General features: G+C 35.7%; 60 protein-coding genes and 2 tRNA genes (1 of these 62 running past the window's edge). 50 read left to right on the top strand and 12 right to left on the bottom strand.

Annotation, left to right across the window (positions count from 1 at the left end; genetic code table 11):
* The 3 genes from BAZ10_RS04235 to BAZ10_RS04225 all read left to right on the top strand — a co-directional run.
* Positions 1 to 2,051: the 3' portion of an alpha-N-acetylglucosaminidase gene (locus tag BAZ10_RS04235; protein ID WP_078770999.1), read on the top strand. Its footprint begins 88 nt before the window's first position; 2,051 of the gene's 2,139 nt are visible here — the last part of the coding sequence; its start codon lies off the left edge, out of view; the stop codon is at positions 2,049 to 2,051.
* Between the two features lie 89 nt (positions 2,052 to 2,140).
* Positions 2,141 to 4,078, top strand: a complete 1,938-nt coding sequence (locus BAZ10_RS04230; protein ID WP_078770998.1) for a M1 family metallopeptidase — start codon at positions 2,141 to 2,143, stop codon at positions 4,076 to 4,078.
* Positions 4,079 to 4,124: 46 nt separating this feature from the next.
* Positions 4,125 to 4,958: an endonuclease/exonuclease/phosphatase family protein gene (locus tag BAZ10_RS04225; protein ID WP_078770997.1), complete on the top strand. Its 834-nt coding sequence runs from the start codon at positions 4,125 to 4,127 to the stop codon at positions 4,956 to 4,958.
* A gap of 49 nt (positions 4,959 to 5,007) precedes the next feature.
* Here the strand turns inward: BAZ10_RS04225 and BAZ10_RS19205 are convergent, their stop codons facing one another.
* From BAZ10_RS19205 to clpB, 5 genes are all read right to left on the bottom strand, one after another.
* Positions 5,008 to 5,211 (bottom strand): hypothetical protein, encoded by a 204-nt coding sequence (locus BAZ10_RS19205; protein WP_245803742.1) that lies wholly within the window; start codon positions 5,209 to 5,211, stop codon positions 5,008 to 5,010.
* 10 nt (positions 5,212 to 5,221) lie between these two features.
* Positions 5,222 to 5,368: a hypothetical protein gene (locus BAZ10_RS19200; RefSeq protein ID WP_223200215.1), complete on the bottom strand. Its 147-nt coding sequence runs from the start codon at positions 5,366 to 5,368 to the stop codon at positions 5,222 to 5,224.
* A 17-nt stretch (positions 5,369 to 5,385) separates the two neighbouring features.
* The gene (locus BAZ10_RS18985) at positions 5,386 to 5,562 is read right to left on the bottom strand and encodes a hypothetical protein (RefSeq protein WP_165690089.1); all 177 of its coding nucleotides are present in this window, start codon (positions 5,560 to 5,562) and stop codon (positions 5,386 to 5,388) included.
* 17 nt (positions 5,563 to 5,579) lie between these two features.
* Positions 5,580 to 5,756 carry a hypothetical protein gene (locus BAZ10_RS18980; RefSeq protein WP_165689682.1) on the bottom strand — a complete coding sequence of 59 codons (177 nt, stop codon included), beginning with the start codon at positions 5,754 to 5,756 and terminating at the stop codon, positions 5,580 to 5,582.
* A 177-nt stretch (positions 5,757 to 5,933) separates the two neighbouring features.
* The gene (gene clpB, locus BAZ10_RS04215) at positions 5,934 to 8,528 is read right to left on the bottom strand and encodes an ATP-dependent chaperone ClpB (RefSeq protein ID WP_078770995.1); all 2,595 of its coding nucleotides are present in this window, start codon (positions 8,526 to 8,528) and stop codon (positions 5,934 to 5,936) included.
* Between the two features lie 304 nt (positions 8,529 to 8,832).
* On the opposite strand from clpB, the gene BAZ10_RS04210 reads away from it, so the two are divergent.
* The 23 genes from BAZ10_RS04210 (at position 8,833) to BAZ10_RS04100 (ending at position 31,374) form a co-directional block, all read left to right on the top strand.
* A complete protein-coding gene (locus BAZ10_RS04210) occupies positions 8,833 to 9,975 on the top strand; it encodes an ABC transporter ATP-binding protein (protein ID WP_078770994.1) in 1,143 nt (380 codons plus the stop codon).
* Between the two features lie 5 nt (positions 9,976 to 9,980).
* On the top strand, positions 9,981 to 11,381 hold the full coding sequence (locus BAZ10_RS04205; RefSeq protein WP_078770993.1) for a hypothetical protein: 1,401 nt from the start codon (positions 9,981 to 9,983) through the stop codon (positions 11,379 to 11,381).
* Between the two features lie 31 nt (positions 11,382 to 11,412).
* On the top strand, positions 11,413 to 11,991 hold the full coding sequence (locus tag BAZ10_RS04200) for a TetR/AcrR family transcriptional regulator (protein ID WP_078770992.1): 579 nt from the start codon (positions 11,413 to 11,415) through the stop codon (positions 11,989 to 11,991).
* A 71-nt stretch (positions 11,992 to 12,062) separates the two neighbouring features.
* Complete coding sequence (locus BAZ10_RS04195) at positions 12,063 to 13,382, top strand: phenylacetate--CoA ligase family protein (RefSeq protein ID WP_078770991.1); 1,320 nt, start codon at positions 12,063 to 12,065, stop codon at positions 13,380 to 13,382.
* The gene (locus BAZ10_RS04190) at positions 13,379 to 14,464 is read left to right on the top strand and encodes a 2Fe-2S iron-sulfur cluster-binding protein (protein WP_078770990.1); all 1,086 of its coding nucleotides are present in this window, start codon (positions 13,379 to 13,381) and stop codon (positions 14,462 to 14,464) included. The genes BAZ10_RS04195 and BAZ10_RS04190 overlap by 4 nt, the downstream gene beginning before the upstream one ends.
* 115 nt (positions 14,465 to 14,579) lie before the next feature.
* Complete coding sequence (locus tag BAZ10_RS04185; protein ID WP_034870702.1) at positions 14,580 to 14,837, top strand: hypothetical protein; 258 nt, start codon at positions 14,580 to 14,582, stop codon at positions 14,835 to 14,837.
* A gap of 131 nt (positions 14,838 to 14,968) precedes the next feature.
* Complete coding sequence (locus BAZ10_RS04180; protein WP_078770989.1) at positions 14,969 to 15,352, top strand: GxxExxY protein; 384 nt, start codon at positions 14,969 to 14,971, stop codon at positions 15,350 to 15,352.
* A gap of 87 nt (positions 15,353 to 15,439) precedes the next feature.
* On the top strand, positions 15,440 to 16,381 hold the full coding sequence (gene paaA / locus BAZ10_RS04175) for a 1,2-phenylacetyl-CoA epoxidase subunit PaaA (protein ID WP_059156464.1): 942 nt from the start codon (positions 15,440 to 15,442) through the stop codon (positions 16,379 to 16,381).
* A 134-nt stretch (positions 16,382 to 16,515) separates the two neighbouring features.
* Positions 16,516 to 16,797: a 1,2-phenylacetyl-CoA epoxidase subunit PaaB gene (paaB, locus tag BAZ10_RS04170; protein WP_034870705.1), complete on the top strand. Its 282-nt coding sequence runs from the start codon at positions 16,516 to 16,518 to the stop codon at positions 16,795 to 16,797.
* A 71-nt stretch (positions 16,798 to 16,868) separates the two neighbouring features.
* Complete coding sequence (paaC, locus tag BAZ10_RS04165; protein ID WP_078770988.1) at positions 16,869 to 17,618, top strand: 1,2-phenylacetyl-CoA epoxidase subunit PaaC; 750 nt, start codon at positions 16,869 to 16,871, stop codon at positions 17,616 to 17,618.
* A 39-nt stretch (positions 17,619 to 17,657) separates the two neighbouring features.
* Positions 17,658 to 18,431 (top strand): alpha/beta hydrolase, encoded by a 774-nt coding sequence (locus tag BAZ10_RS04160; RefSeq protein ID WP_245803741.1) that lies wholly within the window; start codon positions 17,658 to 17,660, stop codon positions 18,429 to 18,431.
* Between the two features lie 4 nt (positions 18,432 to 18,435).
* The gene (gene paaD, locus BAZ10_RS04155) at positions 18,436 to 18,900 is read left to right on the top strand and encodes a 1,2-phenylacetyl-CoA epoxidase subunit PaaD (RefSeq protein WP_078770986.1); all 465 of its coding nucleotides are present in this window, start codon (positions 18,436 to 18,438) and stop codon (positions 18,898 to 18,900) included.
* Positions 18,901 to 19,034: 134 nt separating this feature from the next.
* Positions 19,035 to 19,838, top strand: a complete 804-nt coding sequence (locus tag BAZ10_RS04150) for an enoyl-CoA hydratase/isomerase family protein (RefSeq protein WP_078402846.1) — start codon at positions 19,035 to 19,037, stop codon at positions 19,836 to 19,838.
* A gap of 119 nt (positions 19,839 to 19,957) precedes the next feature.
* The gene (locus BAZ10_RS04145; protein WP_078770985.1) at positions 19,958 to 21,088 is read left to right on the top strand and encodes a 3-hydroxyacyl-CoA dehydrogenase NAD-binding domain-containing protein; all 1,131 of its coding nucleotides are present in this window, start codon (positions 19,958 to 19,960) and stop codon (positions 21,086 to 21,088) included.
* A 74-nt stretch (positions 21,089 to 21,162) separates the two neighbouring features.
* Entirely contained in the window at positions 21,163 to 21,576 is a 414-nt protein-coding gene (locus BAZ10_RS04140) for a PaaI family thioesterase (RefSeq protein WP_078770984.1), read from the top strand.
* A gap of 59 nt (positions 21,577 to 21,635) precedes the next feature.
* Complete coding sequence (gene pcaF, locus BAZ10_RS04135) at positions 21,636 to 22,841, top strand: 3-oxoadipyl-CoA thiolase (RefSeq protein ID WP_078770983.1); 1,206 nt, start codon at positions 21,636 to 21,638, stop codon at positions 22,839 to 22,841.
* A 134-nt stretch (positions 22,842 to 22,975) separates the two neighbouring features.
* Positions 22,976 to 23,569: an acyltransferase gene (locus tag BAZ10_RS04130; RefSeq protein ID WP_059324980.1), complete on the top strand. Its 594-nt coding sequence runs from the start codon at positions 22,976 to 22,978 to the stop codon at positions 23,567 to 23,569.
* A 70-nt stretch (positions 23,570 to 23,639) separates the two neighbouring features.
* A complete protein-coding gene (locus tag BAZ10_RS04125; protein ID WP_078770982.1) occupies positions 23,640 to 24,212 on the top strand; it encodes a transposase in 573 nt (190 codons plus the stop codon).
* A 77-nt stretch (positions 24,213 to 24,289) separates the two neighbouring features.
* Positions 24,290 to 24,559: a hypothetical protein gene (locus tag BAZ10_RS04120; protein ID WP_078770981.1), complete on the top strand. Its 270-nt coding sequence runs from the start codon at positions 24,290 to 24,292 to the stop codon at positions 24,557 to 24,559.
* A gap of 64 nt (positions 24,560 to 24,623) precedes the next feature.
* Positions 24,624 to 27,119, top strand: a complete 2,496-nt coding sequence (gene paaZ / locus BAZ10_RS04115) for a phenylacetic acid degradation bifunctional protein PaaZ (protein ID WP_078770980.1) — start codon at positions 24,624 to 24,626, stop codon at positions 27,117 to 27,119.
* A 100-nt stretch (positions 27,120 to 27,219) separates the two neighbouring features.
* Positions 27,220 to 27,909 carry an SMUG2 DNA glycosylase family protein gene (locus tag BAZ10_RS04110; RefSeq protein WP_078770979.1) on the top strand — a complete coding sequence of 230 codons (690 nt, stop codon included), beginning with the start codon at positions 27,220 to 27,222 and terminating at the stop codon, positions 27,907 to 27,909.
* Positions 27,910 to 27,917: 8 nt separating this feature from the next.
* Entirely contained in the window at positions 27,918 to 30,593 is a 2,676-nt protein-coding gene (locus BAZ10_RS04105) for a DEAD/DEAH box helicase family protein (protein WP_078770978.1), read from the top strand.
* Positions 30,594 to 30,609: 16 nt separating this feature from the next.
* Entirely contained in the window at positions 30,610 to 31,374 is a 765-nt protein-coding gene (locus tag BAZ10_RS04100) for an enoyl-CoA hydratase/isomerase family protein (RefSeq protein WP_078770977.1), read from the top strand.
* 41 nt (positions 31,375 to 31,415) lie between these two features.
* Here BAZ10_RS04100 and BAZ10_RS04095 read toward each other — a convergent pair whose 3' ends face one another.
* Complete coding sequence (locus tag BAZ10_RS04095) at positions 31,416 to 33,017, bottom strand: class I SAM-dependent methyltransferase (protein WP_078770976.1); 1,602 nt, start codon at positions 33,015 to 33,017, stop codon at positions 31,416 to 31,418.
* Between the two features lie 124 nt (positions 33,018 to 33,141).
* Here BAZ10_RS04095 and BAZ10_RS04090 point away from each other — a divergent pair, with 124 nt between their 5' ends.
* From BAZ10_RS04090 to BAZ10_RS04060, 7 genes are all read left to right on the top strand, one after another.
* A complete protein-coding gene (locus BAZ10_RS04090; RefSeq protein ID WP_078770975.1) occupies positions 33,142 to 33,747 on the top strand; it encodes a hypothetical protein in 606 nt (201 codons plus the stop codon).
* 192 nt (positions 33,748 to 33,939) lie between these two features.
* A complete protein-coding gene (locus tag BAZ10_RS04085; RefSeq protein WP_059324970.1) occupies positions 33,940 to 34,230 on the top strand; it encodes a winged helix-turn-helix domain-containing protein in 291 nt (96 codons plus the stop codon).
* 57 nt (positions 34,231 to 34,287) lie between these two features.
* Complete coding sequence (locus BAZ10_RS04080) at positions 34,288 to 35,127, top strand: metallophosphoesterase (protein ID WP_078770974.1); 840 nt, start codon at positions 34,288 to 34,290, stop codon at positions 35,125 to 35,127.
* A gap of 11 nt (positions 35,128 to 35,138) precedes the next feature.
* On the top strand, positions 35,139 to 35,432 hold the full coding sequence (locus tag BAZ10_RS04075) for a hypothetical protein (RefSeq protein ID WP_059324968.1): 294 nt from the start codon (positions 35,139 to 35,141) through the stop codon (positions 35,430 to 35,432).
* Between the two features lie 16 nt (positions 35,433 to 35,448).
* Positions 35,449 to 35,934 carry a Coq4 family protein gene (locus tag BAZ10_RS04070; RefSeq protein WP_078402831.1) on the top strand — a complete coding sequence of 162 codons (486 nt, stop codon included), beginning with the start codon at positions 35,449 to 35,451 and terminating at the stop codon, positions 35,932 to 35,934.
* Between the two features lie 23 nt (positions 35,935 to 35,957).
* Positions 35,958 to 37,334, top strand: coding sequence for a DUF4153 domain-containing protein (locus BAZ10_RS04065; protein WP_078770973.1), 1,377 nt, complete (start codon positions 35,958 to 35,960; stop codon positions 37,332 to 37,334).
* Between the two features lies 1 nt (position 37,335).
* Positions 37,336 to 37,818 carry a hypothetical protein gene (locus BAZ10_RS04060; protein ID WP_059324965.1) on the top strand — a complete coding sequence of 161 codons (483 nt, stop codon included), beginning with the start codon at positions 37,336 to 37,338 and terminating at the stop codon, positions 37,816 to 37,818.
* 96 nt (positions 37,819 to 37,914) lie between these two features.
* Here the strand turns inward: BAZ10_RS04060 and dtd are convergent, their stop codons facing one another.
* Positions 37,915 to 38,364 (bottom strand): D-aminoacyl-tRNA deacylase, encoded by a 450-nt coding sequence (dtd, locus tag BAZ10_RS04055; RefSeq protein ID WP_078770972.1) that lies wholly within the window; start codon positions 38,362 to 38,364, stop codon positions 37,915 to 37,917.
* A 234-nt stretch (positions 38,365 to 38,598) separates the two neighbouring features.
* Between dtd and greA the strand changes: the two genes are divergently transcribed.
* The 6 genes from greA (at position 38,599) to BAZ10_RS04025 (ending at position 42,277) form a co-directional block, all read left to right on the top strand.
* A complete protein-coding gene (greA, locus tag BAZ10_RS04050) occupies positions 38,599 to 39,069 on the top strand; it encodes a transcription elongation factor GreA (RefSeq protein WP_078770971.1) in 471 nt (156 codons plus the stop codon).
* A gap of 11 nt (positions 39,070 to 39,080) precedes the next feature.
* A complete protein-coding gene (locus BAZ10_RS04045) occupies positions 39,081 to 39,470 on the top strand; it encodes an HIT family protein (protein ID WP_078770970.1) in 390 nt (129 codons plus the stop codon).
* 44 nt (positions 39,471 to 39,514) lie between these two features.
* Positions 39,515 to 40,705 (top strand): ATP-dependent Clp protease ATP-binding subunit ClpX, encoded by a 1,191-nt coding sequence (clpX, locus tag BAZ10_RS04040; protein WP_078770969.1) that lies wholly within the window; start codon positions 39,515 to 39,517, stop codon positions 40,703 to 40,705.
* Positions 40,706 to 40,776: 71 nt separating this feature from the next.
* Positions 40,777 to 42,057: a TlpA family protein disulfide reductase gene (locus BAZ10_RS04035; protein WP_165689681.1), complete on the top strand. Its 1,281-nt coding sequence runs from the start codon at positions 40,777 to 40,779 to the stop codon at positions 42,055 to 42,057.
* Positions 42,058 to 42,102: 45 nt separating this feature from the next.
* A tRNA-Met gene (locus BAZ10_RS04030) sits at positions 42,103 to 42,176 on the top strand.
* 28 nt (positions 42,177 to 42,204) lie between these two features.
* Positions 42,205 to 42,277, top strand: a tRNA-Met gene (locus BAZ10_RS04025).
* 271 nt (positions 42,278 to 42,548) lie between these two features.
* Here the strand turns inward: BAZ10_RS04025 and BAZ10_RS04020 are convergent.
* The 4 genes from BAZ10_RS04020 to BAZ10_RS04005 are packed head-to-tail and all read right to left on the bottom strand — an operon-like array spanning position 42,549 to position 46,282.
* Positions 42,549 to 43,607 carry a DUF3810 domain-containing protein gene (locus BAZ10_RS04020; RefSeq protein WP_078771081.1) on the bottom strand — a complete coding sequence of 353 codons (1,059 nt, stop codon included), beginning with the start codon at positions 43,605 to 43,607 and terminating at the stop codon, positions 42,549 to 42,551.
* The gene (locus tag BAZ10_RS04015; RefSeq protein WP_078770967.1) at positions 43,597 to 45,039 is read right to left on the bottom strand and encodes an MFS transporter; all 1,443 of its coding nucleotides are present in this window, start codon (positions 45,037 to 45,039) and stop codon (positions 43,597 to 43,599) included. The genes BAZ10_RS04020 and BAZ10_RS04015 overlap by 11 nt, the downstream gene beginning before the upstream one ends.
* Before the next feature lie 47 nt (positions 45,040 to 45,086).
* Positions 45,087 to 45,812 carry a lysophospholipid acyltransferase family protein gene (locus BAZ10_RS04010; protein ID WP_078770966.1) on the bottom strand — a complete coding sequence of 242 codons (726 nt, stop codon included), beginning with the start codon at positions 45,810 to 45,812 and terminating at the stop codon, positions 45,087 to 45,089.
* A gap of 11 nt (positions 45,813 to 45,823) precedes the next feature.
* Positions 45,824 to 46,282, bottom strand: coding sequence for a GtrA family protein (locus tag BAZ10_RS04005; RefSeq protein WP_078402825.1), 459 nt, complete (start codon positions 46,280 to 46,282; stop codon positions 45,824 to 45,826).
* Between the two features lie 123 nt (positions 46,283 to 46,405).
* On the opposite strand from BAZ10_RS04005, the gene BAZ10_RS04000 reads away from it, so the two are divergent.
* The 6 genes from BAZ10_RS04000 (at position 46,406) to BAZ10_RS03975 (ending at position 51,434) form a co-directional block, all read left to right on the top strand.
* Positions 46,406 to 46,669 (top strand): hypothetical protein, encoded by a 264-nt coding sequence (locus tag BAZ10_RS04000; protein ID WP_078770965.1) that lies wholly within the window; start codon positions 46,406 to 46,408, stop codon positions 46,667 to 46,669.
* 33 nt (positions 46,670 to 46,702) lie between these two features.
* On the top strand, positions 46,703 to 47,572 hold the full coding sequence (locus BAZ10_RS03995) for a BadF/BadG/BcrA/BcrD ATPase family protein (RefSeq protein ID WP_078770964.1): 870 nt from the start codon (positions 46,703 to 46,705) through the stop codon (positions 47,570 to 47,572).
* 14 nt (positions 47,573 to 47,586) lie between these two features.
* On the top strand, positions 47,587 to 49,872 hold the full coding sequence (locus tag BAZ10_RS03990) for an NADP-dependent malic enzyme (protein WP_059324956.1): 2,286 nt from the start codon (positions 47,587 to 47,589) through the stop codon (positions 49,870 to 49,872).
* Positions 49,873 to 49,966: 94 nt separating this feature from the next.
* Positions 49,967 to 50,554: a Holliday junction branch migration protein RuvA gene (gene ruvA / locus BAZ10_RS03985; RefSeq protein ID WP_078770963.1), complete on the top strand. Its 588-nt coding sequence runs from the start codon at positions 49,967 to 49,969 to the stop codon at positions 50,552 to 50,554.
* A 126-nt stretch (positions 50,555 to 50,680) separates the two neighbouring features.
* Positions 50,681 to 51,058, top strand: coding sequence for a glycine cleavage system protein GcvH (gene gcvH, locus BAZ10_RS03980; RefSeq protein ID WP_078770962.1), 378 nt, complete (start codon positions 50,681 to 50,683; stop codon positions 51,056 to 51,058).
* Positions 51,051 to 51,434 carry a VanZ family protein gene (locus BAZ10_RS03975; RefSeq protein WP_078770961.1) on the top strand — a complete coding sequence of 128 codons (384 nt, stop codon included), beginning with the start codon at positions 51,051 to 51,053 and terminating at the stop codon, positions 51,432 to 51,434. The genes gcvH and BAZ10_RS03975 overlap by 8 nt, the downstream gene beginning before the upstream one ends.
* A 62-nt stretch (positions 51,435 to 51,496) precedes the next feature.
* Here BAZ10_RS03975 and BAZ10_RS18975 read toward each other — a convergent pair whose 3' ends face one another.
* Positions 51,497 to 51,643, bottom strand: a complete 147-nt coding sequence (locus tag BAZ10_RS18975; RefSeq protein WP_165689680.1) for a hypothetical protein — start codon at positions 51,641 to 51,643, stop codon at positions 51,497 to 51,499.
* Positions 51,644 to 51,666: 23 nt separating this feature from the next.
* Between BAZ10_RS18975 and BAZ10_RS18970 the strand changes: the two genes are divergently transcribed.
* From BAZ10_RS18970 to ilvC, 5 genes are all read left to right on the top strand, one after another.
* On the top strand, positions 51,667 to 51,822 hold the full coding sequence (locus tag BAZ10_RS18970; protein ID WP_165689679.1) for a hypothetical protein: 156 nt from the start codon (positions 51,667 to 51,669) through the stop codon (positions 51,820 to 51,822).
* 563 nt (positions 51,823 to 52,385) lie between these two features.
* Positions 52,386 to 54,065 carry a dihydroxy-acid dehydratase gene (gene ilvD / locus BAZ10_RS03970; protein ID WP_078770960.1) on the top strand — a complete coding sequence of 560 codons (1,680 nt, stop codon included), beginning with the start codon at positions 52,386 to 52,388 and terminating at the stop codon, positions 54,063 to 54,065.
* A 25-nt stretch (positions 54,066 to 54,090) separates the two neighbouring features.
* Positions 54,091 to 55,845 (top strand): biosynthetic-type acetolactate synthase large subunit, encoded by a 1,755-nt coding sequence (ilvB, locus tag BAZ10_RS03965; protein WP_078770959.1) that lies wholly within the window; start codon positions 54,091 to 54,093, stop codon positions 55,843 to 55,845.
* A 42-nt stretch (positions 55,846 to 55,887) separates the two neighbouring features.
* Positions 55,888 to 56,475 carry an acetolactate synthase small subunit gene (ilvN, locus tag BAZ10_RS03960; RefSeq protein WP_021346995.1) on the top strand — a complete coding sequence of 196 codons (588 nt, stop codon included), beginning with the start codon at positions 55,888 to 55,890 and terminating at the stop codon, positions 56,473 to 56,475.
* 43 nt (positions 56,476 to 56,518) lie between these two features.
* A complete protein-coding gene (gene ilvC / locus BAZ10_RS03955; protein WP_034870744.1) occupies positions 56,519 to 57,571 on the top strand; it encodes a ketol-acid reductoisomerase in 1,053 nt (350 codons plus the stop codon).
* Positions 57,572 to 57,671: the final 100 nt, after the last annotated feature.

Genomic DNA, 57,671 nt, shown 5'->3' with positions numbered 1-57,671 from the left:
CGCAAAGACAATTTCCCTGGCTTGCTGGTAAGTTAATTCTGAAGTCTATTCCAAAAGAAAAGGATGCAGATGTTTTTACCTTAGAAACGCGAAATAATCAATTATATATTTCTGCATCATCGGCCAGCGCAGCATCCAGAGGACTAGACTGGTATGTAAAGCATTATGCGCATCAGAGTGTTTCTCATTTTGGAAATAATATCCGAAATATAAATAAGCTTCCGATAGTTAGTCCTTTACTGAAAAAGACTTCTTTGGTTCCGTATCGTTATGCCTTGAATTATTGTACCATTAACTATTCTTTTAGCTTTTATACCTGGGAGGATTGGGAAACAGAATTGGACTGGATGTCTCTGAATGGAGTCAATATAATGTTAGCGCCAGTGGGAACAGAATTAGTATGGTATAATACTTTACTAAAGCTGGGTTATACAGATGCTGAAGCAAAAGCTTTTGTTCCGGGACCTGCTTTCACGGCATGGTGGCTTATGGGAAATCTTGAAGGATGGGGCGGCCCTGTAAGTGTGGATATGATGAATCAGCAGGCAGAACTTCAGAAAAAGATTTTGAGAAGAATGAAAGAGTTGGGCATTGAACCAATATTGCAGGGGTTCTATGGAATGGTGCCACATGATCTGAAGAATAAAATAAATGAGGCAAAAGTGATAGAGCAAGGGAAATGGGCAGGAGGATTTCAGCGTCCGGGGATTTTAGATCCTACAACAAAACTGTTTTCCAAAATTGCAGATACCTATTATACTGAAATGAAAAATCTGTATGGAAAAGATATTCATTATTTCGGAGGGGAGCCATTTCATGAAGGAGGAAAAACCAATGGACTGAATCTGAGAAATGTAGCGGAAAATATTCAGTCCTCTATGCAGAAAAACTACCCTAACAGTACCTGGGTTCTGCAGGGTTGGCAGCAAAATCCATCAGATGGTTTGTTAGCGGGACTGAAAAAAGAAAATACACTTATTATAGAGCTCTTTGGAGAGAATACCGCTAATTGGGAAAAAAGAAAAGGATATGGAGGAACCAGTTTTATCTGGTCTAATGTGAGTAACTTCGGAGAGAAAAACGGATTGTATGGCAAATTGCAGCGTTTTCTGGATGAGGTTTTCAGAGCTAAAGAGAGTGTTTACGGTGCGAATCTAAAAGGGGTAGGAATTATTCCGGAAGGTATTTTTAATAATCCTGTAGCGTACGATCTTATGCTGGATATAGCATGGTATAATGAGAAACCTGCCCTCGACGAATGGCTTACTGAATATACTAAATACAGATATGGTAAGGAAAATCAGAATGTAATACAGGCATGGAAAGAATTTGCACAGACTATTTATAGCAGTCCCGATGTGTATCAGGAAGGACCATCGGAAAGTATTTATTGTGCAAGGCCTTCTCTGAATGTTAATCCGGTATCTTCATGGGGTACACGAAAACGAAATTACGATCAAAGCCGATTCAAAGATGCCGTGAAGGTCTTTGTAAAAGCAGACGCTGATTTTAAAGATTCGGAGACTTACCAGACGGATAAAATAGATTTTCTGCGACAGGTATGGGCCAATAAAGGAGATATTGTTTATGATGAACTGATAAAAGCCATTAATGCAAAAAAGGCTTCAGATATTCAGAAATCAGGAATTCAGTTTCTGGATATGATTTCTACTCAGGATATACTTTTGGGAAATAATGTACATTTTACTTTAAACAGGTGGCTGAAAGAGGCAGAGCGCTTTGGGAAAAAACTTCCGGATGCTCAAAATGTAATGTTTAATGCCAAGTCCCAGCTTACTTATTGGGGACCGGATAATAATCCTAAAACAGATCTTAGAGATTATGCTCATAAAGAATGGAATGGCTTATTGGGTTCCTTATATTATAATCGATGGAAAGTATTTATTGAAAAGGCACAAGCGGGTGTAATTACTGATCCTGCAATTTTTTATAATATGGAAGTAGAGTGGTCTAAAGGAAAGGATATGTATGCTCCTAAGAAAACAAATACTTCTCAAATGAAATTATTACAGGAGAAAATTCTGAAATAAAGAATTAACGGTTTTTATATTTTACTTAATTCTTTTTTAAAATTTGTTGTAACAGAATAACTTCCATAATTTTAGAGGAAAATTAATATATGAAAATAAATATTGTTAAGATCTTTACAATTTCAGCGTATTTCTTAGCTGTATCAAATTTGAGTGCTCAGCAAGCTTCAAATTATGATTATAAAGAGGCATTTAAAGAGCCTTTCTATACCTATAATGGTAATGAGTTTCGTTCAGCAAGTGGCCAGCCGGGTACTAAATACTGGCAAAACCATGCTAACTATGTTTTAAATGTAACTTTAGATGATGCCCAAAATCTTTTTACAGGGAGTGCCGAAGTTCAATATACCAATAATAGTCCGGATGAACTGAAATATATTTGGTTTCAGCTCGATCAGAATTTATTCAAAAAAGAATCCCGTGGTAGCGCAATGATTCCGCTTAACAACTCAAGATATGGATCAAGTAACTCAGATTTTGAGGGCGGTTATACTATAAAGTCGGTAAAAGTAGATGGTAAAGAAGTAAAATACACAATTACAGATACCAGAATGCAGGTAGACTTGCCTAAGGAACTGAAATCTAACGGAGGTTCTGTAAAAGTTAAGGTCGATTATTCTTTTGTTTCTCCGGAAGACGGAGCAGACAGAATGGGGTATCTGAAAACGAAAAATGGTAAGATTTATACAATGGCACAGTGGTATCCTCGTGTTGAGGTATATGATGATATTAAAGGCTGGAATACGGTCCCGTATTTAGGACCTTCAGAGTTTTATCTGGAATATGGTGATTTTGATGTTACGATTACTGCCCCAAATAATTTTTATGTTGTCGCTTCAGGAGAACTGCAAAACCCTAAAGATGTATATTCTTCTCAGCAGTTGAAAAAATGGGACGATGCTAAAAATAGTGAAAAAGCTGTAGTGATTCGCTCAGCTTCAGAGGTAGGAGAAAATACAGCTAAAAGCGGAAATAAAACCTGGAAATTTAAGATGAAACAAAGCCGTGACTTTGCTTTTGCAGCATCACCGGCATTTATTTTAGATGCAGCAAAAATTAATCTTCCTTCCGGTAAAAAGTCACTAGCTATTTCTGCTTATCCGGTGGAAAGCGACGGACAGGGTGCGTGGAGCAGATCTACAGAATACACAAAAGCTTCTATTGAACATTATTCTAAGCAATGGTTCGAATATCCTTATCCGAATGCAGTGAATGTTGCAGGTATAACAAATGGTATGGAATATCCCGGGATTGTATTTTGTAAATATACATCGAAAGGTGCCGGACTGTGGGGGGTAACTGACCATGAATTTGGACATACATGGTTCCCGATGATTGTAGGATCTAATGAAAGAAAGCATGCGTGGATGGATGAAGGTTTCAATACATTTATCAATGGTATTTCTACAGAGGCTTTCAATAATGGAGAATACTATAGAAAAGGTTCTGCACGCGGTATGACCGGATATCTGTTCAGTGATAAACTGGAGCCTGTAGATACACCTCCAGATGCGATGAGGGAATCTAGTATTGGTGCTTTAGCTTATTACAAGCCAGGAACAGCACTTAAGATTTTGCGTAACAATGTAATAGGCAAGGAGAGATTTGATAAAGCTTTCAGAGAATATATTAACCGTTGGGCTTATAAGCACCCGGTTCCGGATGATTTCTTCCGTACTATGGAGAATGTAGCCGGAGAAGATCTGGGTTGGTTCTGGAGAAGCTGGATCCAGAATAACTGGAAACTGGATCAGGCTATTTCAGGTGTTAAATATGTGGATAACAACTATACTAAAGGTGCTGTAATAACTATTCAGAATCTTGAGAAAATGCCAATGCCTGTAGATTTGAGAATTCAGTTTAAAGATGGAAGCCAGCAGGATATGTCTTTACCTGTAGAAATCTGGAGAAGAAATACAGAATGGACATTTAAAGTTCCGACGACAAAAGAGATACAATCTGTGATTATTGATCCGGATGGAAACTTCCCGGACATCAATCCTTCTAATAATGTTTGGAAAGGGTAGGTCAGATAAGAATCAAAGGAATTACAGATTTACGAAAGAGAAATAAATGAAGAATATTTTTTTAGGATTAGTGTTTGGATTGTCCTTATCAGCTTTTGGGCAAGAACTAAAAGTAATGAGCTTTAATATACGGATGTCTACAGATTCGGATAAAGATAATTCGTGGAAGAATCGTAAAGAAGAAACTTTGCATCTTATGGATTACTACCATCCTGCAATATTAGGTGTTCAGGAAGCTTTACCAGAACAGATGAAGGATATCAAAAATGGACTGGCTGACTATGATTATATTGGTGTTGGTCGTGATGATGGTAAAGACAAAGGCGAGTTTTCTGCAATTTTTTATGATACTAAGAAACTGAAAAAACTTCAGGGGAGTACTTTCTGGTTATCGGAAACTCCGGATAGACCTTCAAAAGGCTGGGATGCTGCATTAAACAGAATATGTACCTATGCACTGTTTCAGGATCTGAAAACCCAAAAGAAATTCTGGGCATTCAATCTGCATTTTGATCATATCGGGAATGAAGCCAGAAAACAGTCTTCAAAGCTAATTTTGAAGAAAATGAAAGAACTGAATAAGGAAAATTATCCTGTAGTACTTTCCGGAGATTTCAATCTAACAGAAGAGACGGAGCCATTGAAGATTATTGCTGGTGAAATGAAGGATTCTTTTTACAATAGCGAAAAAAAGCAATATGGCCCGAAAGGAACATTTCAGGACTTTAATATAAATGTTCCGGCTAAAGACCGCATCGATTATATTTTTGTGAAAGGCTTCAGAGTTTTATCACAAAGGCATATCAATGACAGAAGAGAAAATCTGCTTTATCCCTCGGATCACTTTCCGGTACTTGCGGAATTGAAGTTTGAAAAATAAAAGAAACGCTGCCAATGGCAGCGTTTCTTTTATAAAATAGAATTTGTGTTTAACATTGATTTAAGCGTAAAGGAACACATTCATTGTTTGAGTTGCAGCAGGTTCTGGCTGGGCAAACTTTATCATCTAGAATGTTGCCATCATCATCTGCTATAAGCATGCATACCGGATAGCCTGGTATTGGGTCTAATTTTCCTCCGATGATTTCCTTTAATGTACTCCTTTTTAATGGATTTAATAATTTGTCTTTCATATCCGAAATATTAAATGCACATATATCTTCTTGGATCTCTGCAAATATTACCTGTACTACAGCATAGTCCTCTAGGGCAGGACATATCTTCCTGACATTCTGTAATAGCAGCTCCGCCACTAATTTGCTTTAAACTTTTTCTTACTAATTTTTTCATGATGGGTTTATTTTTGATTATTCAATAGGTGTTGGCCAGCATTCTGATTGTGCACAAGAAAAACTTATCTGTGTACAGGTTTCAGTAGCGCAATTTCCACTTGTTGATCCGTCAGGATAAATAATTCGGACACATCTGCAATCTAGTTTGCCTCCTAAAATTGTTTTTAAAGAACTTCTTACTAACTTTTTCATGATAGGTTGATTTTAGGTTATTCTATTGGAGCTGGTTGACACTCTTGTTGAAAACATGCAATACTTATTTGTGTACAAGTGTCGGTAGCACAATCTCCACTTGTTGAACCGTCTTGATAAATAACTCTTTGGCAATAGCAGTCTAATTTTCCTCCTGAAATAGCTTTCAGTGAATTTCTTTTTAATTTTTTCATAATTAAATATTTGGTTGTTATTTGATGAAATGCTAATATAGTAAAAATATGATATTTATCATGTTTATGTATTGAATATTTTTATTGTTAAGTGTTTAATAGATAAAAGATTACGCCGCAAGCAATGCCTGCGGCGTAATCCGATAAATAAAATATGATATATGAAAAAATGTTTTTTTACTGGTCAGTTGGTCTGAATACCAACCCACTTTCTTCGAAGTAGTCTAATGTAATTCTGTCACCATCATTAACATTTCCTGCAAGAATTTCTCTGGAAAGTTTATTCAGTACTTCCTGTTGGATTACCCTTTTTAGAGGTCTTGCTCCGAATGCAGGATCGTAACCTTTGTTCATCAGATAATCGATTGCATCCTGAGTAGCTGTCATAATGATATTACGTTTTGCTAACATCTCATTGAATCCTCTTAACTGATATTGTACAATTTTTCCGATCTCTTTTTTACTTAAAGGCTGGAATAATACTACTTCATCAATTCTGTTCAGGAATTCCGGACGAAGACTTTGTTTTAGAAGATCAAAAACTTCATCTTTTGTTTTCTCAATTACCTCTTCGTGATTTTCATCAGTAAGGTTTTCGAAATTTTCCTGTATCAGATGAGATCCAAGGTTAGAAGTCATTATGATAATTGAGTTTTTGAAATTTACCACACGCCCCTTGTTATCTGTTAAGCGCCCATCATCCAATACCTGTAGTAAAGTATTAAACACATCCGGGTGAGCTTTTTCAATTTCATCCAGAAGAACAACAGAATAAGGCCTTCTTCTTACAGCTTCCGTCAATTGTCCACCTTCGTCATAACCTACATATCCCGGAGGAGCACCAACTAATCTGGAAACACTATGACGTTCCTGATATTCACTCATATCGATTCTGGTCATATTGTTTTCATCATCAAAAAGGAATTCTGCCAGAGCTTTTGCCAGCTCTGTTTTACCCACACCTGTAGTTCCCAGGAATAAGAATGAGCCAATAGGTTTTTTCTCGTCACTCAGCCCGGCACGATTTCTTCTGATAGCATCCGATACTGCCTGGATAGCCTCTTCCTGTCCGACAACTCTTTTATGAAGTTCATCTTCTAAGTGAAGTAACTTTTCTCTTTCAGACTGGATCAGCTTAGTTACTGGTATACCTGTCCATTTAGCAATAACTTCCGAAATATTTTCTGCAGTAACTTCCTCTTTTATCAGTTCGTTCTGGTGGTTTTGCATTTCGAGTTCTATTTTGCTTAGCTCTTCTTCTTTTTCGCGAAGTTTTCCATATTGGATTTCAGCTACTTTTGCATAGTCACCTGTTCTGGAAGCTCTTTCAGCTTCTAATTTCAATGACTCAATATCTTTTTTGATCTGAGTTAAATCCTCAGATTTTTGTTTTTCTTTTAGCCACTTGGCATTTATAGTATTACGCTCTTCATTTATTCTGGCCAAATCTTCTTTCAGATGATCTATTTTTATCTGATTTCCTTCTCTGGAAATAGCAGCCAATTCAATTTCCATCTGCATTATTTTCCGGTCCAGAACATCCAATTCTTCCGGCTTGGAATTGATTTCCATTCTTAATTTTGCAGATGCTTCGTCAATAAGGTCAATAGCTTTATCCGGTAAGAAACGATCAGAGATATATCTTTGAGACATTTCTACAGCAGCAATAATAGCTTCATCTTTTATTCTCACCTTGTGATGGGCTTCATATTTGTCTTTAATACCACGAAGGATAGAAATTGCAGATTCAGTGTCCGGTTCTTCCACCATAACTTTCTGGAAACGACGCTCCAAAGCTTTATCTTTTTCGAAGTATTTCTGATATTCACTCAGTGTAGTTGCGCCTATAGCTCTAAGTTCTCCTCTTGCCAATGCAGGCTTTAGGATATTAGCAGCATCCATTGCACCTTCTCCGCCTCCAGCTCCTACAAGGGTATGGATCTCATCAATGAAAAGGATGATTTGCCCGTCAGATTTTATAACCTCATTTACAACAGACTTCAGACGCTCTTCAAATTCACCTTTGTATTTTGCTCCGGCGATTAATGCACCCATATCCAATGAATATAAAGTCTTATCCATCAGGTTTTCCGGTACATCTCCGGAGATTATTCTGTGTGCTATACCTTCAGCAATTGCTGTTTTACCAACACCTGGTTCTCCAATCAGAATAGGATTATTTTTGGTTCTTCTGGATAAGATCTGAAGAACTCTCCTGATTTCTTCATCACGTCCGATAACCGGATCTAATTTACCTTCAGCAGCTAATTCATTGAAATTCTTAGCGTATTTGTTTAGCGATTGATAGGTTTCTTCTGAACTTGCAGATGTGGCTTTGCTTCCTTTTCTAAGTTCATTAATTGCTCCTTCCAATAGTTTGCGGGTAATACCCATATCTTTCAACATTTGAGAAACGGGTGAGTTAGTTTCGATTAATGCTAACCAAAGGTGCTCAATGGTTACGAATTCGTCTCCCATTTTCTTTGCTATATTAGGAGCATCCAGCAATACCTTATTTGCATTCTGAGAAAGATAAATATTTCCGCCCTGAACTTTAGGAAGACTTTCTATGCTTTCACGGTTTCTCTCCCTTACTAAAGCAGCATCTGCTTCAGATTTTTTTAAAAGGAAAGGTGATATATTTTCATCTACCTGAAAAATTCCTTCAAGTAAATGTTGAGGTTCAATACTCTGGTTGCCAAATTCCAAAGCTGTTTGTTGTGCAGCCTGAATGGCTTCTTGTGATTTTACGGTATATTGGTTTAAGTTCATATTTGATATTTTTTGTAATTTATTCTTTTGGGTTTGAAACTTGAGATTTGGCTCTCCCGGATCGCCTCAGCAAGTGCTTGAGTTTTGATGCGTATTATACCAAATCTCAGATTTCGGTTTAATCATTTAATTCTGGTGTTTTGTACTCAAAATGTGTTCTATTTTGATTTATTCATAAAATTAGGACAAATTTTCCGGTTCTAAATTTCGAAAATGTTAATTTTGAGCCAAATTTTCCGAATTAGAGAAGAAATTAATTTTATTATATGCCATAAAATTTGTTATTTACACCACAGAAATAAAAATGATGAGAATACAAAACTTAGTTTTTGAAGAAATACACGAATTAATTCTTTTTAAAGATCTGGATAGGGCAGTAAAAAGAATTATTGATATTACCCTGGATACTGAGAATCTTCAGTTCTATAAAGAAACAAATGATTTCTTAGACTGGTTGGATACAAAACCTTCTGAAGATACTGTTATAGGAAAGCTAAATGCTTTGTTGGAGAAACTTCATGAAGAATTATCCGGAAAATCAATTGCAGAACCTCAAGCCGTAATTTCTGTGAAAGGCCTTACTAAGAAATATGGAGCGGGATTTACACTTGGCCCTATTGATCTGGAAGTAAAGTCCGGAGAAATTATAGGGCTTGTTGGAGAAAACGGAAATGGTAAAACAACATTACTAAGAAGTCTATGTGGAGATCTGAAGCCTACTTCGGGAAGTATTAAATATAGTTTTTCCTGTAAAGATGAATATGACCTGAGGACAAAGCTGGTTTATATTCCACAGAGAACAGATACATGGAGAGGAAGTATGTATGAAAATCTTGTTTTTACAGCGGCCAGTTATGGTTATAAGCCTGAAGAAAACAAAGCTGTAGTAGATCTTGTTATTACAAGATTAGGACTTCGCCCCTTTCGTAAACATTCATGGAACAGCCTTTCTTCTGGCTATAAAATGAGATTTGAATTGGCAAGAATGCTGTTGAGGAAGCCTAAAATTCTGTTAATAGATGAACCATTGGCTAATCTTGATATTCTTGCACAGCAAACTATTCTGGATGATTTCCGAAATATTGCGGGCTCACCCTACCGCCCTATTGCAATAGTACTGAGTTCTCAGCAATTGTATGAAGTTGAAAAGACTTCCCAGCAGGTTGTTTTCCTTAAAAATGGATCTCAAAGAAATCTGAAATCTCAGGAAGCTGAAGAGGTACAGTTCATTGTTGAATTTGAAACTGATGATACATTGAGTAATCTGAAAGAAAAGTTGTCTTCCATCTCTTTGGTATCTCTCGAACAAAACGGAGGAACCTTTGTAGCACATTTTCCAATGCATACTACGGTACAAACTTTCCTGGAAACTGTTCTTAAAGAAAATATTCAGTTGGTATACTTCCGTAATATCACTCATTCAACACGTCGTTTCTTCATTAAATAAAAGCCATGCTAGATAGAATACAAACAAAACTGTTATTAAAATATCCATTATTGTGGAACACGAAATTAATTCCGATGCTTATATTGGGCGTTGTAATCAATGCTATTTATTTCTTATTAGGTTATACAACCGGAACTGTAGATTTTACGGAAATCTATCAATATAATGATGATGTAACATTTTTTACTTTTTCTGTAATTATTTCCATTCTGGCACTTATTGTATGGCTGGTATTCTATTTTAGAAATAATAGTTTTAAGGCTTTTTATCCAAAGAGTAATAATGCCTTATTCTACGAATGGATTCACACCTACATTATTGTCTTATCACTTTCTTCTTTTTATTTCTTTTTCCAATGGGGAAAAGTAACCCATCAGAGATCTTATTATAGCTATCAGGATATTGTTACAAAAGGAAATCTGATTACTCAGATGGATTATTTTATCGATGCTCCATTTGCTGAAGGAGAATTGGATTCATTACAAATGGGTTTGCAAAAAGATGGTACCCGTATTAAAGAAAATGGTTACTTCTATAAAGATTCAGTTACCATTCTGGGGAAGAAATATCACAAAAATGCATTAATCAACAGAGAAGTTCAGGATAGATATTACGATAAGTTTACATCCATAAATCCGGAACCAAATGATGCCATTATGAAAAAAATACTGGCAGACAGAGATGAAGCGGAGATCAAAAAGAAGTTTCAGAATTATTTTGCATTGGTAAAATCGGTGAAGCTAAAAACAAATCTTACACCGGAACGCTTACTTGCTCTCAACTATCATCCGGAAACTGGTTATATGGAATATCAGCTCATCAACCCGATGTATCCGAGAGATACGGATGCTGCAGTAAGAAATGCCACCGGAGAGAAGAGCTATTCTAATTTTTATGTTGAGCAGGCTTTACTGAAAAGTAACTTTGCAACTTTAAAAGAGGCGCACAGCAGACCTATTATAGAAAAAGAGTTGGCTATTTTTATTTTCTATTTTTCGCTCGTATTATCATTTCTGATTTTTGCTTTCAGAACTACATCAGGAAGAAGCTGGCTTATAGCATTAGTCTCTTTGGGAATATTGAATATTGTTTTCGGACTCTTTAATGCTGTTACAGGAGGGGAGACTTATATGATCATGATGCTGCTCACTTTTGGAGTTATTGTTGCCTATCTGTGCTCAGTATTTGTTAATAGTAAAGTGAAAGCAAATTCAGGGATATTTGTTTGCATGTTCTTATTTACTTTTATGTGGTTTGTTCCGGCTTTTTGCTTTTTAGCAGATCAGAAAGATTGGTTTGAAATAGATAAAACAGCAATGTTTGGTTATAATTTTATATCGGTTGTAATCTCCTTTTTCTTCCTTTCGAAATATATAAAAAGGTGGAGAGCATTGCCCGAACAATAGTTAGTTAGTATTTTTGCAAAAAAACTAATCAATGCAGCTGAAAAAAAAGCAAATTGAAATACTGGAAGTAGCCATAGAACTTTTTAAAGAAAAAGGTTATGTTGGCGCATCTATGCGTGATCTGGCTGCCAGGCTGAATATAAAGGCAGCCTCACTTTACGCACATATTCGTTCAAAAGATGAATTACTGGAATGGATATGCTTTAGCATTGCAGGAAGATTTTTCGAAGGGCTAAATGAAGTAAAGAATGCAAAACTTCCGGCTAAAGAACGTTTGAATCTATTTATTGAAAAACATATTTCCACTGTCCTTGAAAATCCGGATGTTACCCACATTTATTCTAACGAGTGGAAGCATTTGGAAGAGAGGCTTTCTGAGTTTGTAGAACTTCGGAAGCAGTACCAAAGAGAAGTGGAACAACTTATATTGGAAATTTATCAGGAAGAAAATTGGGAGCTTAAATCTCCGACATTTACCGCTAAATTCATTCTTCATACACTGAATAATTCCTATTTCTGGTTCAAAAAAAATATAGAATCTACATACGAAATTACCGATGAAATCAGGGATAAAATACTTTATGGCCTTCTGGGGAATTTAAAAACATGATGGAAGTCATAAAAAATTTGCCAGAATGAAAATTCTTTTTATTTTTACAACTAACGAATGTTAGTTAGATTATGTATTTTTCAGTTGAACATTTAGAATTAGATCAGTTGCGGAAACTTCAGTCAGAAAGGCTGAAGAATCTGGTTGCTTACCTGGATGAGAAATCGGAGTTTTATAAACGAAAATTTAATGAATCCGGCCTGGCGTCTCAGGATATAAAGTCAATTGAAGATATTTCAAAACTTCCTATAACTTATAAACAAGATTTAAGAGATAGCTATCCATTCGGATTATTTACTGTTCCCAAAAGCCAATTACAGAGGATTCATTGCTCAAGTGGAACAACAGGCAAGCCAACTGTTGTAGGCTACACAAAAGAAGATGTGGATCTTTTTAGTGAGGTAGTTGCCAGATCTCTGAATGCTGCGGGAGCACAGCGGGGAATGCTGCTGCATAATGCCTACGGTTACGGAATTTTTACTGGAGGTTTAGGACTGCATTATGGTGCCGAAAAACTGGGAATGAGTGTTCTTCCTATTTCAGGCGGAATGACAGTAAGACAGGTGGATCTGATTATGGATTTTAAGCCTGAAGTTATTTGCTGTTCACCATCTTACGCGCTTACAATTGCAGATGAATTAGCTAACAGAGGAATTCCTGCAGAAGATATAAGCTTGAAGTATGCTGTACTGGGCTCCGAACCCTGGACAGAAATTATCAGAGGTCATATTGAAAAAAGGCTGGGTCTCCACGCAACTAATATTTATGGGTTAAGCGAAATTATAGGTCCCGGAGTTTCTATGGAAGATTGGGAGGAAAAAGGAGGCTCTTATATCTGGGAAGATCATTTTTATCCCGAAATATTGGATCCTGTAACGAAGCTGCCTGTTCCGTACGGTGAAGAGGGAGTTTTGGTCATTACGACTTTAACCAAAAAAGCAATGCCGCTTTTGCGCTACTGGACCAACGATATTACAAATCTTTATTACGATACCAATGCAAAACGGACAATGGTGAAGATGAAACCTATAGTAGGAAGGGCCGATGATATGCTGATTGTAAGAGGTGTGAATGTATATCCAAGCCAGATAGAAGATGCATTTTCTGGTATCAAGGGAGTTGTTCCCAATTATTATCTTACACCTATTGAAAAAGAACATATGTGTGTAGCCCTTGAAGTAGATGTAGAAATAAATAATGAAATGATCAGGGCACAACAATTTGAAATAAACAGTAACGACTATACCAACTTTATCCACAATTTTGCTGAAAGTGTGGAAGGTGAAATAAAAAGAAGAGTGGGGATTACCACAAAAGTAAAAATCCATGCTCAGGATTCTCTTCCAAAATGTGAAGGCGGAAAAATAAACAGAATACTCAAGAGAAAATGAACTCATTTTATAAATTAAAAACCGTAAAGGTTCAGAAGGATACGCAGGATGCCGTGAATGTAGCGGTTGAAATCCCGGAGGAGCTGAAAGATAAATTCAGATTCAGGCAGGGGCAATATATCAACTTCAGAATGATGATCGATGGGAATGAAGAACGACGTTCTTATTCTATTTGTAATGCTCCGAGTGAGAAAGGCAATGTATTGGAAGTATTGGTGAAATTACTGGAAGGAGGTAAGGTTTCAGGTTATTTCAATGAGCATCTTCATATGGATGAAATGCTGGAAGTGATGCCACCCATGGGCGGATTTAATACGACTTATCATCCCAGCAATACCAAAACTTATATTGGATTGGCTGCAGGTAGTGGAATTAGTCCGGTATTATCCAATTTGAAAGAAAGCCTCTATCAGGAACCAAATAGCAATGCTTATCTGTTTTATAGTAATAGAAGCATGGCTCATGTGATGAAAAAAGCTGAATTAGATAAGCTGGAAAAGGATTTTGGTGGAAGGCTGAAAGTAATTTACCTCGTAAGTAGGGAGAAACATGAAGATCCGGTTTTTGAAGGAAGAATATCGGCTGAAAAATTAGAACAGCTTTTTGAAAGATATCCGGATATTGATGTTCCGGAAGCTACATATTTTATTTGTGGCCCTGCAGACATGATCAAGAGTATTTCCGATTATTTGAAAAAAGAAAAGAAGGTTCCTGCAATTCAGGTTTTATATGAATACTTCACTGCACCGGATGAAGAAAACGCAGAAGAAATGAGTGAAGAGTTCAAAGCTATTGCTAATCTGGAGAGTATGGTAACAGTAATTATTGATGATGATGAATATTCTTTCCATCTTAATTCGAAAAAAGAAAGCATTCTGGACAAGGCATTGAAAGAGCAACTACCAGTGCCGTTTGCCTGTAAAGGAGGTGTATGCTGTACTTGCAAAGCTCAGGTATTGGAAGGCGAAGTTTTTATGGAAAAGAACTTTGCATTGACAGAAGATGAGGTAGAAAGAGGATTTGTACTGACATGCCAGTGCCATCCCACTACCAATGTGTTGATGCTGAATTATGATGTTTAAATTTATATTGATTATAAATAGTGAGTTCTAGCGGTTAAAAACTGTTAATTGTACTTGAAAACCAGTGGTTTATTGTTAAATTGGTAAAGAAGTATAACCGCTAAATTTAAAAGTCATGACTAACTGGAAATTCGCAAAAGCATTAGATGAAAATGAAGAATATAAGATTAATGGACTGAATATCTGGAGCTTTTACTGGAACTGTGTTAATAAAAAAGTAGAAGTAAAAGGGCCTTATGAAGGGCATGTTTACTACTTTAAAGAATACGTGATTGAAGATAAAGGTAAAAAAGTAAATTTTGTGGCCGGAGAATTTTCCAACTCCAAGGTAGGAATCTACCTGAAAGATGATTTAAGTGATGGCCATTTATAATTAGTGTTATTGTGTTAAAAATATAGATACAGAAGGGTAATTTTTATAAACACAAAGACACAAATTATATTTTAAATAAATACGCTTTTTAAGGCACAAGAAAATCAAAGATTTTCAAAAATTAAAAATATATGACAGAGAATGAGTTGTCAAGAATTGTATTTGATTTAGGCCTGAAAATCCATAAAAAATTAGGAGCGGGTTTATTTGAAAGTGTTTATGAAGAATGTATGTTTTATGAACTTAAAAAGTTTGGATTAGAAGTTGAAAAGCAAAAGTATCTGCCAATTGTTTATGAAACTCTCATGATAGAAAATGCTTTCAGGGTTGATTTAATAGTTGAGAATAAATTGATTCTGGAGATAAAAACTGTAGATTTTATAAATGATATTCATAAGGCTCAGGTTTTAACCTACTTAAAGATGACAGGATTAAAATTAGGATTACTGTTGAATTTTAGGACAGATGTTTTTAAAGATGGTGTTAAGAGAGTTATAAACGGGAAGATATCTTAGTATAAATATATTGCGAAGCAATCAGTGCCTTAAAAACATTAGTAAGGATAAAATTTAATTAGTGCCATTGTGTTAAAAATATAAATAATGGATTTAGAAAAGTTTGTACAATACGTACATGAAGAAAATAAAGTAGAACCAAAAGATATAATGCCTGATGATTACAGGAAGTTATTGGTTCGTCAGATTTCTCAGCATGCACATTCCGAGATTGTAGGAATGCTTCCGGAAGCCAATTGGATTTCCCGTGCACCATCGTTGAGAAGAAAAATGGCATTACTGGCAAAAGTTCAGGATGAAGCCGGACACGGATTATACCTCTACGCAGCTACAGAAACATTGGGAAACGGAACTATAAGATCCGATAGGGATGCTACTTATGATGATATGTTGTCTGGGAAAGCAAAGTATTCAAGTATATTTAATTATCCTACACTAAGCTGGGCAGATATCGGTGCTATAGGCTGGCTTGTAGACGGAGCCGCGATTATGAATCAAGTAATGCTGATGGGTAATTCTTATGGGCCATATTCCAGAGCAATGGTGAGAATTTGCAAAGAAGAATCTTTCCACCAAAGACAAGGTTATGAAATCCTAATGGCACTTTGCCGTGGAACAAAGCAGCAGAAAGAGATGGCTCAGGCAGCGTTAAATCGTTTCTGGTGGCCTGCATTAATGATGTTTGGTCCAAATGATGAACACTCTCCAAACTCTAAATTATCAATGAATTACAGAGTGAAGCGTGAGAGTAATGACAGTCTTCGTCAAAGATTCATTGATGTTACTGTTCCACAGGCCGAATTTTTAGGACTGACCATTCCGGATAAAGATTTAAAATGGAATGAAGAAAAAGGTCATTACGACTTTGGAGAGCTTCCATGGGACGAGTTTATGGAAGTATTAAAAGGTAATGGACCCTGTAATAAAAAGAGATTACAGACTAAAGTAAAAGCTCAGCAAGAAAACCTTTGGGTAAAAGAAGCAGCTGCAGCTTTTGCCGAAAAACAACAAAAAGAAGTAATAAAATAATGTAACAATATACCAATGTAAAAATGTAACAATCAATTGTCATTCTGAGCATAAAATGAAGGCTTACGAACGTAGTTCATGAAGAATATCATTGATAAATTGGTACATTGATACATTGTTAAATTAATTTGACTATGGCAAATTTAGATATGTGGGAAGTTTTTATTCAGACAAAACCGGGCTTATCCCACAAGCATGCCGGAACAGTACAGGCACCCACAGCGGAAATGGCATTACAAAATGCCAGAGATGTTTATACAAGAAGAAAAGAGGGAACCTGTGTATGGGTAGTTCCGAGTAAATATATAGTAAGCTCCGAAGGAGTAGATCAGGAAGCATTCTTTGATCCTGCGGATGATAAGTTGTACCGCCATCCGACTTTCTATGAAATCCCAAATGATGTAAAAAATATGTAAATTATAGAAGTGAGAAGTTAGATTATAGAATTTAGTCTGATTTCTAACCTCTAGTTTCTAAATTCTATACAATGAATCCATTATATAACTATTTATTAAAACTGGCAGACGATAGCTTTATCATGGGGCAGAGGCTTGCAGAATGGTGCGGTGAAGGGCCTTATCTGGAAGAAGATATTGCGCTGACAAATATTGCACTGGATGAACTGGGACAAGCTAATAATTTTTACCAATATGCATCTCGACTAAATGATGATGGAAAGAGTGAAGATGATATAGCTTTCTTAAGATATGAACATGAATATGTAAATGCACATTGGACGGAGTTGCCTAATGAGGATTATGCGCAAACCATTCTTAAAGTATATGTTTTTTCTGTCTATCAGAAATTGATGTACGAGGCTTTATCCACATCAGTAGATGAAGAACTGTCTGCAATTGCACAGAAATCTCTGAAAGAGGTAAGATACCATTATACCCATACTTCTTCATGGATGAAGATTTTTGCTCAGGGAACAGAAGAAAGTCGTGAGCGCCTGACAAATGCTATTGAGAATATTTGGGAATATACCAAAGGCTTATTTGCGCATGTAGAAGGGGAAGAAGATTTGATCGCTTTAAATATAGCCCCAAATACAGATGAACTTTACCAACAATTTATCAGTATTACCCAAAAAGATTTTCAGGGTTTTGGATTAGAGTATCCGGAAAATCCTTTTATGCAGCTTAAATCCAGAACCGGATATCATACAGAATACTTTGGCTTTATACTTTGTGAATTACAATATTTGCAAAGAGCCTATCCCGGTTGTACATGGTAGATAGCAATGAAGGTATTTCTGAAAATAATTATTTCTTTTGTGATAGTATATTTAGTGCTATGTGCAGCGGTATACTATTATCAGGAGAAAATAATATTTCATCCGGAAAAATTGCCAGAGAACTATACTTATAATTTCGAAGGCAATGCAGAAGAAATACCGATTGTAACAAAAGACAATAAAAGGCTAAGCTCTGTATTATTCAGAGTTCCGGACTCTAAAGGTGTTATTTTTTACCTTCATGGTAATGGTGGCTCAATAAAAGGCTGGGGCGAAGTAGCTAAACTTTATAACAGTATGAATTATGATGTTTTCATAGTGGATTACAGAGGCTATGGGAAAAGCGAAGGAAACATAGAAAGTAAAGATCAGCTATTTTCGGATGTAGAAGTAGCATATAAAGAAATAGAGAAAAGGTATCCCGAAAATAAAATTATTATCCTGGGATATTCTGTAGGAACCGGATTAGCAGCAAAAATAGCTTCGGTTAGTAATGCTCATTTATTAATCTTGCAGGCTCCCTACTATAGTCTGAGGGATGAGATGAAACAACAGTTTTCATTCCTTCCCGGATTTTTACTCAAATATAATTTTGAAACCTATCAATATCTGAAAACTGTGAAATCTCCGGTTATTATATTTCATGGTAATGCCGATGAGGTAATTAATTATAATGCCTCTTTGAAATTGAAAGACAATTTTAAACAGGGAGATAGCCTGATTGTACTAAATAATCAGGGACATAACGGGATGACAGATAATGTGGATTATCAAAAAGCAATGGCGAAAGTCCTTGACTTTGATAAAAAATAAGAAAATGAATGAACTTTTAGACATATTAAAAACAATTCCAGATCCTGAAATTCCGGTAATCGATATTGTGGAACTGGGTATTGTAAGAGAGGCAAAGATGCTTGGTGTCAGTACTTGTGAAGTAACTATTACACCTACTTATTCTGCCTGCCCGGCTATGTTTACTATTGAAGAAGATATTACCAAAGTCATGAAAGAAAATGGCTGGGATGCAAAAGTGGTAACCAAAATGTTTCCGATATGGACAACTGATTGGTTAACCGATGAAGCCAGAGAAAAACTGAAAGCTTATGGAATTACACCACCCGAAAGAGGTGCGGACGAACATCATATTGGAAAACCTAAAGAATGTCCACGATGTGGTTCTATGCATACCAAGCAAATCAGCAGATTCGGGTCTACATTGTGTAAAGCATCCTATCAGTGTTTAGATTGTCTGGAACCTTTCGATTATTTTAAATGCCATTGATGTAAATTAATGTATCAGTTTACCAATAGAACTTATGAATATGTGGAGCATAACGATGTTGTTGCCAGATTACTGAACTATTAGATTGTTACGTTAACTTAGATTGTTATATTGGTACACTAAAAAAATATTTTATGGACTATACTCAAATTGATATTGAATCAAAATTAGACGGAAAACTAAAAATAGCTTATCTCAACCAACCCGAAAGTTATAACTCGCTTAACAAAAAAATGTTGAGTGAAATACGCCACTTTATGGAGGAATGTGATAAAAACGAAACAGTAAGATGTATTGCTATTTCGGGAAGAGGAAAAGCTTTCTGTTCCGGACAGAATCTTAAAGAAGCTTTATCATTAGGTAAAGAAGCTGAAGACGAAAGAATCATACAACGTATGGTTATCGATTATTATAACCCAATGGTAAAAGCCATTGTAAAAAACTCAAAACCTGTTATTGCTTTAGTCAACGGACCAGCAGTAGGTGCAGGTGCAATGTTGGGACTTATCTGTGACTTTACTTTGGCAACTGAAAGCTCTTACTTTTCTCAGGCATTTGTAAATATTGGATTAATCCCGGATACAGCAGGAACCTATTATCTGCCAAAATTATTAGGTAAACAATTGGCCAGTTATTTGGCATTTACCGGAAAAAAACTTTCATCAACTGAGGCTAAGCAATTGGGATTAATTGCTGATGTTTTCAAAGATGAAGAGTTTGAAGCAAAAGCAGGTGAAGTTTTGGCTCAGATTTCTAATCTGCCAACAAAAGCAATAGGATTAACCAAAAAAGCATTCAATAATTCCTATAACAATACGTTGAGCGAACAATTGGATTTGGAAGGTATTTATCAGCAAGACGCTGCTGAAACTGAAGATTTCAAAGAAGGTGTAAGAGCATTTTTGGAAAAAAGACAACCAGAGTATAAAGGGAAATAAAATTAATATAACAATCTGCCAATGTAACAACTACCAATAGAAATAAGCGCTTCGGCAAATTCAATTTTTTATAAAATTGTTACATTGGTAAGTGATACATTGCTACATTATTTTTAACTATGAATATAGGAGTAATCGGCTCAGGAACGATGGGGATTGGAATAGCTCAGGTGGCAGCTTCCAACGGATGTAATGTATTTTTGTTTGATGCAAATGCATCGCAAACCGAAAAAGCATTACAAAACCTTGAGAAGATACTGACAAGACTTGCCGAAAAGCAGAAAATATCATTTGAGGAAGCAGAACAGATATTCAACAGAGTGAAATTCTGTACAGAGCTAAAAGACCTGAAAGATTCTGATTTAGTTATTGAAGCAATTATCGAAAATAAAGAGATCAAAACCAAAGTGTTTTCTGAGTTAGAAACATATGTATCCGACACTTGTATAATTAGTTCCAATACATCTTCTATTTCTATTACTTCTTTATCATCGGAGCTGAGAAATCCGAATCGCTTCATAGGTATTCACTTTTTTAATCCGGCACCTTTGATGCCTTTAGTGGAAGTAATTCCCGGGTTACTTACCGATGAACAATTACCACAAAAAGTTTATGATTTAATGAAATCCTGGAACAAAGTTCCGGTGATTGCTAAAGATATTCCCGGTTTTATTGTCAACAGGATTGCACGTCCATATTATGGTGAGGCATTGAGAATTGTCGAAGAAAATATTGCAACACCCGAGCAGGTGGATGATGCTATGACCAGTCTTGGGAACTTTAAAATGGGCCCCTTTGAACTAATGGACCTTATTGGGATCGATGTGAACTTTGCCGTTACAACAACGGTTTATAAAGACTACTTCTACGATCCTAAATATAAACCTTCTTTACTACAACAACGTATGGCCGAAGCCAAGCTTTTGGGTAGAAAAACAAATCGTGGATTTTATGACTATCGGGAAGGAGCTTCCAAACCTATTGCTCAGAAGAATGAAGAATTGTATCAGCAAATCTTTATAAGAATTATTTCAATGTTAATCAATGAAGCTGTAGAAGCGAAGAGATTAGGTATCGCAAATGATGAAGATATAGAACTGGCTATGCAGAAAGGTGTTAATTATCCTAAAGGTTTACTAAACTGGGGAAAGGAAATTGGGTATACAGCTATATCTGAAACACTCCGGAACCTTTATAACGAATACCAGGAAGAACGCTACAGACAAAGCCCTTTACTTAATAAAATATAAAAGTAATTAAGAGTATAATAAACGTATGTCATGCTGAGCGTAGTCGAAGTATCTATTGTTAAATTAAATAAATAATGAAGCCAGAACAAGTCGCAGATTATATGCTCGCTCAGGATGAGTTTTCCAAATGGATGGGAATAAAACTGATAGAGGTAAAAGAAAATTATTGTTTAATAGAAATGCCAATCAGAGAGGAAATGTTGAATGGTTTGAAAACCGTTCATGGTGGAGTTACTTTCGCTTTTGCGGACTCAGCATTGGCTTTTTCCTCCAACAATTCCGGAGATGCAGCAGTAGCACTCAATTGTGTGATAAACTTTACAACTGCCGGAAGAGAAGGTGATATTTTTCGTGGGGAAAGTAAATTGGTAAATGAAACCAGAAAGACTGCTGTTTATGATATTCATATCACCAACCAAGAGCAAAAACTGGTAGCAAAATTCACAGGAACAGTTTACAAAATTGGAAAAAAAGTAACTGAATTATAAAGATGTTGAGCTGGGTTAATTTTCAAATTAACCTACTCTCAAATTTTCAAATTAGTATTATGAACAACGTTTACATCATAGATTATATAAGAACTCCCATTTCAAAATTACAGGGAGGTTTATCCGAAGTGCGTGCAGATGATCTGGCAGCTATAGTCATTAAAGAAATTGTTACAAGAAATCCGGAAGTTCCTGTTGAAGAAATAGAGGATGTTATTTTTGGATGTGCTAATCAGGCCGGAGAAGATAACCGTAATGTTGCAAGAATGGCACTTTTATTAGCCGGACTTCCTTATAAAACAGGCGGTGAAACAGTGAACAGACTTTGTGCCTCAGGAATGTCTGCTGTTGCCAATGCATTCAGGTCGATAGCTGCAGGTGAGGGAGAAATCTACATTGCAGGTGGAGTAGAGCATATGACACGTTCTCCTTATGTAATGTCGAAACCAAGTGCCGCTTATGGGAGAGATAGTCAGATGTATGATACAACTTTCGGATGGCGCTTCGTAAACCCAAAGATGAAAGAAATGTATGGCGTGGACGGTATGGGCGAAACAGCTGAAAACCTTGCTGACCTGCATAATATCAGCAGAGAAGACCAGGATCAATTTGCATTGTGGTCACAACAAAAAGCAACAAAAGCACAAGATAGTGGAAGGCTGGCTGAGGAAATAACAAAAGTCGAAATTCCACAAAGGAAAGGAGAACCTGTTGTGTTTGATAATGATGAATTTATTAAGCCGACAACAACTATAGAAGTATTATCAAAGCTACGTCCTGCTTTCAGAAAAGAAGGGACTGTAACAGCCGGAAACGCTTCAGGAATGAATGACGGCGCTGCCGCTCTTATCTTGGCAAGTGAGGAAGCTGTGAAAAAATATGGTTTAAAACCAAAAGCAAAAATAGTAGGATCTGCTGTAGCCGGAGTAGAGCCCCGAATTATGGGGATAGGACCGGTAGAAGCAACTCAGAAGCTATTAAAAAGACTAAATCTTTCTCTGGAAGATATAGATATTATTGAATTAAATGAAGCATTTGCTGCGCAAGCACTTGCTGTAACCAGAAGCTTAGGTCTAGAAGACAATGATCCGAGAGTTAATCCAAATGGAGGAGCTATTGCGATAGGACATCCGCTTGGAGTATCAGGAGCCAGAATCATTGGGTCGGCAGCTCTGGAACTACAGAAACAAAATAAAAAATATGCTTTGTGTACACTTTGTATCGGTGTTGGACAAGGTTATGCAATGGTAATTGAAAAAGTATAATATTTTCAATAATGTAACAATATAACAATGTAACAGTTTACCAATAGAATATATACTCTTTCAATAAGGCAGGATATTTATTGTTACATTGATAAACTGATACATTGCTAAATTAAATTTTTATTAAAAATTTTATGAACATTTACTCCTATCATGGTATTCGTCCGGTTATAAAATCTTCAGCCTATGTTCATCCCCAGGCAGTGATTATCGGAAATGTAGAAATTGGTGAAGAAGTATATATCGGTCCCAATGCTGTTATCCGCGGTGATTGGGGAAAGATTATTATAAAAGACGGAGCCAATGTTCAGGAAAACTGTACGCTTCATGTATTTCCAAATATTGAAACCATTTTGGAAGAATCAGCACACATAGGGCATGGAGCTATCATCCATTCCGGACATATCGGTAGAAATTGTCTTGTAGGAATGAATGCGGTTGTAATGGATAAGGCTGTAATTGGTGATGAGTGTATTATTGGAGCACTGGCTTTTGTTCCGGCCAATTTTAAATGTGAACCAAGAAAACTGATTGTAGGCAGCCCTGCAAAAATTATACGTGATGTTTCAGACGAAATGATTCACTGGAAAACCGAAGGGACAAAGCTATATCAGGAATTAGCAAGAGAAGGAAAAGAAGCCATTGTTCCTTGTGAACCTTTTACAGAATTTACAGAGCAAATTCCTACAAAAGTAGTGGATTACAGTATCTGGGCCGATCTGAAATAAAGTAGTAAATTTAAACCTCATAGGTTTCTAAAGACCTATGAGGTTTGGAGTAATATTTAAGATTAAGAGAATGAAAAATTTAGAAAGTTTTGATTTTGGATATATTTATCATGTATATAGTCATGCTAATGGAAAAGACTTGATATTTAAAGAAGAATCTAATTATCATTATTTTTTGGAAAAGCTTTCTAAATATATTACTCCGATTGCTGATATTTATGCTTATTGTCTTCTCTCTAATCATTTTCATTTACTTTTAAGATTTAAAGATAAGAATGGAAATAGTAAAGATGCTCATCAAACATTAATGAAACCATTTAGTAATATGCTTAATGCCTATGCAAAAGCATATAATAAAAAATATAATAGAAGAGGCTCTCTGTTTTTGGATTTTCTTAAACGTAAGAGAGTTGATAATGAGAATTATTTGCTAAAGCTTGTGCATTATATTCATAATAATCCGGTAAATCATGGTTTGACTAGCTTAGTAGAGAACTGGAATTTTTCTTCTTACAGATCTTATTTAGATTTATCAAAAAGTAGTAAGTTGAAAAGAAATGATATTTTACAATACTTTGACTCGACTGACGATTTCGTTGTTTTTCATAAAAGTATTATAGAGTATGATTTTTTAGAAATGTGAAAATAAAGAAACCTCATAGGTTTTCAAAACCTATGAGGTTTGATAAAGTTTAAAACATAAAATAATTATAGCCTAAAATGCAGAATTTCCTAAAAAAATACTGGTATATTGTTCTGATTGTATTGAGTGTACTTCACTTTTTAGGCTATTTCGTAATAAAAGCTATGATTGGTATTTCGGATGCATTGGAACATGTGGATTCCGATAGAATAGAAAGACGCCTTAAATCAAAAGATTTTTTTTACACAATTCTTATTGATTCAATCTTTATTATTGATTTTGCATTAATACTCTTTCTTGTATATCTGGGAGGTAAAAAAGTCTTACAATTGGTATTAAAAAAATAAACATCAAATAATTAATATTGTTCAGCAAGTGTAATGCTAATTACACGAACAAATTTGAAATATTATGGAAAAACTAAAGAACTATATTTACGGACAATGGGTAGAAGGAAACGGTAAAGAAATTCCGCTTTATAATGCCGTTACAGGAGAGCAGGTTGCTGTTTCAGATACGGAAGGGATAAACTTCGAGCAAGCTCTTGACTACGGAAGAACTGTAGGTTATAAAAACCTTTCCTCTATGACATTTTATGATCGTGGGGAAATGCTGAAAAAAGTAGCGCTTTACCTTTTAGAGAGAAAGAAAAAATATTACGAGTTATCATATAAAACAGGAGCAACCCATGTGGATTCCTGGGTAGATATAGAAGGAGGTTTTGGTACTTTTTTCACTTACTCAGGTTTAGCAAAGAGAATGCTTCCGAATACACCATTTTGGGTAGATGGTGATACACAGAAAATCTCAGCTAACGGAACACATCTGGGAACACATATCCTTACACCAAGTGAAGGGATTTCTGTACAAATCAATGCTTATAACTTCCCGGTTTGGGGAATGCTGGAAAAGTTATCCACATCTTTACTGGCAGGTGTACCAAGCATTGTAAAACCGGCTACTCCTGGCTCTTACCTTACCAATGCTGTTTTTCAGGATATGATTGAAAGTGGCTATTTGCCTGAAGGTGCTGTTCAGTTGGTTTGTGGAGAACCTGGAAATATTCTGGATTATGTACAGGATGGAGATTCTGTTCTATTTACCGGATCTGCCAGTACCGGAAGAAAACTAAAAGCTTTGCCTTCAGTTGCCGGAAATTCAGTTCGTTTTAATATGGAAGCAGACTCTCTGAATTGTTCAATTCTGGGATTAGACGCCAAGCCGGGAACTCCCGAATTCGATTTGTTCATTAAAGAAGTTCGTAACGAAATGACAACAAAAGCAGGACAAAAATGTACTGCTATCCGTAGAATTATTGTGCCTGAGCATTTAATTGGTGATGTTCAGAGTGCTCTGTCCAAAGCATTGGATCAAACAAAAATAGGAAATCCTCTAAACAGAGAAACCCGAATGGGATCTTTGGTCGGGAAACAACAATATGATGAGGTTCTGAGAAAAGTAAACTTGCTAAAAGCAGAAACAGAACTGGTATACGATGGTAAACAAGAACTAATAGATGCCGATTATGAGAAAGGAGCATTTATGAGTCCTAAGTTGTTCCTGAATGATAAACCTTTTGAAAAGAATATCTCTCATGATGTAGAAGCTTTTGGACCTGTTTCTACTTTAATGCCCTATAAAGATGCAGAAGAAGCTGCCGCTTTAGCAAAAAGAGGAAAAGGAAGTTTAGTCGGTTCTATTGTTTCTTACGATGATAAATTCGTTGCTGAAACTTCCTGGAAGATGGCTTCCCAACATGGACGTATATATGTACTGAACAGAGATAATGCTAAAGAGAGTACGGGACATGGCTCACCACTTCCAACACTAATGCATGGAGGTCCGGGAAGAGCTGGTGGCGGAGAAGAAATGGGTGGACTAAGCGGACTTCACTTCTTCCTGCAAAAAACGGCTATTCAGGGATCACCGGATATTCTGACAACTATCACAAAAATTTATCAACAAGGAGCAGAGAAAAAATACTCAGATAAACATCCTTTCCGTAAATATTTCGAGGAGGTAGAAATTGGAGACTCATTGGAAACAGCTGGAAGAACAGTAACTGAAGCAGATATTGTAAACTTCTCTAACGTTTCGTGGGATCACTTCTATGCACATACCGATGCTACCAGTCTTAACGGAACAATTTTCGACAAGACTGTAGCTCATGGCTATTTTATTCTTTCAGCAGCAGCCGGGTTATTTGTTTCCGGTAAAAAAGGACCTGTAATTGCAAATTATGGATTAGAGAATTGTGCTTTCTTTAAGCCTGTATATGCAGGAGATACTATCACAGTATACCTGACTGCAAAAGAGAGAATCAACAGAGGCGTAAAAGGTCGAAACATTCCTAGTGGTGTGGTAAAGTGGCTGGTTGAGGTGGTAAACCAAAGAGAAGAAGTAGTTTGCGTGGCAACAATTCTGACATTGGTAGCTAAAAAATCTCCTTTTATTGATCTGAACGTAAGAGATATCAAAAAAATACTAAATGGTTTAACGGAAAGCTCAAAACCTGAATGGGGCAAAATGTCTCCGCAGGAAATGCTGGAACATCTGGAAACTACCGTTAAATATGGTATGGGAAGGCCTGAAGCAGAAAAGTATTATACACCTGATGAACACCTTGAAAAGTATCAGGATTCCTTATACAATCACAGGAAAATGCCAAAAGAATTTCCGGCGCCATTCCTTCCACAGGACGGAAGCTTACCGGAATTGAAACATAAAAACCTGGAGGCTGCAAAAGAAGCTTTCCTTAATGCAATTCAGGAATTCTTGATCTATTACAGAGAGAATCCACAGGCAGAGCATATCCATTTTGTATTTGGAAAGATTAACAAGGAAATGTGGGAACTGATGCACAGAAAGCATTTTACCCATCATTTTGAACAGTTCGGATTAATTTAGAATATCTGTAATAATATTAAATACACATTCTGATAAATTACTTTTTGATAAACTGTTATACTGTTAGACTGGTACATTTGTAAATTAATATATTTGGAGTGTGGAGAATACTTTTGCAGATAAAGTCATAGATTTTAATAAGACCCTTCGATATTCGGGAAAACTACCGGAAGGATTTAATGTACTAAATCCTTATCTGGACAATCCTGAAACGATGGTTGTGATGCAAAAGTTTTATCATAAATATTATAATGACTCAGACCAGCGCAGATTTATAATTGGAATCAATCCCAGTCGACATGGTGCAGGGTTAACAGGAGTCCCTTTTACAGATACCAAACGGCTGAAAAGCGAATGTGGTATTGAAATGGAGTCTGTTCATACTCATGAAGTTTCATCTGTCTTTATGTATGATATGATCAATGTTTTTGGCGGAGTAGAAAAGTTTTATAAAGAATTTTATATCAATTCTCCTTTTCCTTTGGCTATTGTAAGAAATACAAAGAATGGTTGGCTGAATGCAAATTATTATGATGATAAACAGCTCTTTGAGGACGTAAAAAGTTTTATGATAGATTCTCTGAAAAAGCATATAAGTCTGGGACTGGATACCACTGAAGTTTTCGTATTGGGGAAAAAGAATGCAGACTTTATCAATAAGCTAAACAAAGAAGAGAGGTTATTTGATAAAATTACTGTTCTGGAACATCCTCGCTATATTCAGCAATACAAATCAAAAGAAAAAGAAATATATATAGATAAGTATATTGTAGCCTTTTCTGAAAAATAATCTGATGAATGGAAGAAATGAAAGAGTTTCCGGAAGGAATATTATTCAGATATAGTTGGCGTAAGTATCAAAAACAATTTTTAGATAATCTGCAGGATTATCTTTCGGATAATCACCTTCATATTGTTGCTCCGCCTGGTTCGGGGAAAACGGTTCTTGGATTAGAGATTATGCTCCGTATTAATAATCCAACTTTGATTGTTGCTCCTACTTTAGCTATAAGAAACCAATGGGTACAGCGCTTCAGAGAACTTTTTCTTCAGAGTGATACACTTCCGGAGTGGATATCTCTTGATTTAAATAAACCTGCTTTTGTAACCCTGGCAACTTATCAGGGAATTCATTCAGTAATAAAAAGGGATGCCGAAAGTAAAACTATTGAGAAGAAATTAAACAATGATTCCTTTTTGAAGTTAATTAAAAAGCTGAAAATTGGAACTCTTATTCTGGATGAAGCACATCATCTGAAAAAAGCATGGTGGCAAAGTATTATTACAATAAAAGATCAACTGAATCCGACAATTGTTGCACTTACAGGTACCCAGCCTTTTGATGTTTCAGAAAGTGAATGGCAGAATTACATAGAATTAAATGGGCCTGTAGATACAGAAATTTCTGTTCCGGAGCTTATGTTGGAAGGCGACCTTTGTCCTCACCAAGATCTTATATATTTTACACTCCCTACTTTAGAAGAAAAGCAGTCTATAGATCAGATTTATCAATATGCAGACAACTTGTATAAAGAAATAAAGCAAGATGATGTAATTACTGAAGCAATTGTTAATCATTATATTTATAAGGACCCGGAAAAACACCTTGAGTGGATTTATGACAATATATCTTCATATACTTCGGGACTCATTTTTATGAATGCAATAGGAATTAAGATACCTGATATTCATTTTCAAATTATCGGTGATGAGCAAAAATATATTCCCGAGTTTGACTTCTTCTGGTTGGAAGAGCTACTGGAGTTTTACTTATTCACAGATGATATACATTTTAAAAAGTACGAGGGCTTCAGGCAGGATTTAGAAAATAAATTAAGAAGAAATAGTATTTTAAAAAATAAGACTATTAGTTTCTTCCAGAACGAAAAATTAGAACATATTCTAAATGCAGGTTCTGGAAAACTAGAAGCTATTAGGAATATTACGATTAGTGAGAGTGAGAATTTTGGAAATGATTTGCGCATGGTAATTCTCACTGATTTTATCAGAAAAGAATTTATTACTAATGGTATTGAACCAACTCCTAGTCCTGATAAGATGGGAGTGATTCCTATTTTTGAAATATTAAAAAAAGATCCTTTAATAAGAAAAGATATAGGTGTTCTCACCGGTTCTCTTGTTATTCTACCTAAGGAATTAGCTAATCAGCTTATAAAAGACTTCCCTGACAAAGGTGTTACCTTATCAGAAATAAAATCTGATGACAATTTTGTACAGATTTACCCAAGCGACAATACTCAAAGTTTTCTTGTAGAAATAGTAACACACTATTTTCAGGAAGGGAGAATAAATATTCTGATTGGAACAAAATCACTACTGGGAGAAGGATGGGATGCTCCCAAAATTAATAGCCTTGTTGTCGCAAGTTTTGTTAGCAGCTATGTATTAAGTAATCAGATACGCGGGCGGGCGATAAGAACAGATAAAGATAACCCTGAAAAAGTGAGTAATATCTGGCACCTGATCTGTTTTAATGAAAGAGATCCTGAAGGTGGGATAGATTATCAAAAAATGGTAAAACGCTTCAAAACTTTTGTAGGTGTTTCTAACAAAGAAAATGAGCAAATTGAAAATAATATTGAACGTCTCAATATTAAGACAATTGAGAAGATATCGGAAATAGAGGAGATTAATAAAGAAATGATTTCTTTAGCGTGCAGAAAAAATGAACTTAAAGATAAATGGAGCAGAGCATTAAAGAAAGGCGATCACCTTGTAGAAGAAATACAAATTGAATCTCAAGATCCGGATAAGTGGCAAGAAAAGAAATTTAAAAGCCTGAGTAAAAGTATTGGTCATTTTATGGGAATGTTAATATCTTCTGTACTTATGTTCTGGGCAGAATTTCTTGGAGGTATTATAAAATCTTTAAAGTCCTTTCAGACATTAGAAGGAGCATATTTATTTATATTTTTATTCGGAATTGCAGGTTTTCTAACTTATGGAGGAATGTTCTATCGATCATTAATGCAGTATCTAAGGTATAAGAATATTTCTAAAAATCTTGAAAAAATAGCCAGAGCTATATTGTCTTCATTAATCAGTGAAAGAGCTATCAGAACATCAATCGAAAAGCTTAGAATTGTTGTTTCTTCAGATGAAAAAGGAAATAGCGTTTGCCACTTAGAAGGGGGAAGTTATAGCGAAGCTTCAGTATTTATATTAACTTTACAAGAGCTTCTGTCAAAGATTGATAATCCCAGATATTTACTAAAGACCAAAGGAATTCTTTTTTTGAAAAACAGTATTAACTATTATCCGGTTCCTGATATTTTTGGGAGAAATAGAAAAAGCGCAGAATTATTTGCTAGAAACTGGATTAAAGAATCAGGAGCAGCTAGCTTGGTGTTCACAAGGACAATAGAAGGCAGGAAACTGTTATTAACTTTGAGATTTAAAGCATTAATCAGGAAAAATAAACATATAGAGCATATCCATAAATGGATAAGATAATCCAATAACAAAAATTATGAACGAATTCGTAATATCAGAAATTAAAAACAATATCGCAGAAATTACTTTTGGAACACCGAAAAGCAATTCACTGCCTGGTGCTATTTTGGAAAAACTGGCTCAGACTATTTTAGAAGAAGGTGTAAAAAAGGAAGTAAAAGCAATCCTTATAAAAAGCGTCGGAGAAAAAGCTTTTTGTGCAGGGGCTAGTTTCGACGAACTTTTAGCCATTGATGAGCTTGAGACTTCTAAGAAGTTCTTCGGAGGTTTTGCCAAAGTACTCAATGCGATGAGGAATTGTGGAAAAATAGTTGTTGTAAGAGTACAAGGAAAGACCACTGGTGGCGGAGTAGGAATTGCCTGTGGAGCAGATTATTGTTTTGCAACCAAAGATGCAGCCCTTGCTCTTACTGAAATCAACCTGGGAATAGGTCCGTTTGTAATAGGCCCTTATGTGGAAAGAAAAATCGGGAAATCACAATTTTCGGCAATGGCAATAGATGCAGAATTTAGATCTGCAGAATGGGCAGAGCAGCATAATATTTACCATTCAGTATCTGAAAATATTGCTGAAATGGATGCAAAGCTTGGAGATTTTCTTCAGAAGCTTTCCACCAGAAGCGATGAAGCATTAGCATTGATTAAGAAAGTTTCCTGGGATGGTACAGATTATTTTAATATACTAATGCCAGACAGAATTCACATGAGTGCCAGCCTTATTTTAGAAGATTCGGCTAAAAAGAACATCGAAGCAATTAAAGAACGCCTGAGAGCAAAATAAATAAAAGAGCGATTATGTTTTATAATCGCTCTTTTATATTACTAAGCTTTTAAAAGATTTATAGAAACTGTTGCCAGATCCGAGTCAGGAAACTTTCTCGAAAATTCCGGACTAATACTTAATCCTGTTTCTGTGCATATTTTTCTGAAAACATCAACTTCAAGAATGTACTGATCCGAGAATCCATGAGTAGTTTCATAAGCCGTTGCAGCAGTTTTGCCCAGATTATTTTGGGTAAGTTCAGGATTTAGAGAATGGAGTTCTATTATGAGTAATCCATTTTTCTTAATATAAGGAAGCCAAAGCTCCAAATGTTCTTTCAGGCTTTCCTCTACAATATTGTTAGAGAGTCTTTCACCACGAAAGGCAAATGCTCCGGTTGAACTACTTATTCTTTCCGGGTTTTTATTTTCCGGAGTTTTCCATACCCGGTTATGGTCCAGAAAGGTTCTTATATTCAATAAGTCCGAAAGCTCAATCTCATAGCTTTCTCTAAGATCCTCTGCCAACTTCTTCGGATTTCCGATATCTCCCCAGATCACCTTCGCCCAAATATCATTGTTGATGAGGTTCGCGCGGGTTGCTTTTAGTGCTGCCGGATTATAATCTGCTCCTACTAAAAAAAGAGGATGCTCTTCCAACATTTTTCCACGCAGGGTTTGTCTTTCTATTGTTTCGAAAATATGCTGAATAAAGGCACCGTTACCACAACCCATATCCAATATACCTTTGGGCTGTAAATGGATAGGTTGATTGAAGACCTGAATAATAAAATCATTGGCTACCTTAAAATAGTTAGAATGTGCACCACCGCTTCCCCATACATTCATAGCACGATCCACATGGATCTCGTCATCACCTTCTGCTATTTCCCTTATTTTGTGTGCATCTCCAAATAATAATTCATCCAACCTGTTTAGCATTGGCAGATAAGAGACCGTTACTCCATATGAGGCAGCTCGTTTAGCATAATAAACACCGGTTTCTGTAAACTTATAATTGCTTCCGTTTTTTCTAAACCATCCCAAATGTGTCAGGAAATCCAGAATAACCTCAAAGTTTTCTGCTTTTTTATGAAATTCTGCCGCCTGAAAGGAAGTTTCCATAAAATACTTATGAAACATACCTGTCATACCTAGATATACAATTACAGGGCCTATAATACAACCTTCAATATGTTTTAATATTTGTTCCTGAATACCTTTCTCCTCAGGATTATCAGAAATATTGAGATCAAAATTATTCTTCATAGCTGCTGCAAGAAGACTAAACTCTTCTATAAATGAAGTTTCCAAAATCTGATTCCTAATATCTGTAGATTTTTTCAGAAAGGGAATTATCTTGTCATACAGAAAAGAGAGTTTCTTTAATAGCAATGTATTGCTGTTTGCTGTAACAGAGACTGTATTCTTGTTATTATCTGTATTGTAAATGATAAATCCCTGTGAACCCAATGTATGCAAGGCAACATTCAGATAACCTTCATTAGCTTTAAATTGTTCTGTAAGATCGGAAAGAATAATTGTTTCTTTTTCTAATATATGGTCGATGATACCTTTCTTGTTTAGTGATACAGCTACGGGAGCAGTAACAATACCATCTAAATGTCTGAAGATGGATGATCTTAGAATTTCCTTATTCATTCTGTGTTGTTTATCTTCCTAAAGTTAATGATTTGAGAAATTGGTTTTGAACAATACTAAAAATTTCAAAAAATATTTTTGTAATTAAAAATAAATTGTAGCTTTGTAATTCAAAGTTCTTTATATGGATCAGAATTATCATAAAGATTTGTCTCATATCCGGGATATGATGGAACGTTCTACACGATTCCTGTCACTTAGTGGTATGTCCGGAATAGTAGCAGGAGTTATTGCTTTATTAGGGGCAGCTTATGCTTATAATTATTTAGGTGCTACCGGACTTGACTACGAAGGAAGAAGCCTGCATAAGGTGGAAGATAAGGTTACCCATCTTATTATTGTTGCATTGATTGTATTAGTGTCCGCAATATTTTTCGGGGGAATATTTACCTGGAAAAATATCAAAAAGTCCGACCAACCTTTTTGGACCGCAGCGACTAAAAAACTATTGTTCAATTTTTGTGTTCCTTTAGCCCTGGGCGGGATATTCTGTATAGGTCTTGTTATACAGCAATACTATATATTGGTTGCGCCAATGATGTTGTTTGTATATGGAGCAGCTTTATTTAGTGCTGAGAAATATACTCTGGATGTTGTAAGGTTTTTAGGGATTTCTGAAATGATATTAGGAATTATAGCGCTATTTTTCCCCGGACACGGATTACTTTTTTGGGCTTTAGGATTTGGCGTTTTGCACATTGTATATGGTATACTCATGTACAAGAAATAAGATTTTCTTCAATTAAAGGAAAAATGTAAAAGAGTGGAAATTTTTACCCTTATTTTTGCGGCCATTCTCTGTAGAAGTTGTTTGATAGTACTCTTTCAGATATAGGATAGCAGAAGAAAATACAGAACTAGAAAGGTAATCAGGGAATAGTACTTTGTACGACTATTTTGGAATTAACAGAATAAAATTAAAATGATTAAAGTAAATCAACTCAATAAAGAATTTGAAAGTCGGGTGAGATTGGGAATAATGTCCGTTCTCATGGTAAACGACTGGGTTGACTTTACAGAAATGAAAGGGCTGCTGGAAGTTACGGATGGTAACTTGGCCAGCCATAGTACAGCACTGGAGAAAGCAGGATATATTGAAATAAAGAAAGAATTTGTCGGTAAGAAACCAAAGACATCTTATAGAGTTACTAATTCAGGAAGACAAGCTTTTTCAGAACATCTGGATGCGCTGGAAAAATTGCTAGGAAGATAGAGCTATATTTTTTTGAAAGTTTACTTTGAAATACAAAGTACTTTATAATAAAAACAAATGAACAGAAAAACATTTATTAAACGATTGCTGCAGGTGTCTGCTATTGGTGCATTACCTGTGCTGTACTCCTGGCAGATAGAACCCTTCTGGGTAGAATTTGTTCAGAGAGAATTACCAGTAAAAAACTTGCCCGAATATCTAAAGGGGAAAAGATTAATGCAAATATCTGATATGCACGTCGGAAACCGTTTTGATTGGAATTTTCTGATAGAGGTTTTTCAGGAGGCAAAAGCTTTCAATCCTGATTTTGTAGTATACACAGGCGATTATGTAAGTTGGGAAAACGAAATACAATATACACAACTTCATAAAGTGATGAGACATGCTGTATTAGGAAATATTGCAACTTTCGGAATATTAGGAAATCATGATTACGGATTCAATTGGAGCGAGACGGATGTTGCTATTAACATTTGTGATATTATGAAAAATTCAGGAGTCCAAATGCTCAACAATGCACAATCAGAAATTTCAGGACTGAATTTTATAGGTTTTGAAGATTTATGGTCTCCAAATTTTGATCCTCTTCAGGTGATGAAAGATTATGATGAGACAAAAGCAAATCTGGTTCTGTGTCATAATCCTGATGTATGCGACCTCGATGTATGGAATGGTTATAAAGGATGGATTCTCAGTGGACATACCCACGGGGGACAATGTAGAATTCCGGGAGTTATTACACCAATTCTGCCAGTCAAAAATAAAGAATACATCTCCGGAGAAATCGATCTGCAAGATGGCAGGATGTTATATATCAACCGGGCAATAGGACACTCCCGCCAGGTTCGTTTTATGGTACGCCCGGAGATTACTGTTTTTACACTTACTCAGGCTTAAATTAAAAAACTATGGAAAATCGTGATATTATTGTTTTAGGGAAACTTGTATTCGGAGTTTCATTTTTATTGGGAAACATATGTCTTTTCGGATATCTGTTTACAAAAGACCAGGTATTTGCATCAAGCGGATATTTACTCTTGATTTATGCGACAATGCTGAACCTGTTAATTGTTCTTGGCTTACTTATTTATGGGCTTTTTAATGAAACAAAACGCAAAGCCTGTTTAAAATCAATTTTAATTCTTTCAATCAATATTCCTATTGCTGTTTTTTATGCATTAATAGGCATCAACCTTATGTAATTAAAAACTATAGATTATGAAAAAAATGCGCGTTCAATTTTTACTATTTGTATACCATTATACCCAGAAACTTTACAGAAAGTATTTTAAAAAGAAGAAAAGGCAATGGCAGTTCACTGAAGAGCAACTGCTGCTTTTTGAAAAAGATTCTCTGGGCCGAAAACTAGGAGAATTTTATAAACAGCATGGATTCACCATGATTCCTAAAATGGAAAATCACGATGTACACCACCTTATTACTGGCTGTGGAACCAATTTCGAAGATGAAGTTGCCATGCAGTATCTTCTTTTAGGCAATGGAAAACTAAATGCTCATCTCCTTGCTGCCATATTTCTGGGAACACTTTTCCTGCCGGAATATCTAAAAATATATATAAGAGCATACCAAAAAGGAAAACGAATGAAACCTTTTTTTCATTGGGATTTCGAAAGTTTACTCTGGCAAAATTTTGACCATTTGAAAGACTTTATTTACCAAAAACAAGCACCTGTATTTTATTAAATCAACCAACACCTTACCTGATTATGAAAACACATCACCTTATATTACTGACAACATTCCTTTTTGTGGCTATATTTTACAATGAAAATATGGGGCTCAATCTTAGCTTGTTGGCAATTATTTATGCAGCGCTAACACTTTTCAATACACCAAAACGCAATAAGACCCGTATATTTTTTATACTATTTATTACAAGCATACTTTCGGCAGGAGCATTTGCATGGTACGGCGATTTTCCTTCTTTTCTTGCATTGGTAAGTTCATTAATTCTTCTTTCATTTCGCAGTAAAAGCAGAAAACTGAAAACGCTTTTTATTTTACCAATTCTTGTTACCAACTGTTTTACATTTTTGTGCCGCTTTTTTAGTTTTGACAAATGGCTTCCCCCAAAAAACTCATCCGGAACATGGCAGAAGCTACTAGCTGTTATCCTGATTCCGGCATTTTTTGTTTTTATATTTTTTGTGGTGTATACCTATGGAAGTGATCAGTTTGCAAACCTATTTACCAATATCAATTGGGATATCAATTTCTGGCAATTATTTTGTCTGGGAATACTGGGATTCTTTTTGGCCTTTAACTACTGGAATTTTGTAATAGAAAGACTGATTTACAAACAACAATCTTTTCTGGATAATGATTTTAATGATGGTGCAAAGATTTTAAAACCTACTTACTCAGACCTTGGTATTGATGCTGAGAGAATGAGTGGAGTTGTGACATTTCTGTTACTCAATATCCTGCTTGTTTTCTTTATTGTAAGTTATAATTATGAGCAGTTCTATGAAGTTCCTAAAACTCCTGTTCAGCTTTCCGAAGAAACCCATGAAAGGGTAGGAGCTGTAATTCTTTCCATTATCATGGTGATACTTGTGATTATGTTTTATTTTAAATCGACCTTTAATTTTGATCCAAAAGCCAAATTAATGCAGTTATTGGCAAAAGCTTGGATTGTCCTGAACACTGTTTTACTGTTTTCGGCTATGATGAAGAATACCGAATATATTGTCAATTACGGACTCACGTACAAACGTCTTGGAGTTTATGCCTTTCTTATACTTGCTACGATAGGTTTAGGCATTACATTTATTAAAATTCATAAGAAGAAAACCAATGCATTCCTTTTCAATACTATGTTCTGGTTTTTCTATGCTACAGTTTTGGTGATCAGCTTTGTTAATTGGGGAGGTATTGTTACTTCTGAAAATATAAAACGAAAAGACTTTTCTGCTGATTATCACCAGAATTCTGTTAACTTTAATGAACGTTATTTATTAAAATATGCAAATGATTCTCATAATAACCTGATAAGATCTTACGTTTTAGATAAGGTAAATAAAGAACAAAAGAAAACCTTCCTTTCCAAGTTGCTTTATTACGAAACGATTAATACCAAATAATATGAAAAAGATAGTTGCTTCTTTTCTGCCTCTTATGCTTATAATGGCGGCTTGTTCAAAAAATCCACATAAAATGCAACCCCATAAAGAGGACTCTTCTGCTGTGAGTATAAGCAAAACTGATACTGTAAAACAAGATCACAGCCCGAGCCGACAGGCTACCGGAAATACAATTACCCGCGAAGTAGATGTAAAAACATTTCCTGTAACATTCGAAGATGAGTTCACCAATGAAGATCAAAAACTGATCATACATTTGAAGAATGCGGGAAATATAAAGATTACCGGGAAGATTACCTCCGAATCCGGAAATCAGAATATCCGGTTCAATAATGTCGAACTCAATAATCAGAGTATTGATGGACCTTTTGGACAGGATATTGAATATAATCTAAACCAGAAAGGTGATTACAGTCTGGTCATAGGGAAAAGTCTAATGGCTGATGGCAGTCAGAAAGGAAAGTTCAGTGTACAGCTAAAATAAAATACAAAAATGACCGGGGAATTCCTGGTCATTTTTTGTATTTTATGTCCTTTTAAAACTTTTATTAATAGAGACTCTTATAAAAGAAAACTGAATTTATAGTTTTGTTTTCGAATCCATCACAATAGTTACGGGTCCATCGTTGATCAGAGAAACCTTCATATCGGCACCAAAGATTCCACTCTCAGTTTTTAATCCGCTTTTGGCCATTTCCTCTTTGAAGTATTCAAATAGAGGAACTGCTTTATCAGGTTTGGCAGCCTTGATAAAAGAAGGGCGATTTCCCTTTTTGTAATCTGCAATAAGAGTGAATTGACTAATGCACAATAGTTCCCCTTTTATATCCAGAACAGAAAGGTTCAGTTTGCCTTCTTCATCTCCAAAAACACGAAGATTTAGTATCTTTTGTACGAGCCAGTCTGCATCTTGTTTTTCATCATTTTCATCAATTCCTATTAAAAGCATAAAACCTTTTCCGATTTTGCCAACAGATTGGTTTTCTACCACCACTTCAGACTCGGAAACTCTTTGAATAACTACTTTCATGGCATAAATATAGAAAATATTAGTGTTTTTTTAGGTTTCGTTGAGAGGAGTTTAATTTTTTAAGGAAAAAAATTAAATGAACGTTTTTAATTTATTGATAATTAGACTCTTGTAATTAAATGCTATATATTTCTTTTTATTGAAAATAAATTATATATTTGCTAAAATTAATCAAGACATGAGTATCCGGCAAAGGTCGGATATTTTATTTATACTAACCTAAAATATTGTATTATGAGTTATGTAACCAAAGAAGGTTTAGAAAAAATGAAGGCTGAACTAGAGCAGTTGGAAACCATTGAAAGACCTAAAATTACACAACAGATTGCAGAAGCTCGCGATAAAGGTGATTTATCTGAAAACGCAGAATACGATGCGGCTAAAGAAGCTCAAGGAATGCTGGAAATGAGAATTTCTAAGTTAAAAGATACTATTGCTACTTCAAAAGTAATTGATGAAAGTCAGTTAGATACTTCTAAAGTATCCATCTTATGTACTGTGAAGCTTAAAAATAACGGAACTAAACAAATGCAAACGTTTACCTTAGTACCAGATAATGAGAGTGACTTAAAGTCAGGTAAAATCTCAGTAAATACCCCTATTGCTAAAGGACTGTTAGGTAAAGTTGTTGGTGAAACAGCAGAAATTACTTTACCAAACGGAAACAAGTTATCGTTTGAAGTATTAGAAATTAGCTTAAACTAAATAGTAGAATTATGAGCAGCATTTTCACCAAAATAGTTAACGGAGAAATCCCTGCATATAAAATAATGGAGGACGAGAAGCATTTAGCTTTTCTGGATGTAATGCCTTTAGTAGAAGGACATACATTAGTAATTCCTAAAAAAGAGATTGATCTTATTTTTGATCTGGATTCAGAAGAATTTAAAGAGCTTTTCAGTTTTGCACAAAAAGTAGCCAAAAAAATTGGCGCTGCAATTCCGTGCAAAAGAGTAGGAGTAGCTGTTATAGGTTTGGAAGTTCCACATGCTCATATTCATTTAGTGCCGCTTCAGCACTTACATGATATCGATTTCTCCAGAGAGCGATTGAAATTATCACCTGAAGAATATCAAAAAATTCAAGAAAAAATTGCAAATGCTTAGATTTTTCTAAGCATTTTTGCATCATAAAATCAAAATAAATTTAAATGAATCCTAACCAATGTTCTTTTTGTGGAAGAAAAAGAGAGGAAGTTGAAATATTAGTGTCAGGTAATAGTGGTTATATCTGTAATAATTGTATAGAACAGGCTCATGCGATGATTGCCGGTTCCGGGAAAAACTCACTTAGTCCTGCAGATTACGATATAGATGATCTGAAAAAGCCAAGAGAGATCAAAGAATTTCTGGATGACTATGTTATAGGTCAGGATCAGGCGAAGAAACAATTATCAATTGCCGTATACAACCATTATAAAAGGTTGATGCATGCCGGAAATGCTGACAGAGAAGTAGAATTGGAGAAGTCTAATATACTGATGGTTGGTGAAACAGGAACTGGTAAAACGTTATTAGCAAAAACTATTGCAAAAGAGCTTAATGTACCTTTTTGCATCGTGGATGCAACAATTCTTACAGAAGCAGGTTATGTAGGAGAAGATGTAGAAAGTATTCTTTCCAGACTTTTGATGGTTGCCGACTATGATGTAGAAAGAGCCGAGAGAGGAATTGTTTTTGTAGATGAAATAGATAAGATTGCGAGAAAGTCTGATAATCCCAGTATTACCAGAGATGTTTCCGGAGAAGGTGTTCAGCAAGGTTTGTTGAAGCTTCTTGAAGGGAGTATTGTAAATGTACCACCACAAGGAGGTAGAAAACACCCGGATCAGAAATACATTCAGGTAAATACTCAGAATATCCTGTTTATTGCAGGTGGTGCTTTTGATGGTATTAAAGAAATCATTGAAAGAAGGCTAAATAAGCAGGCAATCGGTTTTAGCAGTGAGAAAATCAATAAAAAGGATGATGAGGAATATATCCTGGAAAATATTAATGCTATTGACCTTAGAAGCTTTGGATTAATTCCTGAACTTTTAGGGCGTTTCCCTATCATTACTCACCTTGATAAGCTGACAAAAGATACGATGATCCGTATTATGAAAGAACCTAAAAATTCGATTATTAATCAGTTTATAGAATTATTCAGAATGGATAATGTTAAGCTTGAATTTACAGACGAAGCTATTGAGGCTATTGTTGAAGCTACGATGGAAAAAGGATTAGGAGCGAGAGGTCTGAGAGGAACTACAGAAAAGGTTCTGGAAGATTATATGTATGATATCGATCAGACTTCTGAAGTTATCCTGACAAAAGAAGATATAAAAAGTAAACTGAAATAAGTATATCTGAAAAAAAACTTAATACGTTGTAAAACCTACAGAAATGTAGGTTTTTTTTATAACTTTAGGTCATGAAAAAGAATTTCTTAACGATAGCACTATTAGGGCTTTTTTCGATGACATCGGCTCAGTTTACTGTTCAGGTGGGAGTCCCTTCAGATTTTAAGGCGGATAACGCATTTCTGTATTCATATAATGGTTCCAAAGAAGTTATAGCAGCTAGTGGAACAAAATCTGCTAACGGATGGGATTTTAAGGTAGATACGCCTTATTCCGGCCTGATGAAGGTATACTTTCCGGATGCTAATACAGCTTTTATGCTAATTTCCGAAAATGGAAATGTTTCTGCAAAGACGTCATTGACAAATAATAAAATTTCGAGTGTAGAATTTTCGGATAATGCCAATAAATTATTTGCAGATTATCAGGGAATAGCAAAAAAGAAAGAGCAGATCCTTCCTGTATTGCTTCAGATGCAAAATTTCTATGAGCCAAATTCTGAATTTGGAACGGCTATGAAAAAGGAAATATCCAAGCTTTCTGCATACAAAGATGGAGATATGGGACAATATCCTTTTTTAAAGTACTATACTCAGAATCTTCAGAAGTATGTAGATGGAAATCAGGCACTGAAACAGGAAGATTATATAAAGTTTATCAACAATTCTCCTGAATATCTTGAATCTTCGGCGCAAATCCGACAGGTGCTTTACAATTACCTTTCATATTCCAAGAAAGAAACTATTAATAATGATGTTGCAAAGCTGCTAAAAACTGTAGATGTGGAATCTCCAAGAGGGCAGATGGTATTATCTGAACTTATTGATTTCTTCGATATCTATGGAATGGAGGAACTAAAGAACAAATATCTTACAGAGGCTAAGGCTCTAAAATGTACAATTTCAGATCGTCTAACGGCTACTATTAAGTCCAACGAGAATGTAATGCTGGGGAAAGTAATGCCAGATTACAAATTTGCGAATCCTTTAAATACAACAGCTAAATCATTGCATGATGTAAAAGCCAAGAAAAAACTTATTATGTTTTGGTCTTCCACATGTTCTCACTGTGAAGCCGAATTACCTAAAATTATCGAAAATTATAAAGCATTACAGGCAAATGGAATTCAGGTTATCGGATTATCTTTAGATTCTGATCCAACTTCTTATAATAACAGGGTAAAATCTCTTCCTTGGATTAATGATAGTGAATTGAAAGGCTGGAGCAGCAGTGTTTCAGAGCTTTACAATGTTCACGCAACGCCAACATATTTCCTTTTAGATGCAGGAAATAAAATTATTGCCAAACCAAACAACTTTTCTGAAGCTTTATCTTTAATAAAAGTGAAATAAATTTTGGTGAGTTGTAAATATTTTCTATATTTGCACCACCAAAACGGCGAGGTAGCTCAGGTGGTTAGAGCGTTGGATTCATAACCCAAAGGTCACGGGTTCAAGTCCCGTCTTCGCTACAAAGTCTTCGGAAGACAAAAAATACATCGCGGGGTGGAGCAGTAGGTAGCTCGTCGGGCTCATAACCCGAAGGTCGCACGTTCGAGTCGTGTCCCCGCTACTAAAAGGAGAATCAGAATTATCTGATTCTCTTTTTTTATGTCTAAAAAGTAGATCTATTTGCAATAATGGGGGTTTTATAGATATAAACTTACCCATATAACCGTCTAATCGATTTTATTTATAATTTTTATAGGAATAAAAATGTTTTTTTATTTTAAAATACTTGTTTATATCTGAAATTTTTGTACTTTTACATCGCTTTAATCGGGTATCCTATTGCCCACGAAGCAATAAATTTTTTTTCATCATTTGTGTTTTTGGGATTGCATCTATTGGTGCAATCCTTTTTCTTTATGATGATCTAATAATAAGTAAATGAAGTAGTTATATGTAATGCTTCCATCCTGTCTGTTACTTTTAAGAAAAAGGTTGTTGGTGAAAGAGAAAAAATCCTGAACCTTTCCTTCGTGGTCCTTATAGAATTTTTTTTCAGTCTTATAATCATTCATTAACTCTTTTGGGAGATTCTTCAGGAAGTTTTTACTATATTTCAAATCTTTTTTAGATATATTAAATAATATAGTTTTCAAAGCATACCAGTAAGCACTGTATTTTAGCTCATAGCTGGAGGAATTTTCTCCAATGATAAAAGCGATAAAGTTAGCTTCCTCCTCTCTGGCAAAGCCTATCTGATGTGCTGTTTCGTGAGAGAGTGTAAACGGAGTGTAGGTAGACGGTAATTCCGGATTGTATTGAGATTCGGAGCTGAAAGGATTGTAATAGCCCAAAATACCTGTATAACTCATAACGCTTTTATAAAGGCTTGATTTTAGCGAAATATCAATACTGCTGCCTTTTCCGTATGTGTGAGCAATTATTTGCTGTTGCGCCTTTATTTCTGCTTCTAAAGCTGTCTTGGATTCTATCTGAAAAGATTCTGAAGGATGAGCTTTACGAAGTATAATGCATTGCTGTAAATAATATTCAGCAAGAGGCTTTAGCTTTTCAGTGTCAATCGTCTGGATTTTGTCTCTGCTTAGCAATGGCTTCTGAAAATACAACATTCCCCATAAGGACTGGTATACGAAATATAAAACGTTGATACTAATCAGTAAGGTTAATAAGGCTCTTTTCCTGCTTTTTTTTCTGATTGATAATACAACTAAGACAATTAAAAAAATGCTCAGAAGCAGATAAAATGCATCCCCCGTAGAAAAGGGAATATGCTTAATAATTCCTACCCGGATTTTCTGAGTGGCAGAAAATAATTTCTCAAAAAACAGGACACCCCTCTCCGTCTTGGACAGCAAAAAGAATATAAAAAATTGGGCAAGCCAAAGGCCTGCCCAAAATCTTTTCTTATATATCAGCTTATTCTTAGTGTCCACCACCTGCAGCTGTTTTTTCAAGATCAATACCCTGACTCTTCAGGATTCCTTTTACCTTAATTGCATAGAAGATTAGGTATAGGAAACATACTACATCTACAATATAGCTTAAATGTATACCTATTGAATCTGCAAGGTAACCTTGTAGCGGAGCAATTAGACCTCCACCCATAATCATCATGATAAGGAAGTTAGAGCCTTCGTTGGTGTGCTTACCAAGTCCTGCAATTGCCAAGGCAAAAATACAAGGCCAAAGCGTACTGCAGAATAATCCTACACTTGTATAAGCGTATACAGATACCATTCCGGAAGAAAGCATACCGATAACTAATGCTGTGATACCCATGAAAGAGAAGATCATTAGCATCCTTGCTGGATTACCTTTAGAAAGGATATCTGCAATAATCATAACAAGAATAATCGCAGGATAAATTTTGAAAGGAGTCAGATCATGCTGAGCAATAGCATTTACAGTAAGGAAAACACCAAAAGCCAGATAAGGTGCAATGAATTTTGCAATTTTCAGTGTTATTCCCTGTAGATTAAATGCTCCAACGGCACCACTCCAACGGCCGATCATCATACTTGCCCAGTATAGAGATATAAACGGAGCAACATCTTTTGTATGGAAACCTAATTCTTTTTCCATATATGCAGGAAGATTACTTGCTGTTGCAACTTCTACACCTACATATAGGAATATAGCAACCATCCCCAATACTAATTGTGGGTATTTTAGTACAGAAGAACGAGGTTGTTGTATTTCATTAGCTTCTTCTACTTCATGTGTTTCAGTAACGCTTGGTAGAGAAGAGAATTTCAGGAATATAGCAGCTAAAACAAAGGCTGCACCTAGTACAAGATAAGGGATTTTAACGCTTTCAATATCTGCATTTTCATTTGCAGCAGCAGCAGAGCCAAAGATGGCAAAAGCAACAACTAATGGTCCGATAGTGGTACCAAAGTTATTGATACCTCCGGCCATTGTTAAACGCTGAGAACCTGTTTGTGCTGGTCCAATAGCAATGGCTAACGGGTTAGCTACAGTTTGCTGTAAAGAGAAACCTAATCCTACTACGAAAAGTGCTGTAATCATCAATGGGAATGAATGTGCATTTGCTGCAGGGATAAAGATTAAAGATCCCGCTGCAGATATTAAAAGGCCCAGGATAAGACCGTTTTTATATCCCATTTTGTTTAAGACATCGTATTTTAAAATTTTTGATATCGCTAAGTATAATAATGTTCCTACCGTATAAGCGATATAGTAGGCAGATGCTACAAGTTGGCTTTGGAAATTAGTAAGGTCAAATGCCTTTTTGAAAACGGGGATCAGAATATCATTGCTGGCTGCGACAAAGCCCCAAAAGAAAAAAACCACGATGAGCGACGCAAATTGTCCCCAATTGGTTTTATTACGGTAATCGAACATATTTATTAGTTTTTGTTAAAATTAAATTTAGTTAACACAAATATAGATTATTTATTTATACAAATGCTTTTGTACATTAATTCGAACGCATTTTTTTTCATTTCATCTTTACTTTCATTGGGTTGTAGTATGTCATTTAAGATTACTTTTACTTTTCCGGGATGACCTTTTCCGCTGTCAAACGGAAACATCTCTTTTAGCCCGATGAATGTATATACAGCAATGGGGAAGTGATGTTTAGAAGACAGAGTGAATGCTCCGTCCTTAAACTCATCCAGTATAATAGATGTGTCATCCGGAACTCCACCTTCAGGGTAGATTACAATATTTTGTCCATCATTCATTCTTTGGGCGCATCTGCGGTATACATCCGTTCTGCTTCTAATGCTTGTGCGGTCTACCATTACACATATTCTTTTATATATAGTGCCAAATATGGGAATCTTAACCAGTTCCTTTTTGCCGACGAAGCAGATAGGATGCTTAGGGTGTAAGATGCACATTAGCATAATATCCATAACAGAAGTATGGTTGGATATAAATACATATTTCTTTTCCGGATCGATAATCTTTCTTGTTGGTGATGTTAGTTCATACCGAAATCCCATACCGTAGAAAAGGATGATACACCATATACGCATGAAAAAATAGCATGCTCTGAAAGTCTTTGTACTAAAAGAAAGCGGATATACTAAAAGTCCGCAAAGTATAGTGGCAATAATAACAATAATAAGAAACCAGATTCGCCAGAGATAATTAAGAAGCTTTGTCATTACTATTATTTTCAGCCGTTAAAGATAACCCTCTTTTTAATACTAAAATTAAGTACGGAAATAATAACAATAGCCAACGCTTTGCTGAAGATAATCGGACTTAGTACATAAATACCCAGATCAATAGGATCGTGGAAAAGATTGTTAAAAAGAAGATTGAATACAATAAGGCTAAGGATTGTTGAAATAAACGAAACCACCATAAAGTATGTAAACTCTTTTTTCTTGGAGTGCTTGCCCCTTTCGAACACAAACCAAATGCTCAGAAAATAATTGAAAATAATAGCACAGGTTGTGGAAAGAATATTACTGAGCGGATAAGAAATTCCGTGCCATTTAGTTTCAGCCGGAATATATTCAGGAATATAATAACTGAAGACTTTCATAAGCCCAATCTCTACGATAGCGCTCAGTCCACCCGCAATAATGAAAAATAGTATTTGCTTTTGTTTAATTATAAATGCAACCATTAAAAAATGAAATTGTGCAAATGTAAGGCTTAATGTTAAAATGTAATAAGTGTATGTTAAAATTGATTGGCGAATGAAAAATATTTTTACATTTAACTATACGCAACCCAAAATAGCAAAAAGATGAAAACTTCCGTTAATTCAGATAAATTCATAAAATACCACGATAAAATCCGAGAATTGGAGGATCAAAGCCCCCGATTTAAACAGGTTTTTGCAGAATATGAAATTTTTTCAAGAGAATTATGGAATTTGGAGACCAGTGATGATGGCGAACCTGTTCCCGATGATTTTCTGGACGCTTTACATTTACAAATGTCATATTTGGAGGACGAAATAAAGGACTGGTTACAATACCGAGAAGATTCTGATACAGAAGTCGTATAATTTTTTTAATTTAGCGTCTTAAAAATTTTATACATGATAGCAATTGTAGACGGTGGCTCTACTAAATGCGACTGGGTGATTCTTAAAGCTTCAGGAGAAGAAGTCCTGAGAACAACAACTAAAGGATTCAATCCTAATAACACAGCAGCGCATTTAATTCCTGTAGAAATCAACAAAAATGAAGACCTTGAAAAAATAAAAGAAGACATCAAATATGTGTTTTTTTATGGTTCAGGTTGCGGAGTAGAAGAGAATTGTGTCATTGTACAGGAACAACTTCAGGTAGTTTTTACAAAAGCAGATATTCTTGTTAAAGAGGACCTTTTAGGAGCAGCCTACGCTGTTTACAGAGGAAAACCTACCATGGTTTGTATCTTAGGAACTGGTTCCAACTCATGCTACTTCGACGGAAAAGATATTAAAGTAGAATTGCCTTCACTAGGATTCCTTCTTGGGGACGATGGTGCGGGAAGCTCTATGGGAAAACGTATTGTGAAGAATTTCTTCATGAAAAAATTGCCACCATCACTAGAACGCGAATTTATAAAAGAATATCCTGAACTAAACATAGAATTGCTTCTGCAGAAGATGTACCATGAAAATACTATGGTAAATGCCTACTTTGCAGAGTTTAACAAGTTTGTAGCTAAATGGAAAGAACATCCGTTTATCCAGAATCTTATTTATGAAGAATTCAAAAACTATGTAGAGTTCCAGCTTCTGCCTTATGGCGAAGTAAAAGATGCTGAAATTAGTTTTATTGGTTCCATTGCTTATGTATATGGTGATATCCTGAAGACTGTTACAGCTCAATATAATCTGAATTTTGGAATAATTGTGCAACGTCCGATTGTTAATCTGGTACAATACCATGTAGATCACATCTTTCCAACTTTAAAATAATAAAATAAGAATTAATGAATCAACGAGATCAAGAAAGATTGAAGCAGGCGGCTCTCGACTATCATAAGGCCGAACCGAAAGGCAAAATAGAAGTAATACCATCCAAACCTCACGCATCACAAAGAGATTTGTCGTTGGCTTATTCTCCTGGAGTAGCAGAACCATGTATGGAAATTCACCACGATGTTTCCAAAGCATACGACTATACAGGTAAAGGTAATCTGGTTGCTGTTATTTCTAATGGTACCGCTGTATTAGGACTTGGTGATATTGGAGCAGAAGCTTCAAAACCGGTAATGGAAGGAAAAGGGCTTTTGTTCAAAATATTCGCAGACATCAACGTTTTCGATATTGAGATCAATGAAAAAGATCCTGAGAAATTCATTCAGGTAGTTAAGGCAATTGCGCCGACTTTCGGAGGTATTAATCTTGAAGATATTAAAGCACCGGAAGCATTTGAAATCGAAAGAAGACTAAAGGAAGAATTGAACATTCCTTTGATGCACGATGATCAGCATGGTACTGCGATTATCTCTGCAGCAGCTTTACTAAATGCTTTAGAAATTGCTGATAAAAAAATTGAAGAAGTAAAAGTAGTGGTAAACGGAGCAGGAGCAGCAGCTATTGCTTGTACCAAACTTTATATTGAAATGGGACTTAGAAAGGAAAACGTTCTAATGTGTGACTCCAAAGGAGTAATCAACCACAAGAGAACAAACCTTACTCCTGAAAAATTAGATTTCATCGTAGAAACAGATATCGAAACATTAGAAGATGCTGTAAAAGGATCTGATGTTTTCATCGGGCTTTCTAAAGGAAATGTAATGTCTCCTGAGATGTTACTTTCTATGAAAGAGAATCCAATTGTTTTTGCTTTGGCTAACCCAACTCCTGAAATCGATTATAATCTGGCACAGGAAACTCGTAAGGATGTTATTATGGCAACCGGAAGAAGTGATTTTCCTAATCAGGTAAACAACGTATTAGGATTCCCTTATATTTTCCGTGGTGCATTAGATGTACAGGCTACGGCAATTAACGAAGCAATGAAAATTGCAGCAGTTTATGCAATTGCAGAAATTGCGAAGAAAACTGTACCAGAAATGGTAGTGTTAGCTTACAACGCTAAGAGCCTTAGCTTTGGTAGAGAATATTTTATTCCAAAGCCATTTGATAATAGATTGTTGACAGATGTTTCTATTGCTGTTGCAAAAGCAGCTATGGAAAGTGGTGTAGCAGCTAAACCTATTGAAGACTTCGAGGCTTATGAAAATAGTCTGATCGACAGAATGAATAAGGACGAGAAGCTTCTGAGAATGATGCAGAATCGTGCTAAATCCAATCCGAAGAGAGTAACTTTAGGAAATGCTGAAGAATATAACGTACTGAAGGCAGCTCAGATTCTTGCTGAAGAAGGTATTGCGAAGCCAATTCTTTTAGGTGATAAAACACTTATTGAAGAAGCTAAGAAGAAATTCGGTATCGATATAGATCTTCCAATTGTAGATCCTAATGCAGACGATCAGGAAGAAAACAGAAAGAAATACAGAGAAACACTTTGGAATCTTCGTAACAGAAAAGGTATTAACGAGTACAAAGCAAAGAGATTTGTAAGAAACAGAGACTATTTCGGTCCGTTAATGCTTCGTCATGGCGACACTGATGCTCTTGTTGTCGGATTCTCTAAAAACTATTCTACAGTATTAAAGCCTGTTCTGGAAGTAATAGATAAAGATCATGGTGTAAGTAAAGTTTCTGCTATGATGATGATTCTTGCAAACAAGAAACAATACTTCTTTGCAGATACATCTATTATACAGGATCCTACTTCCGAAGATCTTGTAAATATTGCAAGAATGCTGGATCATACAGTAAGATCACTGGCAATAGAACCAAGAATTGCAATGTTATCTTTTGAAAACTTCTCAGGATACTCCGAGACTTCTAAGAAAGTAGCAAAAGCTGTACAAATCCTTCATGAGAAATATCCTAAAATGGTTGTTGATGGTGAAATTCAACCGGATTTTGCAATGAATAGCGATCATTTAAGCGATTATCCATTCTCTAAATTAGGTGAAACTCCGGCAAACTGTTTTGTTTTCCCTAATCTGGAATCTGCTAACCTTTCATACAAAATCATCAGAGGTATGAAGGTTTCTCAGACAATCGGACCAATCTTGATGGGATTAAACAAACCTGTACATATTGTACAAATGCGTTCCAGCGTAGATGAGATTGTTAATCTTGCTACAATTGCAGTGTTGGATGCACAGATCAAAGAAAAAAGAGAAAGCAAATAAGCTTGACATATTTATATAAAAGCATCTTTCCATTGGAAAGATGCTTTTTGTTTTCATGAGAATAATTTTATATTTATAAAAATTTAAAATCAAGATGATTAATTTTCTAAGAGGAAAAGTACATGAACTGACACCAACACATGCGATTATAGATGTTAATGGTATTGGTTACTATGTAGGAATCAGCCTGCAGACTTCACAAAAGCTGTCACAGGGAAATGAAGCATTTCTTTATACCCAGCAAATTTTCAGAGAAGATGCTCAATTGCTTTTTGGCTTTAGTACACCAATAGAAAAAGAAGTTTTCAATTTGCTAATCAGTGTAAACGGAGTAGGAGCCGTTTCAGCTTTAATTTTACTTTCATCTTTAGATATTCCGGATATTGCCAGTGCCGTACTGAATAATCAAAGTGTTGTTCTGCAAAAAGTAAAAGGAATTGGTGCTAAAACTGCAGAAAGAATTATTGTTGATCTGAGAGATAAAATGTTGAAATATAGTGATGTGAATGAAGTATCTCTGAATAATACTGTAGACAATAAGATAAAAGAAGAGGCTCTTTCGGCATTGGAAGTTTTGGGTATCTCCCGTAAAATGTCTGAAAAGATAGCAGATAAAATAATAAAAGCAGATCCGGAGATAAATATTGAAACACTTGTAAAACAAATACTGAAAAGTATTTAATACATTGTAAATGTTCTATATCCATAATCTGTCCGCGTAACTCCTTTAAAATTTAGCGGATTATGGTGTTGTAAATTTTGCAACATGCATTTTTTGAATTAAATTTGACAAATAATAAAAATTAAAATGAATATTCCTTCAGAATTAAAGTACACTAAAGACCACGAGTGGGTAAAAATTGATGGCAATGTTGCTGTTATCGGTATTACAGATTTTGCACAAGGCGAATTAGGAGATATCGTTTTTGTTGATGTAGATTCAGTAGATGATGATCTTGCTTCAGGTGAGGTTTTCGGATCTGTTGAAGCAGTAAAAACTGTTTCCGATCTTTACTTGCCTATCGCTGGAAAAGTAATCGAATTCAATGCTGAATTAGAAGATGCTCCGGAATTAGTAAACCAGGATCCATATGGAAAAGGATGGATTATTAAAGTTGAGATAGCTGCTGATGCCGATACTTCAGAATTACTTTCTGCTGAGGATTATCAGAATATAATTGGATAAGATAACTAAAATATCCCGTAAGATTTTGCCCATTTATTGGGCATTTCTTACTTATTTACTACTTAGACCAGGTTCCGAAGAAGGGGAACATTGGTTTATGTTTCCTTATTTTGATAAGGTAGCACATATGGGAGTATTTGCCGGATTAGGATTTTTACTAAGCTTGGCATTCCCAAAACTAAAATTCTTTACCTATATCCAAATCATGCTATGCTTTGCTTTCCTTACTGAAATTCTTCAGGACGAAATGCGTTTGGGCCGGGCAATGGAAGGATTAGATGTGGTTGCCGATACGACAGGCGCTTTAATAGGCTATCTGGCTTACTTATTCATATCCAAGAGACTACAAAACTTACAGAATCCTGTTAATAAATAAACTTAGCATCCGGTTAAGTTTTTATATCAATTTTTTACCTCAGATTACGACTGAAAATAAGCTTATTTCAGCTCTTCGCGTGTTTGAGATGTTGATTTTTCATTTGAATTATATTCACTTCCCTGATCAAGATAGCGTTCCTTTGGAGAGCGCTGTGAATATTTATAATTATAATCTATAGAGATAAAGCTCCTAATGGAGCTTATCATTAGTTATGATGAACTACTATAATATGAGAAATCTGAAAGATACTCCGGAGGAGCCTGATCTATGTAAAAAACAGATGTATCAAAAAGTAAGTATTCCGGAGGAATACTATCTCATAACAGTAATATTTTATCCATCTCCTCCAGGATTTGTACCTGATTCAGACAAACATAGTCTTTAACGATTTATTAGATTGATGATTTTTTAATAAAAATCTATAAGAAATATAGTCTTTTATATTTGCAATAGTTTCAGAAAGCATTCGCTTCTCCGTGAATTTAGAATCTGATTTTCAATATACTACTACAAGCGCCATATCCATAATTAGTTTTTAATTATAAATATATATAATATATAATTACGGTTGTTTTATTAAATAATAATCAATTAATTTATTTGTTTTATATCAATGATTTATCAAATCTAACAAGTGTTCGTGAAAATTAAAATTCAAAATTTCTGAAAAAACATTTGGTTATTCCAAAAAACCTCCTACCTTTGTCCCAACAAAACCTAAAAATAAATCTTACTTAAATAATTAAACACTCGTGGCGAGATTAGTCATTAATATTATTGTCATTATTATTCAGAACAAAAGTTTTGGATCGGGGCGATATGTGTTTAAGTAAGTAGGTATAAACTTATAAAAGCAAAAGCGGCTTTCTCGATTCAAGAGGAAGCCGCTTTTTTTATGGATAAAATCGAATAACGAAAGCGAACAAAAAATTAAATAACAAGTAAGTAATGGAACTAAACAAATATTCAAAGACAATTACACAAGATCCGACACAGCCGGCAGCACAGGCTCAGTTATATGCTTTAGGCTTAACAGATGATGATTTAAGAAAAGCGCAAGTTGGGATCGTGAGTATGGGATATGATGGGAACCCGTGTAATATGCATTTGAATGGTTTATCACAACATGTGAAATACGGTGTATGGGAGAATGATCTGGTAGGACTGATTTTCAATACAATTGGTGTAAGCGATGGGATGAGTAACGGTACAGACGGAATGCGTTATTCACTGGTAAGCAGAGATGTTATCGCAGATTCTATTGAAACAGTTTGTGGCGCACAGTACTATGATGCTGTGATCACAGTGCCGGGATGTGATAAAAATATGCCAGGTTCTATTATTGCTATGGGAAGATTGAATCGCCCGTCTATTATGGTTTACGGTGGAACAATTGCTCCGGGGCATTACAAAGGTCAGGATCTGAATATAGTTTCGGCGTTTGAAGCTTTGGGACAAAAAATTGCCGGCCAGCTGGATGAAGAAGATTTCAAAGGAATTGTGAAAAATAGTTGTCCCGGAGCAGGAGCATGTGGTGGGATGTATACAGCAAATACAATGGCATCTGCAATTGAGGCAATGGGAATGAGTCTTCCGTACTCCAGTAGTAATCCTGCACTAAGTGATGAAAAGAAGAAAGAATGTGAAGCTGCAGGAAAATATATCAAGATCCTGATGGAAAGAGATATTAAGCCAAGTGATATTATGACACGTAAGGCTTTTGAGAATGCAATTACCATAATTATGGTTCTGGGCGGAAGTACAAATGCTGTATTACACTTCTTGGCAATGGCTAAAAGCGTGGGAGTTCCTCTTACTCAGGACGATTTCCAGAAAATTAGTGACAGAGTTCCTGTGTTGGCAGATTTTAAACCTAGTGGTAAATACCTAATGGAAGATCTGCATAAAAAAGGCGGAGTACCGGCAGTAATGAAATATTTGCTGAAAGAAGGACTAATAGACGGAAGTTGTCTTACAGTTACCGGAAAAACAATTGCTGAGAATCTTGAAGACGTTCCGGATCTGGATTTTGAAGAACAGGATATTATTTATCCGCTTGAAAATCCTTTAAAGAAGACAGGTCACCTGCAAATCTTATACGGAAATCTCGCAGAAAAAGGAAGTGTTGCTAAAATCAGCGGCAAAGAAGGAGAAAAATTTGAAGGTCCTGCAAGAGTTTTTGATGGAGAGAAAAAACTAATAGAAGGAATTTCTTCCGGAAAAGTGAAAAGCGGAGATGTGGTAGTTATTAAAAATGAAGGTCCGAAAGGGGCACCGGGAATGCCCGAAATGCTAAAACCAACATCTGCTATTATCGGCGCCGGATTAGGAAAATCTGTAGCACTGATCACTGATGGAAGATTTAGCGGCGGTACTCATGGGTTTGTCGTCGGCCATGTTACACCGGAAGCTTTTGATGGTGGACTGATCGGATTAGTGGAAGACAATGATATTATTGAAATTGATGCTGTGAACAATAGCCTTACACTAAAAGTTTCTGATGAGGAAATTGCACAAAGAAGAGCAAACTGGCAGCAGCCAAAACTAAAAGTGACCAGCGGAGTGCTTTATAAATATGCTAAACTGGTAAAAGATGCATCGCAGGGATGTGTAACAGACGAAGATTAATCACAGACGATTCAAAAATACAACTATGGAAACGACTCAGATACAAGATAAAACCATACAAACAGAAAGTAAAAACTTATTTAAAGAAGGAGATACAATTTCCGGTTCTCAGGCTCTATTGGATGCATTAGTTGCTGAAGGTGTACATACTATTTTTGGTTATCCTGGAGGAGCAATTATGCCAATTTATGATGCATTGTACGACTTTCAGGATACACTAAAGCATATTTTAGTACGTCATGAACAAGGCGGAATTCATGCAGCACAGGGGTATGCCCGTACAAGCGGAGAGGTAGGAGTTGCGTTTGCAACTAGCGGTCCGGGTGCTACCAATTTAGTAACCGGATTGGCTGATGCCCAGATAGATTCAACACCACTTGTATGTATTACCGGGCAAGTATTTGCACATCTTTTAGGAACAGATGCATTTCAGGAAACTGATGTAATCAATGTAACTATGCCAGTTACCAAGTGGAATTATCAGGTAACTGATGCTACACAACTGCCAGCGGTTTTAGCAAAAGCATTCTTTATCGCGCGTTCCGGAAGACCAGGACCTGTACTAATAGATATTACAAAAAATGCTCAGTTGCAACAATTTGAATATCCGGGCTATACGAAGTGTGATCATTTACGCAGTTATCGCCCAAAGCCAATTGTAAGAAACGAATATATTGAAAGGGCCGCTGAAATTATTAATAAGGCTAAAAAGCCATTTGTAATCTTTGGACAGGGAGTCATTCTTGGAAAAGCAGAGAAAGACTTTCTCAATTTTATTGAAAAAGGCAATTTTCCGGCTGCATGGACTATTATGGGGGAGAGTGCAATTCCTACTGATCATCCGTTAGGAGTTGGTATGTTGGGGATGCATGGTAATTACGGACCAAATGTTTTAACAAACGAATGTGATGTTTTAATTGCTATAGGAATGCGTTTCGACGACCGTGTAACCGGACGATTGGACAAATATGCGAAACAGGCACAGGTGATTCATCTGGATATAGATCCTGCAGAAGTAGATAAAAATGTAAAAACAACCGTTCCGGTTTGGGGCGATTGTAAAGAAACTCTACCTCTTCTTACTAAGCTTATAAAAAGTAATGATCATAGCGAATGGCTTGCTGAATTCAGAAAGTATGAAGCTGAAGAAGAAAAGCAATGCATACAACCGGAAAAAAATCCTGAAGGAGAAGTATTATCCATGGCAGAAGTTCTGGAGGCTCTGAATGAACTTACCAATGGAGATGCTGTTATTGTAACAGATGTTGGTCAGCACCAGATGGTAGCTTGCCGCTATGCAAAGTTTAATCAAACTCGTTCTAATATTACTTCCGGTGGCTTAGGAACAATGGGATTTGGACTTCCTGCAGCTATCGGTGCTAAATATGGAGCTCCTGACAGAACTGTAGTAGCCATTGCAGGAGACGGTGGTTTTCAGATGACTTTACAGGAATTGGGGACTATTATGCAATATGATATAGATGTGAAAATATTGATTCTGAATAATGAATTCCTTGGGATGGTGAGACAATGGCAAGAGCTATTTAATGACCGCAGATATTCATCTGTAAATATTACAAGTCCAAACTTTGTAGCATTAGCCGGAGCTTATGGAATTCAAGGTAATTCCGTTAAAGTTCGTACTGATCTGAAAACAGCATTGAAAACGATGCTGGAGCATAAAGGTTCTTATTTACTAGAAGTAATGGTAGGAAAAGAAAATAATGTATTTCCAATGGTTCCGCAAGGATGTAGTGTAGCAGAAATCAGATTGAAATAATCTTTGTTTTCAATGAGAGTTTAACAATAAAGATCAAAAAAAATGAAACAACAATATACAATCACCGTTTATGCCGAAGATCAGATAGGTTTATTAGCCCGTATCACAATCATATTTTCCAGAAGAAAAATCAATATAGACAGCCTTAATACATCAGCTTCTGAAATTCCAGGAATTCACCGTTTCACTATTTTAATTGATGAGACCGAAGAAGTGGTGCGCAAACTATGCCGTCAGATTGAAAAACAAGTAGAAGTATTGAAGGCATATTATGATACAGACCAGGAAATTGTATGGCAGGAAATGGCATTGTTCAAGGTTCCGACTAAACAGGTTACTGAAAAAATGGTAGTAGAACGTTTGTTACGTGAGTACGGAGCACGGGTTCTGGCAATCAGAGAAGATTTTACCGTTTTCGAAACGACCGGACACAAGGAAGAAACGGAAAAGCTAATTAAAGTTTTTGAAAACTATGGCCTCATAGAATTTGTTCGCAGTGCACGTATTGCAATCATTAAAAAAAGTGAAGGTTTCCACAAAAAAATTAAAGAATTTGAGGCAAAAGAACCTGGCGAAGAAGTTCAGGAAAATGAATTCTTAAATGAAAACGAGAAGGTTTTTACAATGTAATTAAACAACTATAAATAATATAAAACATTAAAAATTAATAAAAATGGCAACAATTAATTTCGGAGGAGTAGAAGAAAAGGTAGTAACAAGAGAAGAGTTTCCTTTAGAAAAAGCAAGAGAGGTACTTAGTCATGAAACGGTAGCTGTTATCGGTTATGGAGTACAAGGGCCGGGGCAGGCACTAAACCAAAAAGACAATGGTGTTAATGTTATCGTTGGACAGCGTAAAAATTCTAAAAGTTGGGATAAAGCTGTTGCAGACGGATTTGTTCCTGGGGAAACATTATTCGAAATCGAAGAAGCACTAGAGAAAGGTACTATTATCTGCTATTTATTAAGCGATGCTGCACAAATCGAGTTGTGGCCAACAGTACAAAAGAATTTAACACCAGGTAAAGCATTATATTTCTCTCACGGTTTCGGAATTACTTTCAATGAGCAAACAGGAATTGTTCCTCCAAAAGATGTAGATGTGTTCTTAGTAGCACCTAAAGGTTCGGGAACGTCATTGCGTCGTATGTTCCTTCAGGGAAGAGGGCTTAACAGTTCTTATGCAATCTATCAGGATGCTACAGGTAAAGCTAAAGACCGCGTAGTGGCATTAGGTATTGCTGTAGGTAGTGGTTATTTGTTTGAAACAGATTTCAGAAAAGAAGTTTTCTCCGATCTTACAGGAGAAAGAGGGACGTTAATGGGAGCTATCCAGGGGATTTTTGCTGCACAATATGAAGTGCTAAGAGCGAATGGACACTCTCCTTCAGAAGCATTTAATGAAACTGTTGAAGAACTAACACAGTCTTTGATGCCGTTAGTAGCAGAAAATGGTATGGACTGGATGTATGCAAACTGTTCTACAACTGCTCAAAGAGGCGCATTAGACTGGTGGAAGAAATTCAGAGATGCAAGCAAGCCTGTATTCGAAGAGCTATATGAAAGTGTGGCAACCGGAAAAGAATCTCAGCGTTCTATTGACAGTAACTCACAAACGGATTACCGTGAGAAGCTAAATCAGGAATTAGCGGATCTTCAGCAAAGCGAAATGTGGCAGGCAGGTAAGGCTGTTCGTAGCCTTCGCCCGGAAAACCAGAATGTATAATTATCAATAAATAATAAGATCCCTCTCCTGTAATGGGAGAGGGATTGTTTTATAATGAAACTTTATACATATATATAAGGTATACCTTATATATATGTAT

This window comes from Elizabethkingia occulta, assembly GCF_002023715.1.
GTDB lineage: Bacteria > Bacteroidota > Bacteroidia > Flavobacteriales > Weeksellaceae > Elizabethkingia > Elizabethkingia occulta.
This window is presented reverse-complemented; position numbering and strand designations above follow the sequence as displayed.

Bases quoted from the DNA above. Each gene is read 5' to 3' on its own strand.
- BAZ10_RS04105 (WP_078770978.1), top strand. From the start codon at position 27,918: ATGGAAGAAATGAAAGAGTTTCCGGAAGGAATATTATTCAGATATAGT.
- paaD (WP_078770986.1), top strand. From the start codon at position 18,436: ATGAATGAACTTTTAGACATATTAAAAACAATTCCAGATCCTGAAATT.
- gcvH (WP_078770962.1), top strand. From the start codon at position 50,681: ATGAATATTCCTTCAGAATTAAAGTACACTAAAGACCACGAGTGGGTA.
- ilvN (WP_021346995.1), top strand. From the start codon at position 55,888: ATGAAACAACAATATACAATCACCGTTTATGCCGAAGATCAGATAGGT.
- BAZ10_RS04225 (WP_078770997.1), top strand. From the start codon at position 4,125: ATGAAGAATATTTTTTTAGGATTAGTGTTTGGATTGTCCTTATCAGCT.
- BAZ10_RS04190 (WP_078770990.1), top strand. From the start codon at position 13,379: ATGAACTCATTTTATAAATTAAAAACCGTAAAGGTTCAGAAGGATACG.
- pcaF (WP_078770983.1), top strand. From the start codon at position 21,636: ATGAACAACGTTTACATCATAGATTATATAAGAACTCCCATTTCAAAA.
- BAZ10_RS04000 (WP_078770965.1), top strand. From the start codon at position 46,406: ATGAAAACTTCCGTTAATTCAGATAAATTCATAAAATACCACGATAAA.
- BAZ10_RS04145 (WP_078770985.1), top strand. From the start codon at position 19,958: ATGAATATAGGAGTAATCGGCTCAGGAACGATGGGGATTGGAATAGCT.
- BAZ10_RS04065 (WP_078770973.1), top strand. From the start codon at position 35,958: ATGAAAACACATCACCTTATATTACTGACAACATTCCTTTTTGTGGCT.
- BAZ10_RS04140 (WP_078770984.1), top strand. From the start codon at position 21,163: ATGAAGCCAGAACAAGTCGCAGATTATATGCTCGCTCAGGATGAGTTT.
- clpB (WP_078770995.1), bottom strand. From the start codon at position 8,528: ATGAACTTAAACCAATATACCGTAAAATCACAAGAAGCCATTCAGGCT.
- ruvA (WP_078770963.1), top strand. From the start codon at position 49,967: ATGATTAATTTTCTAAGAGGAAAAGTACATGAACTGACACCAACACAT.
- BAZ10_RS04010 (WP_078770966.1), bottom strand. From the start codon at position 45,812: ATGACAAAGCTTCTTAATTATCTCTGGCGAATCTGGTTTCTTATTATT.
- BAZ10_RS04200 (WP_078770992.1), top strand. From the start codon at position 11,413: ATGCAGCTGAAAAAAAAGCAAATTGAAATACTGGAAGTAGCCATAGAA.
- BAZ10_RS04205 (WP_078770993.1), top strand. From the start codon at position 9,981: ATGCTAGATAGAATACAAACAAAACTGTTATTAAAATATCCATTATTG.
- paaB (WP_034870705.1), top strand. From the start codon at position 16,516: ATGGCAAATTTAGATATGTGGGAAGTTTTTATTCAGACAAAACCGGGC.
- ilvC (WP_034870744.1), top strand. From the start codon at position 56,519: ATGGCAACAATTAATTTCGGAGGAGTAGAAGAAAAGGTAGTAACAAGA.
- BAZ10_RS04130 (WP_059324980.1), top strand. From the start codon at position 22,976: ATGAACATTTACTCCTATCATGGTATTCGTCCGGTTATAAAATCTTCA.
- paaC (WP_078770988.1), top strand. From the start codon at position 16,869: ATGAATCCATTATATAACTATTTATTAAAACTGGCAGACGATAGCTTT.
- paaZ (WP_078770980.1), top strand. From the start codon at position 24,624: ATGGAAAAACTAAAGAACTATATTTACGGACAATGGGTAGAAGGAAAC.
- BAZ10_RS04070 (WP_078402831.1), top strand. From the start codon at position 35,449: ATGAAAAAAATGCGCGTTCAATTTTTACTATTTGTATACCATTATACC.
- BAZ10_RS04005 (WP_078402825.1), bottom strand. From the start codon at position 46,282: ATGGTTGCATTTATAATTAAACAAAAGCAAATACTATTTTTCATTATT.
- clpX (WP_078770969.1), top strand. From the start codon at position 39,515: ATGAATCCTAACCAATGTTCTTTTTGTGGAAGAAAAAGAGAGGAAGTT.
- BAZ10_RS18975 (WP_165689680.1), bottom strand. From the start codon at position 51,643: ATGATAAGCTCCATTAGGAGCTTTATCTCTATAGATTATAATTATAAA.
- BAZ10_RS18985 (WP_165690089.1), bottom strand. From the start codon at position 5,562: ATGAAAAAGTTAGTAAGAAGTTCTTTAAAAACAATTTTAGGAGGCAAA.
- BAZ10_RS04035 (WP_165689681.1), top strand. From the start codon at position 40,777: ATGAAAAAGAATTTCTTAACGATAGCACTATTAGGGCTTTTTTCGATG.
- BAZ10_RS04125 (WP_078770982.1), top strand. From the start codon at position 23,640: ATGAAAAATTTAGAAAGTTTTGATTTTGGATATATTTATCATGTATAT.
- BAZ10_RS04090 (WP_078770975.1), top strand. From the start codon at position 33,142: ATGGATCAGAATTATCATAAAGATTTGTCTCATATCCGGGATATGATG.
- BAZ10_RS03995 (WP_078770964.1), top strand. From the start codon at position 46,703: ATGATAGCAATTGTAGACGGTGGCTCTACTAAATGCGACTGGGTGATT.
- BAZ10_RS19200 (WP_223200215.1), bottom strand. From the start codon at position 5,368: ATGAAAAAATTAGTAAGAAAAAGTTTAAAGCAAATTAGTGGCGGAGCT.
- paaA (WP_059156464.1), top strand. From the start codon at position 15,440: ATGGATTTAGAAAAGTTTGTACAATACGTACATGAAGAAAATAAAGTA.
- BAZ10_RS04230 (WP_078770998.1), top strand. From the start codon at position 2,141: ATGAAAATAAATATTGTTAAGATCTTTACAATTTCAGCGTATTTCTTA.
- BAZ10_RS04015 (WP_078770967.1), bottom strand. From the start codon at position 45,039: ATGTTCGATTACCGTAATAAAACCAATTGGGGACAATTTGCGTCGCTC.
- dtd (WP_078770972.1), bottom strand. From the start codon at position 38,364: ATGAAAGTAGTTATTCAAAGAGTTTCCGAGTCTGAAGTGGTGGTAGAA.
- BAZ10_RS04150 (WP_078402846.1), top strand. From the start codon at position 19,035: ATGGACTATACTCAAATTGATATTGAATCAAAATTAGACGGAAAACTA.
- BAZ10_RS18980 (WP_165689682.1), bottom strand. From the start codon at position 5,756: ATGAAAAAATTAAAAAGAAATTCACTGAAAGCTATTTCAGGAGGAAAA.
- BAZ10_RS04080 (WP_078770974.1), top strand. From the start codon at position 34,288: ATGAACAGAAAAACATTTATTAAACGATTGCTGCAGGTGTCTGCTATT.
- BAZ10_RS04185 (WP_034870702.1), top strand. From the start codon at position 14,580: ATGACTAACTGGAAATTCGCAAAAGCATTAGATGAAAATGAAGAATAT.
- BAZ10_RS04195 (WP_078770991.1), top strand. From the start codon at position 12,063: ATGTATTTTTCAGTTGAACATTTAGAATTAGATCAGTTGCGGAAACTT.
- BAZ10_RS19205 (WP_245803742.1), bottom strand. From the start codon at position 5,211: ATGAAAGACAAATTATTAAATCCATTAAAAAGGAGTACATTAAAGGAA.
- BAZ10_RS04100 (WP_078770977.1), top strand. From the start codon at position 30,610: ATGAACGAATTCGTAATATCAGAAATTAAAAACAATATCGCAGAAATT.
- BAZ10_RS04180 (WP_078770989.1), top strand. From the start codon at position 14,969: ATGACAGAGAATGAGTTGTCAAGAATTGTATTTGATTTAGGCCTGAAA.
- BAZ10_RS04095 (WP_078770976.1), bottom strand. From the start codon at position 33,017: ATGAATAAGGAAATTCTAAGATCATCCATCTTCAGACATTTAGATGGT.
- BAZ10_RS04210 (WP_078770994.1), top strand. From the start codon at position 8,833: ATGATGAGAATACAAAACTTAGTTTTTGAAGAAATACACGAATTAATT.
- ilvB (WP_078770959.1), top strand. From the start codon at position 54,091: ATGGAAACGACTCAGATACAAGATAAAACCATACAAACAGAAAGTAAA.
- BAZ10_RS04060 (WP_059324965.1), top strand. From the start codon at position 37,336: ATGAAAAAGATAGTTGCTTCTTTTCTGCCTCTTATGCTTATAATGGCG.
- BAZ10_RS04120 (WP_078770981.1), top strand. From the start codon at position 24,290: ATGCAGAATTTCCTAAAAAAATACTGGTATATTGTTCTGATTGTATTG.
- BAZ10_RS04085 (WP_059324970.1), top strand. From the start codon at position 33,940: ATGATTAAAGTAAATCAACTCAATAAAGAATTTGAAAGTCGGGTGAGA.
- BAZ10_RS04075 (WP_059324968.1), top strand. From the start codon at position 35,139: ATGGAAAATCGTGATATTATTGTTTTAGGGAAACTTGTATTCGGAGTT.
- greA (WP_078770971.1), top strand. From the start codon at position 38,599: ATGAGTTATGTAACCAAAGAAGGTTTAGAAAAAATGAAGGCTGAACTA.
- ilvD (WP_078770960.1), top strand. From the start codon at position 52,386: ATGGAACTAAACAAATATTCAAAGACAATTACACAAGATCCGACACAG.
- BAZ10_RS04045 (WP_078770970.1), top strand. From the start codon at position 39,081: ATGAGCAGCATTTTCACCAAAATAGTTAACGGAGAAATCCCTGCATAT.
- BAZ10_RS18970 (WP_165689679.1), top strand. From the start codon at position 51,667: ATGAGAAATCTGAAAGATACTCCGGAGGAGCCTGATCTATGTAAAAAA.
- BAZ10_RS03990 (WP_059324956.1), top strand. From the start codon at position 47,587: ATGAATCAACGAGATCAAGAAAGATTGAAGCAGGCGGCTCTCGACTAT.